The sequence below is a fragment of the Hydrogenophaga sp. genome (genome assembly GCF_019635465.1).
Taxonomy (GTDB): domain Bacteria; phylum Pseudomonadota; class Gammaproteobacteria; order Burkholderiales; family Burkholderiaceae_C; genus Hydrogenophaga.
This window is the reverse complement of record NZ_JAHBZK010000010.1, coordinates 54,026-107,522: the sequence shown is the minus strand read 5'-3', so window position 1 is coordinate 107,522 and position 53,497 is coordinate 54,026. Positions and strand designations below refer to the sequence as shown.

The following is a 53,497-nucleotide window of genomic DNA, read 5'->3' as shown; positions in this document are numbered from 1 at the left end:
CGTGCTGGTGCGGGTGATCGCCGGGCTCACGCTGTTCATTGCGGCCTACATGGCCGAGACCGTGCGCGGCGGTCTGCAGGCGGTACCCAAGGGCCAGTTCGAAGCGGCCGATTCGCTCGGGCTCGGCTACTGGCAGACACAGCGGCTGATCGTGCTGCCGCAGGCGCTGTCGCTGGTGGTGCCCAGCATCATGAATACCTTCATTTCGCTGTTCAAGGACACCTCGCTGGTCACCATCGTCTCGCTCTACGAGCTCACCGGTGCGCTGTCGCTGGCCCTGAACTCCGACGTGCAATGGCGCCCGTTCAAGCTCGAGGCCTACTTCTTCATCACCCTCATCTACTTCACCGGCTGCTTCGCCATGTCGCGCTACAGCCTGTGGGTCGAAAAACAACTCAGCGCCAGCAAGGCGCGATGAACGAGAGTCGCACATGTCAGAACCAGCCATCATCAGCTTCGACAAGGTCAACAAGTGGTACGGCAACGATTTCCACGTGCTGCGCGACATCGACCTGTCGGTCGCCAAGGGCGAACGCATCGTGATCTGCGGGCCGTCGGGCTCGGGCAAGTCCACGCTGATCCGCTGCATCAACCGGCTTGAGGAGCACCAGCAAGGCACGCTCACCGTCGACGGCACCGAACTCACCGACGACGTGAAGGCCATCGACAAGGTGCGCAAGAACGTCGGCATGGTGTTCCAGCAGTTCAACCTCTTCCCGCACCTGACGGTGCTGGAGAACCTGACGCTGTCGCCCATGTGGGTGGGCAAGATGCCCAAGAAGGAGGCCGAGGAACGCGCCATGCAGCAGTTGCAGCGCGTGCGCATTGCCGAGCAGGCCAAGAAGTTTCCGCTGCAGCTCTCGGGTGGCCAGCAGCAGCGCGTGGCCATTGCGCGCGCCCTGTGCCTCACGCCCAAGATCATGCTGTTCGATGAGCCCACCTCTGCACTCGACCCCGAGATGATCAAGGAGGTGCTCGACGTCATGATCGAGCTGGCCAACCAGGGCATCACCATGTTGTGCGTCACGCACGAGATGGGCTTCGCCAAGGCCGTCGCCGACCGCGTGATCTTCATGGACCAGGGGCAGATCGTCGAGCAGAACTCGCCGCACGAGTTTTTCAACAACCCGCAGAACGAGCGCAGCAAGGACTTTCTGTCCAAGATCCTCGGCCATTGACTTGAGGTGGTCACGGCGCGGGCGCACAATGCCGGCGCCCGCGAGGAGACCACCATGCAAATTTCGACCCCGCCTGCCGCGCAGCGCCTGACCTGGCTGCGCTGGGGCTGCACCACGGCGCTGGGCCTGTCGCTGTGGTGCGCAGGCGCCGCGCTCGCCTTTGACCTGCAGGGCCACCGCGGCGCCAGGGCCCTGGCACCCGAGAACACCCTGGCCGGCTTCGAGCGGGCGCTGGCCATCGGGGTCAGCACGCTGGAGCTCGATGTGGTGCTCAGCGCCGACGGCATGCCGGTGGTCTCGCACGACACGGCGCCCAACCCCGATATCACACGCGACGCCGAAGGTCGCTGGCTGCAAAGCCGCGGTCAGCCCTTTCACAGCCTCACGCTGGCGCAGATCGCCGAATTCGATGTCGGCCGCATCAACCCGGCGTCCCGCTATGCGCGTGATTTCGAGCAGCAACAGGCCATCGACGGTCAGCGCATCCCGACGCTGGACGAGGTCTTCGCGCTGGTGCGCCGATTGCGCGCAGACCATGTGCGCTTCAACATCGAACTCAAGCGCAACCCGATGCGCGCACACGAGTCGCCTGCACCCGACGAATTCGTGCACGCGGTGGCCGCTGTCATCGCGCGCCATGGCATGGGCATGCGCTGCACCCTGCAAAGTTTCGACTGGGCCGTGCTCAAGGCCGCCAGGCGCGTGACGCCCGAGCTGCCCTTGAGCTTCCTCACCGCGCAACGCCCGCGCTTCAACACGCTGGCCAGTGGCGAATGGACCGACGGTGCCCGCCTGGACAAGCACCACGACGCGCCCGCCCTGGTCGCGGCCGCGGGCGGCAAGTTGTGGTCACCGAGCTACCTCGACCTCGACCAGCACACCCTCGAGCGCGCACGCGCCGAAGGCTTGCGCGTGATTCCCTGGACCGTCAACGAAGTGCCCGACATGGAGCGCCTGATCGACTGGGGTGTCGACGGCCTCATCACCGATCACCCCGAGCGCTTGCGCCAGGTGCTGCAGCAACGCGGCATCGCCTTGCCGCCGATGGTGACGCCTGCCGTCACTGCCCAACGCACCACCGCCCACCGCGCCACCACCGAATGAACCCCACGACCCATGACGCCCTGACCGCGTTTCGCGGCACGCTGCAGGCGCTGCAGGCGCAAGACATCGGCGCCGCCGAGGCCGCACGCCGGCTGCGCGACATCGGTGAGCGCCTGGACACATTGCCGCCGCGTTTCGGTGAAGTGCTGCAGGGCCTGCTCGATCGCCTCGAATTCAGCGCGCTGTTCGACGCCGAGAGTTGCTCGTTCAGTGCGCACGACCTGTACGACAGCCTGCGCTTCTGGGTTGACCAGACTGAACGCCGTCTGTCGGCCCTGCCTGCGTCGTCGTAAGGCGCCCGCGGCCATCAGCGACCCACCTCCTTTGCGGAGGTGCCCATGTCCACCCTGTTTCAACGCGCCTTGCTCGGCCTGCTCGCTGTGTCCGCGGGCGGCGCCGGTGCCGCCGACGTCCGCTGCGAGGCCAGCCGTGGCACCCAGGCACCGGCCATCGTCGAGCTCTACACCTCGGAAGGCTGCAGCTCTTGCCCGCCCGCCGATCGCTGGCTCAGTGGCCTCAAGGGCCAGGACGACGTGGTGGCCCTGTCCTTTCACGTCAACTACTGGAACCACCTCGGCTGGCGCGACCCCTTCGCCACCGCGGCCACCACCGAGCGCCAGTACCGCCTGCGCGACACGCTGGGCGGACGCACCGTCTACACCCCGCAGGTCGTTCTCAACGGCCGCGACGATCGCGACTGGTACCGCCAGAAGTCCAACGAACTGCCCCGCCTGGGCGGCCAGGCGCCGGCCATCCGTCTGACGCGCGAAGGCGACGATCTGATCGCACGCGTAGAGCGCAAGGGCGACGCGCCTGGGCGACTGGCGGGCTACTGGGCGCTGTTGCAGGACGGCGTGAGCAGCCGCGTCACCGCGGGCGAAAACGCCGGCGAACAGCTGCACCACGACCATGTGGTGGTGCACTACCAGCCCGTGGCGGCCTGGTCCGGCAGCGACGCCCACACCGAGCGCTGGTACCTGCCGCTGAAGATCGCCCACCGCGTGGCCTTCGTGGTCACCGACACCTCGCTCACGCGGCCGGTGCAGGCGGTGGTCATGCGTTGTCCGGGTTGACGGGCCCTGCCCGCCCGCCGGCAGGAACTTTCATCGCCCGGTCCTTATCATTGCCAGCCATGCGCCTGATCTGGATCGCCCTGTTGATCGCCCTGCTGCCCTTGCGCGGCTGGGTGGGCGATGCCATGGCACTGGGCATGGCGAGCGGGCAGCACGCGCCACAGGCCGCGGCGGCCATGGGTCACGGCAACGGGCCCTGCCCGCATGCCGACGCCAGCGATGCCGCCACGACGCACATGGCACCCCAGGACGCGGCGCACCCAGCCGACCCGCAGGGAAGCCACGACCACCGGCTGTGCGACGTGTGCAACGCCCCTGCATTGCAGATGGCGCTGAGCACCCTGCCTGTCTCCGACGTCGTGGCCACGCCCTTGGCCGTGCACCGCGTGCGCTACGCCAGCCTGGCGCCGCGCCGCCACCTCAAACCCCCCATCGCCTGAGCGTTCCCACCCGTGGTGCGTCCGCGCGCGACCGCAGTCGCGCGACGGGCGCCTTCCGTGAACCTTCAGGAGATCCCCATGCCCCACCCCTTGCGGCTGGCACCCTGGTGCCTGGCGCTGCTGGTCGGCCCGTTGCTGGCCTCGCCGACGACGAACGACACCTCGGCCCGGCTCCCCATGACCGACCCGGCCGACGCCCTGCGCGCGGCCGACCCGAACACACCGTCCGCTATGGTGCCGCTGGCAATGCCCGCGCCACAGCGCCTGGACACCCCCGAGCTACCGGCCGACCTGGCGCAGGCGCGCGCCATCTGGCGCGAGCTCAACCAACAGGTGGCGCAATTCCCGCGCGGCCACATCGACCTGCTGCGCTGGGAGGCGCGACAGCCCGGCGGCCAACCCCAGGACGCAGCTGCGTCCGTCGGCGAACCGCTCTCCCCCGCCGAGGCCTTGCGGGTATCGCTGCAGCAGCGGCCCGACCTGTTCATCCGGCCCGGCTTGAGCCCGATCGAGCAAGCGCGCGTGCGCGCCGCCTATGCGGCCCACGTACGCGATCTGCAGGGCGCGTGGATCGACGCCGTCGCCACCCACGCCGGCGCGCGTGCCAGCGCGGCCGCCCTGGACGCCGTGCGCACCGGCGTCGAACTGGGCCGGCGCATGGTGCGCGCAGGCAACTGGTCGCAGGCACGGCTGGCACAAGAGCAGCGCAGCGAGGCCACGGCCTGGCGCGCACAGAGCGACGCCGCCCTGAGCGCGCAAGTCGCATTGGAGCGTCTGGCCGGTCTTATGGGCATCTGGCGGGCCGACGCCGTGCAGGCGCTGGGGCAACAACTGCCGACCAGCCTGCCCGCGCCGCCGCCAAGCTTGAGCGGCAGTGGCTCGCCCGAGCGCGACGTGCTGCAAGCCGACACAGTGTTGCCCATTGAACAGGCTGAGTCGAAGCGGGTCTTCGACAGCTTGCCCACCGGTCGCTGGCAGGCCTGGCGCGAGGCCCGCGACGCTGCGCTGAAGGCCATGCCCGAACCTGGCAATGCGCGCCCCGAACCGCCACGCGTGGACGATCCACGCATGCTGCGCGAGGCGCAACCACTGGAGGCCGACGAACACCGGGCCAGGTTGCTGCGCATGGCCAGCGAACGCCGCGCCGCTGCGCGACTGGCCTGGGCCCAACTGACGGTGCGCCATGCCCAGGCCTTGCACGCCGACGCGGTGCTGGTGCAACTGGGCGAGGCCCGTCAGCAAGAGAGCCTGCTGCGCTACAACGGCATGCTCGAGAGCACCTGGCAACTGCTGGCCAGCGCACGCGAACGCGGCGCCGCGCTCGACGCCGCCACCCAGGCCCGCCGCGGCTACTGGCGTGCCCAGGCCGCCTGGCAGGCCTTGCTCGGCGGCGCCGACTTCGCCCTTGATGCCGCCCAGTCCGCCGCTGGCGACAGCGCCGGCAACAGCCCCCACTGAGGAATCTCCATGCAACGACGACATTTCTTCGCTGCCGGCGCCTCCGCGGTGGCTGCCGCCAGCGTCAGCCGCGTGGCCATGGCTGCCCTGCCCGAGGCCGTGCAACAGACATCGGCCGAGACCGCCGCACCCTGGCTGCCCCCGGGTGTGACCGGCGCGGGTCGCCCCTACAACCCCGTGATCACCCTCAACGGCTGGACCCTTCCCTGGCGCATGAACGACGGCGTCAAGGAGTTCCACCTGGTGGCCGAGCCGGTGGTGCGCGAGATGGCGCCCGGCTTCAACGTGAACATGTGGGGCTACAACGGCCAGAGCCCGGGCCCCACCATCGAAGTGGTCGAAGGCGATCGCGTGCGCCTGTTCGTGACCAACCGCCTGCCCGAGCACACCACAGTGCATTGGCACGGTCAGCGATTGCCCAACGGCATGGACGGCGTGGGTGGCTTGAACCAGCCGCAGATTGCGCCCGGCAAAACCTTCGTCTACGAGTTCGTGGCGCGCCGACCTGGCACCTTCATGTACCACCCGCATGCCGACGAGATGGTGCAGATGGCCATGGGCATGATGGGCATGTGGGTGACCCACCCCAAAGGCAAACACCCGCTCATTGCCGAGGCGCAGCGCGACTACTGCTTCCTGCTCAATGCCTTCGACGTCGAACCGGGCAGCGCCACCCCGCAGGTCAACACCATGCTCGACCAGAACATCTGGGCCTGGAACAGCCGGGTGTTTCCGGGCATCAGCCCCCTGGTGGCCCGCCTGGGCGAGCGGGTGCGTGTGCGCGTGGGCAACCTCACCATGACCAACCACCCGGTGCACATCCACGGCATCGAGTTCGAGGTCACCGGCACCGATGGCGGCCCCACCCCCAAGACCGCGCGCTGGCCCGAAGTGACGGTGGACGTGGCCGTCGGGCAGATGCGCCAGATCGAGTTCATCGCCGACGAACCCGGTGACTGGGCCATGCACTGCCACAAGAGCCACCACACCATGGGCGCCATGGGCCATGCCGTGCCCACCATGATCGGCGTTGACCACCGCGGCCTCGTGGGCCCGCTGCAGCGCGCCGCACCCGACTACATGGTGATGGGCGAGCGCGGCATGGCCGACATGGGTGAGATGCAGATGGAGCTGCCCGCCAACACCTTCCCCATGATGACCGGCACCGGGCCCTATGGCGCCATCGAGATGGGCGGCATGTTCACCACCCTCAAGGTGCGTGCCGACCTCAAGCCCGGCGACTACGCCGACCCTGGCGACTTCAAACAACCCCCAGGCACGCAGGCGCGGCTGGTCGAGGGCGCACAAGCCCCGGCCCCGGTGCGGGCGCCCGCCAACCCCAATCCGCCCGACGGCCGCGCACGCAAACCCTCGGGTCACCAACACGGCATGGAGCACTGAGATGAACACCACACGACGAACCCTGCTGGGCTGGCCCCTGGCCGCGGCCTGGCCGCTGGCCCATGCCCATGGCGATCAGAAGCATGGCGAGGCCATGCCCGTGGTCAAGGAACAAACGAAGGAGCAAAAGCCTTGGGGGATCGCCGGCGACGTCAAAGACGTACGCCGCACCCTCACCGTGCGCATGAGCGACGACATGCGCCTCACGCCCAACCACATCACCGTGCGCGAAGGCGAGACCTTGCGCATCCGCGCGGTCAACGCCGGTGCCGTGATGCACGAGATCGTGCTCGGCACCCGAGAAGAACTCGAAGCACACGCCGCGCTGATGAAGCGCTTCCCCGGCATGCAGCACGACGAGCCCTACATGGCCCACGTCCCCCCAGGGCGCCAGGGCGATGTGGTCTGGCACTTCAACCGCGCGGGTGACTTCGAATTCGCCTGCCTGATCGCCGGCCACTACGAAGCCGGCATGCGCGGCACGCTGCGTGTCACCCCCAAAGGATGAACCCCATGCCCACCCCACGACGACAACTGATCACCGCCGCCGCCCTGTCGGCTCTGCTGCCGCTGGCGCGTGCGACCACCGACGCCACACCCCTCACCCTGCAGGTCTGGAAAGACCCGAACTGCGGCTGCTGCCACGACTGGGTCAACCACCTGCGCAGCAACGGCATCGCGGTGCAGACCTTCGACACCGGCAACACCGCCGTGCGCAAACGCCTGGGCCTGCCCGATCGCTACGCCTCGTGCCACACCGCGCGCATCGGTGGCTATGTGATCGAGGGCCACGTACCCGCGCGCGACATTCACCGCCTGCTCGCCGAACGCCCCGATGCACTGGGCCTGGCCGTGCCCGGCATGCCGGTGGGCAGCCCCGGCATGGACGGCCCCGCCTACAACGGCCGCCAGGACCCGCACGACGTGCTGCTGGTCCTGCGCAACGGCCAGTCCCGCGTCTTCCAGTCCTACTTCCGCTGATGCATTTCTTCCCTGTTCCCGATGGAGTCCCCATGACGTTCAAACCCCTCATCGCAGCCGCCTGGCTGCTGGCCGGCGCCGCGATGGCCGCCGACCTGCCCGTGACCGAAGGCGAGGTCCGCCGCGTCAACAGCGCAGGCCAGGAAGTCACGATCAAGCACGGTGAAATCAAGAACCTGGACATGCCGCCCATGACCATGGTCTTCAAGGTCAAGGACCCGGCGCAGCTGTCCGCGCTCAAAGCCGGCGACAAGGTGCGCTTCACCGCCGACCAGATCAACGGCGCCTATACGGTCTTGTCGATCGAGCGCGCACCCTGAGCAACCGAAGGCGCCCGAAGCAGCGGTCAGACGGGCGTTTTGCCCTGTGTTCCGGCGTTCAGAAAGGGCCTGAAGTGCCGATACTCTCTTGCACCTTTTCTTGCAATGGGGCGCACTGCGCCCGGCGAGAGTACCCAGGACTTACACATGCGCACGAATCTGCCCGTCACACAACAAGAGTTCGTCATTCCCGACGGCGTCACGCTGGTCTCGACCACCGACCTGCAAAGTCACATCACCTACTGCAACCCGGCCTTCGTGGCCGTCAGCGGCTACAGCCGCGAGGAATTGCTGGGCCAGCCGCACAACCTGATCCGCCACCCCGACATGCCGGCGGAGGCCTTTCGCGACATGTGGGCCACGCTCAAGAGCGGCTCGCCCTGGTCGGCACTGGTGAAGAACCGCCGCAAGAACGGCGACCACTACTGGGTCATGGCCAACGCCACGCCCATCGTGAACAACGGCCAGGCCGTCGGCTACATGTCGGTGCGCACCAAACCCACGCGCGAGCAGGTGCAGGCTGCTGAAAAGCTCTATGCGCAAATGCGCGCCGAACGCGAGCAGGGCCAGGCCCTGACCACGCTGCACAGCGGCCGCGTGGTGCTGGCCGGCTGGCGCGGTGCCTTGCAGAGCCTGCTGCGCCCCACCCTGGGCAAGACCATCGGTGTTGTGAGCCTTGCACTCACCGCCGTCGGCATGGCCCTGGGCCACTGGGGCAGCGGCCTCAATGGCTGGGCCTGGCTGGGCGCCCTGGTGCCCGCTTTGGGCGCGGCTGGTGTGGCGGCCTGGTTGCTGCGCCAGCAAGTCGTTGAACCGCTGCAAAGTGCGATCGCATTCGCCAACACCATGGCCGCTGGCGATCTCACCACCCGCCTGCGCCGCATCGGCTCGGGCGAGTTTGGTGGCCTGGCCAAGGCGCTGAACCAGCTCAACGTCAACCTGCAAGCCGTCGTGTCCGATGTGCGCGAAGAAGTGGAGCATGTGCAGGTTGCCAGCCGCGAAATCGCCGCCGGCAACCAGGACCTGTCCTCGCGCACCGAGGCGCAGGCCAGCAACCTGGAAGAAACCGCCGCTTCAATGGACCAGATGAACAGCACGGTGGCGCAAAGTGCCAGCACCGCGGGCGAAGCGGCCCGACTGGCGCAGCAGGCTGCGTCGGTGGCGCGCGATGGCAACCAGGCCATGCACGACGTGGTGAACACGATGGAAGACATCAGCCGCAGCTCCGCGCGCATCGGCGAGATCATCCAGGTCATCGACGGCATCTCGTTCCAGACCAACATCCTGGCGCTCAATGCCGCAGTGGAAGCCGCGCGCGCTGGCGAGCAAGGCCGTGGCTTTGCGGTGGTGGCCGGCGAGGTGCGACAACTGGCGCAGCGCACGCTGGACGCCGCCAAGGAAATCAAGCAGTTGATCGACGAATCAGCCCACAAGGTGGCGCAGGGCAACCAGCTGGTGCACAGCACCGGCCAGACCATGGCCGGCGTGGTGGGCTCGGTCGAGCAGGTCAACGCGCTGATCGGCGACATCACCCACGCCACGCAAGAACAATCCAGCGGCATCGCGCAGATCAACCAGGCGGTCGGTCAGCTCGACAGCGTGACGCAGCAGAACTCGGCCATGGTCGAACAGCTCGCTGCAGCGGCCAGCTCGCTGCAATCGCAGGCCCAGGTGATGTACGAGGCGGTCGGCGTGTTCCGCCTGCACCAGCGCGGCAAGGTGCAGGGCTGAGCGCGGCCAAGCCGTCGACGCTTCTGTAACGCCCGGCAACGCCGGGCGTTTTTCATGGGTCGCGTGCTATGTTCGCGCCCATGCCCAAGACCCTGCGCTACACCCTGATCTCGCTCAAGGAGATGCTGCTCTCGGGCAGCCCGATCGTGCTGCTCACGATCGCCCTGCTGGGCTTCACCTGGTGGTGGCTCAACCCCAACCCGCCCAAGAAGGTGGTGCTGGCCACCGGGCCGGAACAAAGCGCCTACGACGCCTTCGGTCAGCGCTATGCACAGGCCCTCAAGCGCTACGGCATCACCGTTGAAATGGTGCGCACCGAGGGTTCGTCCGACAACCTCGACCGCCTGCGCCGCGGCGAGGTGGACCTGGGTTTCGTGCAAGGCGGCTCGGCCGACCTCGGCTACGACGAGGAGGACAGCATCGTCTCCCTGGGCAGCCTGTTCGTGGAACCCCTGTGGCTGTTCTATCGCGAAGACGCCGCCAAGCGCCTGCAGAAGGAACCTGTGCTGAAGAACCTGGCCGACCTCAAGGGCTGGCGGGTCAACGTGGGCACGCCCGGCAGCGGTGTGCCCCGCTTGTTCAACACCTTGCTTCAGGTCAACCGCATCGAACCACGCGAGATCGTGCTCAGCCAGCTGGAGCAGACGCCGGCCACGGTGGCCTTTCTGGACGGGCAGCTCGACGCCCTCGTGTTCGCCTCGGCACCCGAATCGCTGATCGTGCAGATGCTGCTGCAGACGCCGGGCGTGAAACTGCTGGACTTCGCGCAGGCCGAGGCCTACTCGCGCCGCTTCGGCTACCTCACACCCGTGACCATGCCGCAGGGCATGGTGGATCTGGCCAACAACGTGCCGCCACGCAACGTGCGCCTGGTGGCCTCGACCACCAGCCTGCTTGCGCGTGCCGGCACCCACCCCGCCGTGCTGCAGCTGTTTGCGCAGACGGCGGTCGAGATGCACGGTGGCGCAGGCTGGTTCAACCGGGCGCGCGAATACCCCAACCTCGACCACAGCGAGCTGCCGGTCGCGCCCGAGGCCGAGCGCGCCCTCAAGGGCGGCCTGCCCTTTCTGCAGCGCTACCTGCCGTTCTGGCTGGCCAACGTCATCGAGCGCATGTGGCTGGCCATGGGCCTGATCATCGCGCTGGCACTGCCGCTGTCGCGCATCGTGCCGCCGCTCTACACCTTCCGCATCCGCTCGCGCGTGTTCCGCTGGTACGCCGAGCTGCGCGACATCGAGCAGCGCCACGAAGCCGGCAGCGCGTCGGCCGATGAACTCATTGCCCAGCTCGACGACATGGAGCACAAGGTGGAGAAGGTGGTGGTGCCGCTGTCGTACACCGATGAGCTCTATGCCTTGCGCGGCAACATCCACCTGGTGCGCAAGAAGCTGCTGCGCAAAGGCAGCGCACAGGCGGTGGGCGCGCCGGCGTGACGTGCCTTGATGACAAATGACGAATGACTTCGCGCTGCGCGCTTGATGACTGCGCAGGCGCCCAGACAGTCATTTGTCATTCAGCCTCGCAGAGGCAAGTCATCCGTCATCGCGCGCCAATGAGGCGGCAACGCAACAGCTACTTGCTCGACTTGCCGGAGTTCTTGAGTGCCTGCTCGGCCACCGCGTCCAGCGCCTCATCGACCATGCTGTAGTCGGCCACCACGCGCAGCTTGCCTTGTTCAATCAGGCGGTCCACGCCACGGCGCGTCATTGACAACGAGCGCCCGGAGGCCGTGCCGAACAGGAACAGCGTGCCGTGCGGGCTGGCCCAGGTGAGCTGCACGCGCAACATCTGGCCGTCCTGCTGCAGATCGAACCAGCCGCCAACCTTGAGACCGGTGGCGTCGCGCAAGGCCATCTCGGCCTTGATGTCCGCCCAGTCGCGCTGCACCGGCATGGGCTCGGTGTTCATGAAGGCGGGCTGGGTCGACTCGGGCAGCGAGTCGTCGTAGAAGTTGGTGTCCTTGGCTTCCTGGTGGCGCATCCACAGGGCGTCATCGTCCATGTTGAGCACACTGACGTCGCCCTCTGCCTCGGGCGCTTTGTCGGCCGACGTCGGCGCCGGGCGACCACTCGGTCGCTGCGTCTTGTACGCCGCTTCGTGCAAGCCCATCAGCGTCTGGAAGAAGGCTTCCACCTTTTCGCGCGGGTAGTCGATCGAGTCCAGACCTTCGCGCAGCGTGCGTAGCACGGGCGGGATGACCTTCACCAGGCGCGGCCGGTTCTGGCTGGCCAGGCTCAGCTGGCACGACCACAGCAAGTCGCCCAGGATGTCGACGTAGCGCTTGGCCAGTGAATCGCCAGACAGCATGGGCGGGCGTTCGCTCTCGTCGATGCGCGCCTTGGCCACCACCAGGGCCCACACACCGGTGAGGAAGCGGCGCACCGGACCCGGTGCCTTGGCGTAGTCGACACGCGCGCGAAATTCCTCGGCAATCTTCTCGGCCAGCAGCTTGCGCTGCTCCACGCGGACCAGGGTCTGCATGGCTCGGCCACGCGCCTCGATCTCGGCCCTGGGCACCGCCGCATCCTGCGAGCGCTGCACGCGCTCCAGCAGCGCCGGAATGCGCGACGCGATGTTGCCCCCCGGGCGACGCAAGTCGTTGACGATCTGGCGCAGCTCGCCCATGTAGGCGGTGAAACCGGCTTCCTGCTCGCTGGTATAGGCCAGGCTGCGCGCCGTCACGTTGTCAAGCAATCGGCGCGCCGGGTTGTTGCGGTCGGCAAAAAAGCGCGGGTCGTTGTTGGCCAGCTCCAGCAGCGCGGGTTTCATGTCCTGCAACTGCGCGCGCACCGGTTTGAGCAAGCGCTTGTCCCCCGCTATGCGCTGCATCAGCAGCGTGACCACTTCGGCCGCCAGCGAGCGCGTCATCTCGTCGTTCTGCGAGATGTCCGAGCCCTCGCTGCCCACCAGCAGCTGGTGCAGGTGATCCAGCGTCAGCAAGGCCTGACGCTCGGTCATCGGGCCGCCCAGCAGGTCTTCACCGCCGAGCTCCTCCTCGGTGAAGGCACGCGATTCGGGTGCGGTGATGACGGCGTAGCCTGCGGGTTTGACGTTCTGCTCGGCCAGCAGCAGGTCCAGCCGCTGGTAGAGCTTGGCCAGCGCCTCGCCCAACGGCGCCGCCCCGGCGTTGAGCCACCGGGCGCGCACGGCAGGGCTGATCTCCAGCGCCTTGAGCGCCTCGATCAGGCACTCGACAAAGGCGGTGACGCTGAGCGGGTTCGCGTCGGCGTTGACAACGCGAAAACCCTGCGCGGTGGACAGGCGCGCCGAGAACTCGAGGTAGGCATCCTCTGCCTTCATCATGGCAACTTGCTGCACGCGAGCCGTCTCGACCTTTTCAACCACCTGGTCATCGCCCATGAGCTCGAGCTCGTCCAGTCTCAGCGAGGTGCGCTTGGGCAAGCCCAAGAGTTCAGACGGCGCGTCCTCCAGGCTTTCGGCAATCGCCGACAGCCAATGCCGCGCCACCGCATCGCGGCTGCGCTGTAGCGTGGTGTAGGCATCGATCAGCGCAGTGCGCTCGTAGTAGTTGGGCGCGGAGCGCTCCTGCTCGCGCAGGATGGTCTGCACCTTGTCGAGCCAGGCAGGCACCCACTGGCGCGAGGCTTCCAGCGCCTCGGCCAGGCAGCGCGTCAACTCCGGGGAGATTTCTTCAGGCATGGGCAGTTCGGTCGCTTGTGGCGGCGGATGCCGCACATTCTGCGCTCTTGGCCAATCCCACAACCCGGGAAATCGAGGGGTTTCTCACACCAGATCAGGCTTTCGAGAGCAGGTCGGTCCAGCCCTGCGGCCCCAGGCGGCGCAGAGTCTCAATGTTGCGCGCCACGATGGCCTCGGCGTCACCGCCTTCGCTGGCCACCGCACGCGAGACGCTGTCTTCGCGCAACAGGTGCAGGGTGGGGAACGGCGAGCGGTTGGTGGCATTGGTGATGTCCTCGGCCTCGGTGCCGTCGAACTGCCACTGCGGGTGAAACGCGGCGACCTGGATCACGCCGTCGAGTTCGTGCTCGTCAACGATCTCGTCGACCACACCCAGAAAATCGTTGAAGACCTCGAAGTCGGGGAACAGCGAGGCGTGCACGATCAGCGTGGTATCGATCTGCTCCGCGGGTGTCTGGGCCAGCAGGTCCAGCTCGCGGTCCAGGTCGTCGAGGAAGGCATCCACGTGCCGTGCCGTGCTGACCACGATGCGCACCTGGTTCTTCACCCACACAGCCCGCGCGAACGGGCACAGGTTGAGGCCGATCACGGCCATCTCGATCCAGTGCCGCGTCGCGGCGAGAACAGTCTCTTCGTTCATGAAACCTGTTTGGCCGCCGGGCCGCCCCTAGGGATGCTCTGCAGAACCCGCACGGCGGCGCAGCGTGGGGGCCACGTTCATGCCAGGGACTTGAAGCGCGGGCGCTTGGGTGCCGCACCCTCCTCGCCCAGTCGCTGCTTCTTGTCGGCCTCGTATTCCTGGTAGTTGCCGTTGAAGAAGAACCACTGGCTGTCGCCTTCGGCCGCGAGGATGTGCGTGCAGATGCGGTCGAGGAACCAGCGGTCGTGGCTGACCACCAGCGCGCTGCCGGCGAATTCCAGCAGCGCCTCTTCCAGCGCGCGCAGGGTTTCCACGTCGAGGTCGTTCGAAGGTTCGTCCAGCAGCAGCACGTTGCCTCCCTCTGCCAGCATCTTGGCCAGGTGCAGGCGACCACGTTCACCCCCCGAGAGGTTCTTCACCATCTTCTGCTGGTCGCCGCCGGAGAAGTTGAAGCGGCCGCAGTAGGCGCGGCTGGGCATCTGGAACTTGCCCACGGTGATCATGTCGAGGCCACCGGAGATGTCTTCCCACACCGTCTTGTCGCCGGCCAGCCCGTCTCGGCTCTGGTCCACGGCGGCGATCTTCACCGTCTGGCCAATCTTCACGGTGCCGCTGTCCGGTTGTTCCTTGCCGGTGATCAGCTTGAACAGCGTTGACTTGCCGGCGCCGTTGGGACCGATGATGCCGACGATGGCGCCCGCGGGGACCGAGAAGCTCAGGTTGTCGATCAGCAGGCGGTCGCCGTAGCTCTTGCTCACGCCCTTGAATTCGATGACTTCATTGCCCAGGCGATCGGCCACGGGAATGAAGATCTCGTTGGTCTCGTTGCGCTTCTGGTACTCGACGTCGCTCAGCTCCTCGAAGCGGGCCAGGCGCGCCTTGCTCTTGGCCTGACGGCCCTTGGCGTTGGAGCGCACCCACTTGAGTTCTTCCTTCATGGCCTTGCGGCGCGCGTCCTCGGTACGCTGCTCCTGCTCCAGGCGGGCCTCCTTCTGCTCCAGCCAGCTGGAGTAGTTGCCCTTGTAGGGAATGCCGTGGCCGCGGTCGAGTTCGAGAATCCACTCGGCGGCGTTGTCGAGGAAGTACCGATCGTGGGTGATGGCCACCACGGTACCCGGGAAGCGCTGCAGGAAGTGCTCCAGCCACTCCACCGATTCGGCGTCCAGGTGGTTGGTGGGTTCGTCCAGCAGCAGCATGTCGGGCTTGGACAACAGCATGCAGCACAGCGCCACGCGGCGCTTCTCGCCACCGGAGAGCAGGCCGATCTTCGCGTCCCAGGGCGGCAGGCGCAGCGCATCGGCCGCGATTTCGAGCTGGTGCTCGGAATCGGTGCCGGCGGTGGCGATGATGGCCTCGAGCTGGGCCTGCTCGGCGGCCAGCGCGTCGAAGTCGGCATCGGGTTCGGCGTAGGCCGCATAGACCTCGTCCAGGCGCTTCTGCGCGGAGCGCACCTCGCCCATGCTGTCTTCCACCGCCTCCCGCACGGTCTGCTCGTCATTGAGCTTGGGTTCCTGCGGCAGATAGCCAATGCGGATGCCGGCCATCGGGATCGCTTCGCCTTCGATCTCCTTGTCGATGCCGGCCATGATCTTGAGCAGCGTGGACTTGCCCGAACCGTTGAGGCCGAGCACGCCGATCTTGGCGCCGGGGAAGAAGGACAGGGAGATGTCCTTGAGGATCTGGCGTTTGGGCGGCACGATCTTGCCGACCCGGTTCATGGAAAAAACGTATTGAGCCATGGTGTCTGTGGGAAATTTGCAGCGCCCCGGACGGGCGCGCGACCCCGGGATTATCGACCCATGCCACAATACGCCCCGTCGGGCACGTCAGTAGGCCCGGCACCAGCTGCCTGCTGGGGCGCGCCTCCCGTGCGGACGCCGCCAATCTCCCCGGAAATCCATCGGCCCCCCACTGAGCGGGTGCATGCCCTGAGCGGCAGCCCCGAAAGGCCGATCCCCAGCGCCCTGGAAGGGTGCCGCTTCACACAATGACTTTCGAAGAACTGAACCTGGCCCCGGCCATCGTGCAAGCCGTGCACGAACACGGCTACAACACCCCGACCCCGATCCAGGTGGAGGCCATCCCCGCCGTGCTGGCCGGGCGTGACCTGCTCGCCGGCGCCCAGACCGGCACCGGCAAGACCGCGGCCTTCACCCTGCCGATGCTGCAGCGCCTGTCGCAAGGCGAGCGCAGCGCCAACCGATTTGGCGGCATCGGCATCCGCGCCCTGGTGCTCACGCCCACGCGCGAACTGGCCGCACAGGTCGAAGAATCGGTGCGCGTCTATGGCAAGCACGTGGACCTGAGCTCGGCCGTCGTCTTCGGCGGCGTGGGCATGAACCCGCAGATCGAGGCCATGCGCCGTGGCGTCGACATCCTGGTGGCCACGCCGGGCCGCCTGCTCGACCTCAACCAGCAGGGCCGCCTCGACCTGTCGACCGTGCAGGTGCTGGTGCTGGACGAAGCCGACCGCATGCTGGACATGGGCTTCATTCACGATGTGAAGAAGGTGCTGGCGCTGTTGCCGCAAAGCAAGCAGAGCCTGCTGTTCTCGGCCACCTTCAGCAGCGAGATCCGCGACCTGGCCAACGGCCTGCTCAAGGACCCGCAGCACATCCAGGTGACGCCGCCCAACACCACGGTGCAGCGCATCACCCAGGTCATCCACCCGGTGGGTCGCGGCAAGAAGAAGGCGTTACTGGTGCACATCATCCAGCAGCACGACTGGAGCCAGGTGCTGGTGTTCACCCGCACCAAGTTCGGCGCCAACAACGTGGCCGAATACCTCAACAAGCATGGCGTCACCGCCATGGCCCTGCACGGCAACAAGAGCCAGGGCGCGCGCACCCAGGCGCTGGCCGGCTTCAAGAGCGGCGAGATCCGCGCCCTGGTGGCCACCGACATCGCCGCCCGCGGCATCGACATCGACGAGCTGCCGCACGTCGTCAACTACGACATCCCCAACATCTGCGAAGACTACGTGCACCGCATCGGCCGCACGGGCCGCGCCGGCCGTGAAGGCCAGGCGGTCAACCTCGTCAGCCTCGACGAGGAAGGCTTCATGATGGAGATCGAACGTTTCACCAAGCAGCAGATTCCGGTCGAGATCTTTGCCGAATTCATGCCCGAGCCCGGTGAAAAGGCCGAGCCGATCGCCATGGGCCGCCAGACCCTGTGGGGCGGCGCCGGCAAGCCGCCCAGCCGCGACGTGATGGCCGCCGCGGCCAAGGTGGCGCGCCAGGAAATGATGCAACGCATCCGCGAGAAGAAGTCCGGCGATGGCCAGGGCCAGGGTCGCGGCGACGGTCAGCCGCGCGGCCAGGGCCAGAAGGCACGCGGCCCCCGTCCGAGCGGTCAAGGGCAAGGCAGCGGACACCCGCGCCCCGAAGGTCAAGCTCGCGGTGACGGTCAGCAGCGTCAGCGCCCTCCCCGTGGCGATCGCCCGCCGCGCTTTGAAGGCGAAGAAGGCCACGAGCGCCAGCCAGGCCCGAACGCCCACCTGGGCAGCCTGCGCATTCGCGAACCGCGTCCGCGCCAGGCCAACCCCAACGGCCAGCCCGATCCGCTGCGCACTGGCATCGACGCCATGCGCACCGGCAACCGCAACAACAAGAAGAAGCGCGGCGGCAAAGGCGGCGGTGGTGGCGGTGGCGGCCAACGTGGCGAAGGTGCGGTGGATCCCTTGCGCACCAGCTTCGGCCGCATCTCCAACTGAGGTTTCCATCCGAATCCTGGGCGGCATCCGCCGCCCAACGAGGCCGCCACATCGAAAGGTGTGGCGGCCTCGTTGCGTCGGGTTCTGTGTCAGACCTTGACGAAGGCAGTCACCAGTGGCTCGTCGCCCACCTGCCGGCTCCAGTGGCCGTGCACCGTGGGGTCGAAGGTGGCACCCTCTGGCAGGGTGTCGGCCGAATAGAAGTGTTCGCCCGGCCCGAAGATGCGGCTGCTGCCGTCCTGCAGGCCGATCTCCATGCGACCACGCAACACGAACAGCCACTGCGGTGCGCCGGTGCAGTGAAAGCTGCTGCGAAAGCCCACCGGGCTCTCGCGCAATTGCAGGCCGCTGGCTGGCAGGACCGCGGACAGACGCGCGGCCGGCGTGCCCTCGCCCAGCGCGATGGCTTCCTCTCGAAAACGGGCACGGCCGTCGGTATCGGTAAACAAGATGACTTGCGCAAATGTGGTCATGCAGGGCCTCGGGGTTTCCACCATGTCTGAAGGCAGGGAGCCTTAAATCTGCCCTAAGTCTGCCCCAACAGAATCCGGCACACCGCGGGCACGGTGCCCGTGGGCCCCCTCCACCGAGAGACAACCGTCATGACCAAGTCCCTGATCGCCCTGTTCTGCGCCGCCGCCTTCAGCATGGGCATTGCCCACGCAACGACCCCGGCCGCCAAGCCCGCCGAGAAGAAAGAAGAAATGAAGAAGTGCGACCCCAAGAAGGACAAGGACTGCAAGGAAGAGAAGAAGTCCTGATCGACCGAATCGCTTGGCCAAAGCGGGGGCAACCCCGCTTTTTTTTCGCGCACACTGTGCCCATGCGACTGCTGCTCGCCGAAGACGATCCGATGCTCGGCCGCGGCCTGGAGCGGGGTCTGGCCATGGCCGGCTTCGTCGTCGACTGGGTGCGCGACGGCCGCAGCGCGCAGACTGCCCTGGAGAACGATGCACACGACGTGCTGTTGCTCGACATCGGTCTGCCGCAGCAGGATGGACTGGCGCTGCTGCGCTGGCTGCGTGCCGGCCAGCGCAGCCTGCCGGTGTTGGTGGTTTCCGCGCGCGACGCTGTGCCCGATCGGATCGCAGGCCTCAACCTCGGCGCCGACGACTACCTCACCAAACCGTTCGACCTCGACGAACTCATTGCCCGCGTGCACGCGCTGGTGCGCCGCCAGCAGGGGCGCGCACAGCCCGAGATGCGCGTGGGCGCACTGGTGGTCGACCCATTGCGACGCGAAGCGCAACTGCAAGGCCAACCGGTGGCGCTGTCGCCGCGCGAATTCGCTTTGCTGATGGCGTTGATCGAACGGCCCGGCCATGTGCTCTCGCGCGAGCAGCTCGAGCAGCGCCTGTACTCCTGGCAGGACGAGGTGCAGAGCAACGCGGTGGAGGTGCACCTGCACCACCTGCGGCGCAAGCTCGGCGCAGACTGGATTCGCAACGTGCGGGGCGTGGGCTACAAGCTGGTGGCGCCTGCATGAGGTCGATTCGCCAGCGCCTGTTGCTGTGGCAGATCGGTGCCGTAGTGCTGACGGCCGTGCTGGTCAGCTTCATCACCTACCGCGTCGCCTGGAGTGGCTTCAACCGCATTCGCGACTATGGCTTGCAGCAGATTGCCTACTCCGTGGTGCGTCACGGCGTGCGGCCAATGGGCACGGCCAGCCTGCCGGCGCAGCCGCCCGAGGCCGACGTTTCGCCGGCCTTGCCGGCCATTGAGCCGAGCGACGAAATCGTGCCGACGGAAGACCTGGGTCAATTCGTGAGCCAGATCTGGTCGGCCGATCGTCAACTTCAGTACAGCTCGTTGGCCGAGGGCGGCCCGCCGCTGCAGGCGGTTGGCCTGCATGGCGTGCGGTGGAACGACGAGGATTGGCGCGTGTACACCGTGATCGACCGGCAGCAGACGGTACAGGTGGCCGTCACCACCGCGGACCGCGCCGCCAGCTTCAGCGAGCTTGTGCCGTGGTTGCTCGCGCCGCTGGGCCTGCTGGTGGTCCTGCTGTCGCTGCTGATCCACACCGCCGTCGAACGCGCGCTGGCACCCATCGACACCTGGGGCAAAGACCTGCGCCGACGGGATGCGCGGCAGTTGCACGCCGTGACCACCGATGCGCTGCCAGAGGAACTTGAACCACTGGGCGATGCGCTGAATGCCCTGCTGGCGCGCGTGCAACAACTGCTCGACAGCCAACGCGTGCTGCTGGCCGACGTGGCCCACGAACTGAACACGCCCCTGGCGGCCATCAAGCTGCAAGCGCAACTGGCGCGACGCAGCAACGAGACCGAGCAACAACGCCAGGCGGCCCTGGACGAACTGGACCGCGGCATTGCCAGGGCCACCCACCTGGTGGCCCAGTTGCTGCAGATGGCCCGGCTCGAACCCGGCGTGCGCGAGCCGCAGGCGGTGCCGGTGCGGCTGGATCGGCTGGCGGCCGAATCGGTCGCGGGGCTGTCCGCCCAGGCCGACGAGCGCGCCATCGACCTGGGTGTGTCGCACAGCGAAGCCGTCACCGTGGTGGCAGATCCCGACGATCTCCGCGTGGTGTTCGACAACCTGATCGACAACGCCCTGCGGCACACGCCCGAGGGCGCTCGCGTCGACGTCGAGGTGAGCCGCGACGGACAGACCGCCTGGCTCAGCGTGGCCGATGACGGGCCTGGCATTGCGCCCGAAGACCGCAGCCGCGCATTGCAGCGCTTCGTGCGACTGCGCCCTGAGCAGACCACCGGCAGCGGGCTTGGGCTGGCCATCGTGGCCCAGATCGCGCAGTTGCACGGTGGACAGGTGGACATGGATGGGCGCGCAGGCGGCGGGCTGCGCGTTCGGGTGGGCTTGCCGGTGCACGAATCGGCTGCCTGAGCCTCGCGCGGGCGCGGCTTTCAAAGTTGCGGAGATTAAGGAAAAACCTGCAACAGATGCCGATCAGGTTGCCGATTCGGAAACAATCGACCGATCCGCGCTATCCTCGCGCCCATGGACCGATTGCACTCGATGCGGGCATTCCAGAAGGTGGTGGACGAAGGCGGCTTTGCCGCGGCTGCGCGCGCCCTGGATGCCTCACCCGCGGTGGTCACCCGCCTGGTGGCCGATCTTGAAGAGCACCTGGGCACCCGTTTGCTGCACCGCACGACGCGCCGTGTCGCCCTGACCGAAGCCGGCGAGGTCTACCTGGAGCGGGTGCGCCAGATTCTGGTCGACCTTGAAGAAGCCAGTGCGCTGGTGAGTTCGCAAACGCAGGAACTGGCGGGCGTGCTGCGCCTGCTCGCGCCGCCCGTGCTGGCCACCCATGTGCTGGCGCCCATGCTCACCAGTTTTCGCGCCGCCTACCCCAAGATCCGCCTGGACATCGATGTCGACACCCACCGCGAACCGCCGGTCGAGGAGTACGACATCACCCTGATTGGCGCCAACGCCACCTTCGATGCCAACGTGATCGCCCGCAAGGTGATCAGCACCGAGGGCATCCTCATCGCGGCCCCCGAGTACATCGAACGGCGCGGCCAACCCGCCACACCCGAGGCGCTGATCGACCACGACGTACTGCGCCTGAAGCCCAGCAGCGGACGCTCGAGCAAATGGCGCCTGCTCAATGCCAATGAGAGCGATCGCGCGGTCGACGTGGAGGTGCAGCCCGTGATCTGGGCCAACCACAACGACACGCTGATCCGCGCCGCGCTCGATGGCGCCGGCATCGCCGCGACATCGGTCGAACTGGCGGCGCCCTTGCTGGCCGACGGCGACCTGGTGCGCGTGCTCAACCCGTGGATCACCAACCGCCTGACCATGTACGCGGCCCTGCCCAGCCGCAAGTTCATTCCCCGGCGCACCCAGGTCTTTCTTGATGCGCTGACCCAGCACACCCGCGAACGCGTCGGCGAGGCGCTGGCCACCTGCAACGCCTGCTGAACCCCTTCTTTCCATGAGCGAGTCCATCACCTTAGGCCACCATGGCCGCGTCGTCATCGTCACCGGCGGTGCCCAGGGCATTGGCGCGGCCTGCGTGCGACGGTTCGCGCGCGAGGGCGCACAACTCGTTGTCGCCGACCTGGCCCAGGATGCGGGCCAGGCCATCGCGTCTGAAGTTGGAGGGCTCTTCGTGCGCTGCGACGTGGGCGACAAGGTCCAGGTCGATGCCCTGGTGGCACAGGCCGTGGCGCAATTCGGCCGGATCGACGTGCTGGTCAACAACGCCGGCATCTTCAAGGCCGCGAACTTCCTCGACATCACCGAGGCCGACTTCGACGCCGTGCTGCGCGTCAACCTCAAAGGCGCCTTCCTGGTCGCCCAGGCCGTGGCGCGCACCATGGTGAGCGCAGGCACCCAAGGCGCCATCGTCAACATGAGCTCGGTCAACGGCGTGATGGCCATCCCCAACATCGCCAGCTACAACGTGAGCAAGGGCGGCATCAACCAGCTCACACGCGTGATGGCGTTGGCGCTGGCCGATCACGGTATCCGCGTCAACGCGGTGGCGCCCGGCACCATCGCCACCGAACTGGCGGCGCAAGCGGTGCTGACCAGCGACGACGCGCGGCGCAAGATCCTGGGCCGCACGCCGATGAAGCGCCTCGGCGCGCCCGAGGAAATTGCCGACGTGGTGGCCTGGCTGGCCAGCGACGCCGCCAGCTACGTCACCGGCGAGATCGTGACCGCCGACGGCGGTCGCATGGCCCTGAACTACACCGTGCCGGTCTGACGCCGACCCGCCTGGTCAGGCGGGCTGAGCTTGGCGGGCTGGCGCCGACTCCTTGATCGGCAGGTGCACCAGCGCCGCGCCCGCCGCCAGCACGATGTCGATGTACCAGACCCAGTCGTAGCTGCCGGTGGCATCGAACACCTTGCCCCCCAGCCAAGCCCCCAGGAAGCCACCGATCTGGTGCGCGAACATCACCGCGCCGAACAGCATCGCCAGGTTGCCCACACCGAAGAACTTGCCCACCAGCCCCACGGTGGGTGGCACGGTCGACAGGAAGGTCAGCCCCATCACGGCGGCGAACACCAGCAGCACCGCCTCCGTTTTGGGCGACAACAGAAACACCAGCACCGCCAGACCACGCGCCGCGTACACCAGCGACAACAGCGACTTCATGCGCCAGCGGCCCACCGCCCAGCCCATGGCCAGGCTGCCCACGATGTTGAACAGGCCGATGACGCCCAGCGCCCAGGCGCCCACCGGTGCCGGCAGGCCGCAGGCCGCCACCACGCCAGGCAGGTGCGTGGCCAGGAAGGCCACGTGAAAACCGCAGACGAAGAAGCCCGCCGACAGCATCAGGTAGCCGGGGTGGCGCAAGGCCTTGCCCAATGCTTCGCGCGCAGGCAACGCGGCTGGCGACATGCTCTGGTGACCGGATACCGGTCCGCCTCGCAGCACCCACGCCGCCGGCAGGGCCAGCAACACGATCAACGCCAGCGACTGCATGGCCCCGACCCAGCCCAGGCTGGCCGTCAACGCGGCGGCCAGCGGCGCCATGAGGAACTGCCCGAACGAGCCGCCCGCATTGACCACTCCCGTTGCCAGCCCGCGTCGCTCGGGTGGAATGAGCCGGCTTGACGCTGCCATCAGCACCGACGGCCCGGCCATGCCCGCCCCGCCCGCAGCCAGAATGCCCACCGCCAGAATCAGGCCCAAGGTACTGGTCATGAACGGCGTGAGGAAGGTGCCCAAGGCCACCAAGGACACCCCCAGCAACAGCACGCGGCCAGCGCCCACACGATCGGCAAAAGCACCCGCGAACGGTTGCGTCAGACCCCACCACAACTGACCGAAGGCAAAGGCCAGACTGATGCTGCCCAGGCCCAGCCCGGTCGCGGTGTTGATCGGCGACAGGAAAAATCCCATGGTCTGTCGCGTGCCCATGGTCAGCGCAAAGGTGCCGGCCGCGGCCAGCAACACCAGCCACCAGATGGGCGAGCTGCCCCGGGTGCGTTCATTCGATGCCAAGGTCGTCTCCTTCGTCGTCCAGCAACTGCAGCGACTCGTCGATCAACTGGTGCAAGGCGATCACACGCTCGTTGCCCAGGCGTTGGTTGATGCTTTCCTGCGCGGCACGCCAGCGCCGTTGCGCCTCGCTGCGTTTGGCCTGCCCTTGCGCGGTGGCCTGGATGAACCAGCTGCGCGCGTCGGGCCCGGGCACCTGCTCGACCCAGCCGGCGTCGATGAGGGGGCGCAGGTTGCGCGACAGCGTGGACGCACTCATGTGCATCTGCTGCGCCAGCTCCACTGCCCGGATCGGCCCCAGCTTGGTGACGTAGGACAGCAACGAGTATTGCGTGATCTTCAGACCGGCCTTGCCGACTTCGGCGTCGTAAGTGGCACCGACGGCGCGCACCAGCTGGCGCAACTTGAGGTTGGTACAGCCTTGCGGCTTGGCGGGTGTTGACACGGTGGCGACAGGCGACATGGCGACGATTGTATCTACAATCGATGCATATGCAATTTTTTGAACACACAAGGAGCCCCGCATGAGCGACACCCTCGAACAATGGCTGGCCGACGAGAAGGCGGTGCAGGCGGCCCTGGACAAAGGCCCAGGCCCTGGGGTCGCCACCCCGGCGCAGATCGCGGGCATGAGCGGTCTGGCACAGATGCAGGCCATGTTGCGCGGCGAGCTACCGTACGCTGCCATCGCCCCCACGCTGGACTTCACCATCGTCGACGTCGGTGACGGCATGGCCACCTTTCAGGGCACGCCCTTGCCGCGCCACTTCAACCCCATGGGCTCGGTGCACGGCGGCTGGTTCGCCACCCTGCTCGACTCCGCACTGGGTTGCGCCGTGCACACCAAGATGCCGCCCGGGCGTGCCTATACGACGGCCGAACTGAGCGTGAACATCGTGCGCGCGCTGAACCCCAAGGTGCCCCGGGTTCGCGCCATCGGGCAAGTCATTCACGCCGGTCGCCAACTGGCCACGGCCGAGGCACGCCTGGTGGGCCCGGACGGCACGCTCTATGCGCATGCCACAACGACCTGCCTGGTTTTTGAGATGCGGTGACAATCCCGGCCCATGCGAATCCTCCACACCATGCTGCGCGTGGGCAACCTGCAGCGCTCGATCGATTTCTACACCCAGGTGCTGGGCATGAAACTGCTGCGCACCTCGGAGAACCCCGAGTACAAGTACTCGCTCGCCTTTCTGGGCTACGAGAGCAACCCGGCACAGGCCGAGATCGAGCTCACCTACAACTGGGGCGTGGAGCAGTACGAGATGGGCACGGCCTACGGGCACATTGCCCTGGGCGTAGCCGATGCCTACGCCGCGTGCGAGAAGATCAAGGCCGCGGGCGGCAACGTTACCCGCGAAGCCGGCCCGGTCAAGGGTGGCACCACGGTGATCGCCTTCGTGACCGACCCCGATGGCTACAAGATCGAATTAATACAACGGGAATCAATGGCTTAAGCGATCGGCCGCCAATTCGGCCGCAACGCATGCTCACCACCACGACCAACACCCGCACCGACCGGCCGTGCTGGACGTGTGAGCACTTCGGCCACGCGGTGCACCCTGATCGCAGGTCGAGCCCGGTGTGGTGCGAGAAGAACCGGATAGTGACCGGCAGGCCGCAGGATGGGTGCTGCAACTGGCAGCGCGCCGCCGGCAGCGACGACGAGCAGCGCCAATGAGAAAAAGCCCGCCCACCCCGAAGGGCAGGCGGGCGAAGATCAGTTCTTGCGAACCTGATCAGGAGACAACCGGTCAGGGGCTCAGCGCGTCATAGGAGCGCTGGCAGGCGATCCCTGCTGAGTGGGCAAGGTCAGCGAATCGAGCAATTCCGTCCGCAGCTTCGTCAAGCCGGCGCTGCACGTCGGCAAGCATTCGCTCGGTGGCGTCGGCTGCCGGGCCTGGGGCGGAAGCGGCGGCACCGCGGCAGGCTGCAGCACGGACGGCGGAGAGTTGTGCGCGCAGGCGCTCACCAGAAGTGCGAGCAGCATCAGCATCGCGGCGGGCAGTTTGTTCGCGGACGTGGGCATCTTCCGCCTCCTTGGTCAGTGCGGCGATGCGCCGCTGTTGCTGGTCGCGCTCGGCCTGAACGGCGGTGGCCAGGGTTCGGGCGTAGGACTCGCGGGTCTCTGCGTGATCGCGCTGCTCCTCTGCAAGGCGCCAGGACTGCAGCCCGGCAAGCCCCAGCGCAATCAGCAGTGCGACCAGGGCGGCTTTCATCCCAGCGCCTGGATGCCGACACGCGCGCCGGCGTCGGTGATGGTGATGATTCGATTGATCACCTTGCTCGGGCGGCGCGTGCTGACGTGAACCCACTGCTTGCCCTTGACCCCCTCGAGGATCAGCTGCTCGATGTTCAGCAGGCTCACCAAGGGCGCCAGCTTGCTCGCGATGGCAAATGGTGGACCAAACCGCGGCGCGATGAAGTCGGCGGCCTGGCCACTCTGATGGTCTGAGCTGGAGACGCCACCAACGGCACGATTGACATCGGGCGAGCGGTATCCGCTGGTGACGATCACGGGCACGCCGTGCAATGCCAAGCGAATCCGCTCCAGCATCTCAGCGGTGGTGCGCAGGGCGCTCACCACGTCATCGGGTGGCGTGTTGTCCAGGCCCAGGCGATCGGCAGTTGAGCTGCGCACCAGCTCGGCAAGGGTGAAGTGTGGGGTCAGGTTCACCGGCGATCGTCCAGTGGTGCCGGGCCTGTCAGGCCGAAGCGCTTCTCGGCGTAGCGCTTGCCCAGACGCTCCGCCCAGGCGATGCCGGTGCCGCCTGCATGTCCCGCCATGCCGGCCGCAGCTGCGGTGATCAGTGGGCTCATCTCGAAGGACTCACACAGCCAGAAGGCGATCAGGCCAGAGAAGGCCGAGATCATCAGCTCGCCCACCAGAGCCGGGAAGGATGCGTCGGCCTCCCCTTTCTTGACGCGCCGAACCCAGCCGGCCGCGCCACCGAGCAAGGCGATGCCCAGGATCACGGCGTACTCGCGCAGGGAATAGGCCAGCGGGCTCTTGAGGTTGGCCTCGGCCCATGCCATGGCTGGGAAGAAGAGATTGATGGCCAGAAGGGCCAGGGTGAACAGGATCTTCATGGCGGGGTCAGCCCTTGGCTACGTGGTGGCCTGCTGGATCGAAGTCCCCAAGCAGCTCTGTCTCGAACCACTGAGCTACGCGCGCTCGCCATGTGCTGTCGCCGTGGTGGCGCTGCAGGCGTGCTGTGACAGTCCACTCACCCCACCGAGGGGGTTCCATCAGCAGCACACTGAACACCAGCAGGTTGGCCGCCACATCGAGCACGAAGCCCACGATCAGCGCCGGCATTCCAAGCGCCATCGCGACCTTGCCAAGCTTGCCGGCGTCGCGCACGCGCTTGAGGTTCATGACGGCCAGGTAGAACACCCAGAGCAGCCAAAGCAGGAACACGGCGCGCACGCCCCAGGGGATGTGCCCCAGCAACGCAATGCCCTCGCGAACGAATGGCATCACGGCCGGCAGCAGGTCGGAGAGGTTGATCTGGTCCATGGCCGGCGATGCTCATCGACCCTGCATGCCGCACAGCCGAAAAGTGATCCCCGCTGGTCGCGATCAGGTGTCGCGCACGATCACCAGGAACTCGACTTCTTTCACTCGCCCGCCTGTGGTGGTGAGGCGCACCGTCACCTTGTATTTCTGGCCAGACGTCCCAGCGGACACCCACACCTTGACCACCTTGCCGAGGATCAGGTAGTTGACGATGGTGAGCCCGACGTCGGCCTCCACCACGGCACTGGCCGCGGTATCGGTCAGCGCATCGAGGTACTCGGCGAAATCAATGTCGTAGTCCTGCACGTCGGCAGGCTGCTTGGTGAAGCGTTCCAGGATGGGCATGGTGAAACCTCAGACGGTTGCGGTGTAGTCGCCCTCTGGCACGGCCGCGGCGTTCGCATCGGCTGCCACGTAGGCGGTGAAGGATCCGGCCGGCACCGAGGCGCGCATCTCTAGTGCCGGCACATAGACCACCAGGAGGGATGGCTGCTGAGACAGCGTGAGCACCAACGCTGTCGCGCTGAGCGTGAGCTCCCCCAGGACGATGGCCGCCTGGCCTTGTCGAACAGTGCCGCCGCTGGCGGCGAGCTGCAGCACCTCCAGCGTGATAGCCGCCTGGCCTTGAACTCGAACCGCTGTGGTCGCGCTCGCTCCGAGCGGTTGCAGCGTCGGGGTCGAGGCCCCTGTGACTCTGGCCACGGCCGATGCAACGACGGAAAGAGGTGCCAGTGTCGCGGCAAGCGATCCCGTGATGGGTGGACTGCCGACATTGCCAGTGGCGCTGAGCGTGAGCTGGCCCAGCGTCTGAGACAGCGTACCGGTTGCCCGCACAGAGCCGCTGGCGGCCAGACCGAGCACACCCAACGCCGCCGCGACTGAGCCGGCCACTCGGACTGCACCGGCGGCACTGGCTGTCAACGCGCCAGGCGTGACCGCTGCGGCGCCGCCAACACGCACCTGGCCAGCGCCAGCAACTCCAAGTGCTCCGAGCGTGATGGCGGCTGAGCCGATGATCGACGTGCTGCCGACCACACCGGTCGCCGCAAGGCCCAGGCCATCCAAGGTAACCGAGGCCGCGCCAGCGACTCGCACTGCCGCGGCCGCGGCCGCGTTGATTCCGCCAAGCAGCGCAGACACCTGGCCAGCCACGCGAACGGCAGCAGCGGATGCAAGCGAGGGTCCACCAAGCGTGATGCCTGCCGCACCGCTCACCCCTACCGTACCGACAGCGCCGACTGTCAGGTCGCCCAGCGTTTGATTGAGCGAGCCCGTGACGCCGCCACCGCTGGGCGTCGACTCTGGGCCGGCCCCCAGCGGTCGCGTGCCGAAGGCGCTGGACCCAAAACTCATGGCTTAGGTGGCGGGCCAGCCGCCCGTGAAGTCGTAGGCCGCGACGCCATCGAAGTCAGCCAGCGCGTCGATCGAGTCGCGGTGCATGCCCTCCACACCGGCGATCATCGCCTCGGCGCCAGCGAACAACGTGGCGTTATCGAGCACACGCTGGGCAAGCGATGCCAGGGCGACGCCACGGGTCTGGGCTTCCAAAGTGAGCAGTGGGCACGAGGCCAGCGGGTCGATGGCAAAGGTTCGGGCTTCGGCCAGTTTGATCGACCAGGACGCCATCTCGCCAGCGCTGTAGCCTTTGATGACCTTGTTTCGAAGCTTGGTCGCCAAGGCGCTCACCTCGGCCTTGCGAAAGGCCTTCGCCTGCTCCAGCGTGTAGCCATCGATCAGGGCCTGGACGGCTGCCTCGTCGCTGCACACCCACTGCCCGTCATCCTCGCGCAGCCAGTGGCCGGCCGCCGTGATGGCGACATGCAGGCCAGCACCCTTCTCGGTGTACAGGATCATGGGCTCACCTTGAGACCGAAGAACGGGAAGTTGTTGGCACCGCCGGTGCTCTCGATGCCTGGGCTGGAGGCCAGCGTCGGCGCGGCAGGGATGCCGGAGGCATAGCTGCCTGTGGCGTAGCAGGTGCTGCCCACGCCATAGCCGTCGCGCAGGCCGAGCGGCGTCTGCATCTTGATCGAGTTGCCGATGTCCTTGCCGCCCAAGGCGATGGCGTGGCTGCAAATGAAACCGATGTAGTACCACCCTGCGGGCAGCCAGATTGGCCCGGCGGGGGTCCAGGTGCCAGTGGTGCTGTCGGTCTTGATACCCGTCGAGGTGGTTGCGACCGTGTTGAAGTCCACGATCTTCTGACCGGGGAAGCCAGTCTTCGCCACCGACAACAGGGCCATCTTGATGTTGCTCGACGCCTGGGCGGTGCCCACGCTGAAACGGATGCCCTGCAAGCGACCTGCACATTCGAGCTTGTAGGCAACGTAGTACTCGCGCCCGGCCACCATCGTGGCGTTCGACAGCGAGGTGTCGCCAGCCCAGTGCCCAGACGGGCTGTACTCGCTCCAGTTCGCGTCGCTCAGAATCGAACGGTTGATCCCGCCCATGACGATGCCCTGCGACTCGGCAGTGGCGCTCATGCGGATGCGAATGTCGCCCGCGGTCGGGCTGGAGCCGAACTGGATGGCGCTCGGTGCGTTGTCGCTGTAGACGGCACCGGTCCAGGTGATCTGCGGCGTGGTGCGCGTGAGCACGTTGGCCGAGACGACGCCAATCCCCATTTCGAACTTCTTGTTGACCGTGTCTTCGATGATGTACCGCACCTGCGTTGCCTGGGTGCCGAACACCGTGGAGAAGCGCGGCACATTGCTGATGGCGGTCAGCGTGATCGCCCCATCACCGCTGGTGCCGGCGATGCTCGTCGTGGTCTCCTCGACGTAGTTGGCCGCCCTCATTCCGGCACCCTATTGGTCAAGCGTTCAAGCCACTCCAACGGGATGCCAGTGCCGCCATCCATCTTGTCGGGGTGGATGTCAGCGTGCTCATGACGGCAACGTAGTAGCGTGTCGCTCTGCAACGGCCAGCAGCCGTGGCGTTTTTGCGCGGCCACCAAATAGCGGTCACCAGGCCGAACGATCGTTTCCACGTCGTCAATGACGATACGGGCCATGCCGCGCACGCACTCCATCCAGTGATCGAAAGCATGGTCGTGCATGCGCGTGAAGCACCCAGGCAGATCGAACTGCATGTCGACCACCACGGCACCTGGCTCTATCCGGATCTCGGTGAGCGGGCCGTCCTCGTGGGTGCGGTACTGCATAGCCAGATGTCAGCCTTTGATGGCGGCCGCCTTCTTTGAAGCCTTCGCCTTTTCGGCGCGGCGCTTGAGCGCCTTCTTGAACTCTTCGCCGGCGAACTTCTGCAGCTCGTCCACCGCGCCCGCCACCTCTTCCGATGGGGCATCGTCGTGCTCGGTGATCGACTGGATGGCGCGCTTGGCGTAGACAAGCTTTTCCTGGACGTTCATGGCTGGGCTCCTCAGGGGTTCGGCTCGGTCAAGGTGAAGCTCGTGACCTGAACGGCTTGGCTCACCGCAATGCTGGTGTTGTCCAGCGTCATGTCGCCGCCGCCGCCAGTAGCCGTCACGCTGCCCTGCATGTGGCAGGTGGTGCCCGCGCTGTCCTTGATACGGAAGTGGGCAGCAGTGCCCGCGGCTGCACCGGATCCGCTCCATGTCCCCAGGAGCGACTTCACGCCGGCACTGGCAGCGGCAAGCCAGTCAGACGGCAGCGTGATCTCGCAAAGCAGCGTGCCACTGTCGGCCGCCGCGCAGTTCGCTGGCTGTGCACCCGTTCGGATCTGGAGCTTCGGCGCAGTGCCGGTTGTCGTTTCCAGGGAGTCGCCGCGCGCATTGCGGACAGCGACAGAGAGTTGAATGGCCATGGCGGTGCTCCGGAGCGACGTGGGATCAGACGCCGCGCATGGTCGGGCCCCGGGTCAGCACCAAGGCCGGAAAGTGATCAGGCCGACCTAGAATGCCGCGATGGACAACGACACGCTGCGCGTCATCCTCGCTGCCGCTCTGGCGCCCCTGGTGTGGGCGCCGGTGCACTGGCTAGTTGATCGACGCGCCGCCAAGCACGCCGCCCGCGACGCCGCTCGCCGGGAACAGCAGCTGCAGCGCGCGCGCCACTTCGGGCGAGAGCTCGCGCGCGGACTGCGCCGCCTGCTGGGCCGCGGGTGACAGCGCCTCATTGATCGCGCGCTCCGTGCGCATCGCGCCAGCCTTGTCAGAGATGAGGCCAGCGACCTGTCCCACGCCCGGGATCTTGTCCAGGACTCGACCGCCCAGGCTGGAAAGCAGGTTCATCACCGCGGCACCCGTGCCGCTCGAATTGGTCCCGTACTTCGCACCCGCGGGGATGCTGTTGATGTCGCTGGCAACCTTGCCTGCGAGGTTCAGGCGCAGGATCTCGGCCGGCGTGAAGAACACCTGCAGCTTCTCCGGGCCCAGCGCGCGCAGCGTGTTCAGGTAGCGCTCGGCCGTGAAGGCCTTGTCACCGCTCGCGTTCGCACCGAAGGCGGCGCGCTTGAGGTGGTCGGCGATCTGCGCGCGCGCCTGGCCCAGCGCCTCGGGGCTGTTCTGCAGCACGTTGCGCATCGACTGCACGTCGCGCACATCGGCGTTGAGGATGAAGCTGCGCACGAAACTGTCGGGCGCCTCGCTGTCCAGCGCGGCCTTGAGCGCCGGCGTGGCCTCGATCGTGGCGAAGCGGTCGCGCGCAGCGCGGCGGGCCTGATCGAAGGCGGCGCGTGCGGACGCTCCCTCGTCGATTGGCGCAGCACCGGGCGGGACGGCCGGGCCCGGGGTGGTGCCCTGGCGCGGCAGCGGGAACTCGAAGTCCGGCGCCAGCGCGCGGGAGCCGGACGTGGGCGGTGCAGCTTGGCCGGGCAGCGCTGCGCGCGAGGCTTCGCGGAAGGCCGCGTCGGTCACGCCCTCGTCGACCACATCGCCCGCAGCACGCGCCACGTCGTCGACCATGCCCGCAGCCGCTGGCGCCTGGGCGGCCAGGGGCGTGCCGTGCAGCGCGTCGCGCACCACGCCCACGGCGCGCGCGGCTGCAGCATCACCGCCGCGCTCGGCCCGGCGCTGGGCCTGCGACAGCAGCGTGTCGATCTGCACCGCAGCGTCGACGTTGAAGGGCGTTTTGCCCTCGCTGATCTGGTTCAGCAGCGTGCGCACATCCGCCGGCAGGAAGGCGCCGAACATGCCCTCGTCCAGAGCCCGGTTTGCGTTCTGGCTGAACGTAGCGCGCTCAAGATCCGCGGCCCGGCCTGCGGTCATTCCCCGGGCGGTCGTGTAGAGCAGGTCCACATTGGCGCGCACCGGTTCGTCGGCAGCGCGCAGCGCGTTCATGAGCGTCTGGCCAGCCGTCACGCTGTCCGTTGCCTGCGTGGCGCCCAGGGTGTCGAAGACCTCGCCGAGGCGCTGGTTCTGCGTTTGGAAGCGGTCGGCCAGGTCGTTGCCGATACCGCGCGCACCGCGGTCGAGCCGCACGCCGGACAGGTTCTTCTCGTTGGCGAACTGCATCGGGTCGCGCGTCATCTGGCCCAGGGTCGGCGCAGCGTCGTTCGTCAGGCCCACGGCCTCGAACTGCGCACGGCGCACCATGGCGGCCGGATCCATGCGAGCGCCGGCCGTGGTCGCTTCCTCGACCTGGCGGCGCACCGACTGCAGGATGGTGTCGGGTACGTCGCTCGGGTTCAGGCCCTGCGACTGCAGCGCGTTGTTCACCCGGATGGTGATCCCTTCCGGCGTCACGGGCACCGCGCGGCGCCCCGCATCGCGCACCGACTGCACGCCCTTGGCCACAGCCTCGGTGCCCTTGGCCATCGCAGGGGTGAGCACTGCGCCCGCGGCCGCGCCCAGCATCGCCTGCCCAGCCTTGGCGCCCCAGAAGTTCTCGGTGTTGTCCACCACGGGCTGCATGAGCGCAGACAGGGCACCAGCGCCAGCGCCGCCCAGTGCGAGCTTACCCACCGTGGTCGCGCCCTTGACCATGCCGCCGCCGACGTAGTTCGCTGGGTTGGCGAGGTTGCCGCCGAGGCGGGCCCAGTCAAACCCGGGGTTGGGGTTCTCGGCTTTGCGCTGCGCGTCGTAGCCCTTGTTCACTCCCTTCACGATCGCGTCGACGCCCTGCACTCCGTCCGATCGCGCGACCGGCAAGCCCTTGTCGGCGAGCCAGTTCCCGAAGTTGTCGATCGCCTGACCCACGCCGTCCGGAACCGCGCGGCGCAGCAGCTGGGCACCGGCGTCCACAGGGTCGCGCAGGCCCATGGCCAGGCCGCTGCTGGGCACTTCCACCTTGGGGGCAGCGGAAGCGGCCGCAGCCGCAGGCGCGGCGGCCTTCGGCGAGGCGAAGTTCTGCTTCGCGTACGCGAGCACGTCCTGCTCGCTCGCGCCATCCGGGGCGGTGATCTCGTAGCTCGCGCCATCGGGACCGGTGATGCGGAACTTGGCCATGATCAGTTCCCCACGCGCTGGATCGACCAGCCGCCGTTATCCCAGCCCCCACTCGCACCGCCTTGGATCGGAGCTGGCGCTCCGAGCGCCTGGCTCTGTGCTCGCACGCTCGCCGGCACCTCCATCATCAGCAGCTCGGCCGCGCGCTGGCGATTCAGGCGTTTCTGGGCGATCACCTCGGGCGAGTCGCCAGGCTGTGGGAAGTACTGGAGCGCAGCGTTGGCGAACTCGGAATCGGCGATCACGGCGCCAGACTCGCGCCGCAACACCGCGTTGATGAAGTCGCGCTGTGCCTGCTCCAGGCGCTGCTGGCCAGGGCTCACCACGGTCGAGTTGGCGAGCACGCCGAGGCCCGGGCCCACGAATGGCACTGCATCGGCGGCCCGCTTGAGCTGGCTTGCCGTTGTCACGCCCTGACCCGCCAGCTCGTCGAAGATCTTGTTCGCCTCGACCATGCGCGTGCCGAACAGGTTGGCCTTCGCCTGCCCCTCGGTCATGGTCTTGTTCGCGCCCCCCGCGCTCCCTTTGACCAGCGGTTGACCATTTGGCCCCGTGACCATTCGGGCAGTCCCGTCGCTCTTGTTCACGATGTTGACGGTACCGTCGGGGCCGGTCACGACAGTGAGGTCGCCAGAGCGCGCACCGCGATCCATGTCGGCGCGCGTCTTCGCCGCGCTGGCGTAGCTGTTGGCCGCCGAGGCGCGCGATGCACCAGCTCGGGCCTTCTCCGCGTCGATCTTCGCCGCAGACTCATCACCGAAGATGGCACGCAGGCCCGGCTCGAGCTGCTGTCCCTGCCCCGTGAACATGTCGAATCCCATGCCGGTATTGCCGATCGCATCGATCAGTTTCTTGCCGCCCATGGCGGCCTGCGCCTGGCCCACCGACCCAGCAGGTCGGCGACCAGCCAGGACGTCGTCGCCGAGGTCCATGTCGCGCTGCAGGGTGAGGGCCTTGAACAGGTTCTCCACGCTCTTGTCGCCCTGGGCCAGCGCCTGGCTGGCCAGGCCTGCGGTGCGCGCCACCTTCTGCGCGGTACCGTCCGTGTAGACCGCCGGGGTCGGCAACACTGGGCCCATGCCATCCGGCGCCGGGGTGTACTGACCCGCCATGCGACCGGTCTGCAGGTAGGACACCAGATCCGGGCGCTGGTCCGGCGCCACTCCGTGGATCATGGCCGCATTGCCCAGCACCGACCCGATGGTGCCTCGCTCGCGCTGGTCCTGCATGTCCAGCACCTCCTGCCCGGCCTTCGCGGCCTGGGCATCGGCTGCGCGAATCTGCGCGCCACGCAATTCGCGTTGCGCCTGAGCGTCCAGCGCCTCCTGGCGCGCCTGCTCCGCCATCGCAGGCGCCATCGCCATTGAGCGAAACAGGCTGCCGATCCCGTCAGCCACGGGCTGGCCGGGGTTCGCGCCACTCGTTGCGAGTCGGAATCGCATGATCGTTCCTCAGTTCCAGGGCAGGCCGGACAGGCTCATCAGGTTCGGGTTCGCGTAGGACGAGCCGGGTGCCACCTTGGCCAGACCGCGCTGTGCTGTGCCACCCACGCCGCTGCTGGCCAGCTTCCCGCCGCCCCACGCGCTGAGCGCGCTGCCTGCCAGCTGCAGGCCCAGGCTGGGCGTCACCGAGTTGGCGCGGATGTTCTCGATTTCGGCCATGTTGCCGGCGTTGTTCTGGATGCGGCCGATCTGGCCAGCGGCGTCGCCGATCCCCACGGCCTCGTCGCGGCGCAACTGGCCAGCAGATCCGATGCGGCCCATGAGCTGCGCCAGCGAGCGCAGCGAGTCGGTGGTCTTCGCTTTTTCGCGCGCCGTGGCCGCGAGGTAGTCGCTGGTCGCGCCGGCCGTGGGGATCGTCGAGCCGACCTGCACGCCCTGTGCCGTGATGGGCGTCCCCTCCACCGCCGGCTTGAAATCTGCCTCCAGAGCCTTGGCGATCTCGTCCTGACGCGCCTGTCGGTCTTCCCCCTGGAACTCCAGCGCCTTGCGCAGCGCGACGTCGGTTGCGGCATCACGCTGCTGCGAGAGCATGCGCTGGTTGCCCACCTGGATCTCGCGCTGCTTCTTGAGCGCGTCGGTCTGGGCTTTGTTGGCCAGGGCGGTGCCGGCCAGCATGGCCCCGATGTAGAGAGCGTCGTCAACAACGAATGGCATGGTTCACCTCACCGGCGGACAGTGCCGCTGTACGGGTTGCCCGTGAACAGGTTGCTACCGTACGAGCTCGGCGAGCTTCCCGACTGGCTGGTCGCCTGGGCGCGCGCCTTGAGAACCTGGTTCTGCAGGTACGCCTGGGCCATGTCGTCGAACAGGCGGCCGACGTTCGCTGATTGGGCGGTGCTGCGAGCTGCATCGGTCGCTGCCACCATCTGCCCTGATGCCAGGGTAGCCGCGGTACCCGTGTCGATCCCGGATTGAGCCAGCGACACCAGGTTCTGCCGGGTCTTCTCATCCACCGACTGCAGGTCGGCCGCCGCGTTCTGCCCGGCCGCTGTCGCGCGGATCTGGCCCTCGCCGTACCGACGCGCGAGGTCTGCACCCGACTCCGCATCGACCGAGCCACCCAGCAGGCCAGCCCGGGCCAGGCCGAACAGGTTCTGCTTGCTGGCCTGGGTGTGTTGCTGGTCGAGGTCGCGCATCGCCACATCCTTGGTGGCGTTCTTGATGTCGTCGTACATGGCCTGGCGGCCGGACCCGCCGAAGACGCCGTTGACAGTGTCCACGGCCGCCTGCACGCGGCGCTGGCGAGCCTCCTCGTCCGCGCGCATCTGCGCAGCACCGCCGTCGCCGCCTTTGTACAGGCGGCGATCACGGCAGCGCGGGTCTTGAGGGGGGTAGATCAGCATGAACGCCTCACGAGGTCATAGGTGTGCGAGAAGCCCAGGTTGCGCAGCACGCGCGTCATGGGCGGTGCCGTGCAGGCCTCGATCTCGTCGACGCCGGATTCTTTGGCCCAGCCCAGGAACTGCGGCCAGAAAGACACCGCGGCACCGGCCAGGTCCTGCCCTCCCAACGCGATCACGTTCAGCACCGTCTTGCGCGGGTAGTGCACGAAGCCGAACACCATGGCCAGCGCCGGGGTGCCGTGCGACAGCATCACGGCCACCCAGGCCTTGCCCGCAGCGGCCAGATCGTGCAGGTCCTCGACGGCGAACTCACCACGCGCGGCCTGGCGCACCACTGGCTCCAGCAGCGAGGCGGCGGCCGGCCAGTGCTCGGCCAGCAGCTCCGGTGTGTTCAGGAACAGCACCTGCTTCACGCTATCCCCAGGTCGTCGTAGTAGAGGGTCAGGCGATTGACCTGCACCTCGAGGTCTGGATGGCCGATGAAGCGCAGCTTGAACTCGGTACCGGCCGCTTCCACAGGCAGGACCTCACCGTTGTAGGTCCATCCACCGTTGGCGTTGCCCACCAGTACCGTGTCGGCAAGGGAGCCCGATCGCCCACCGTTGACCGAGACGTACACCTCGACCGCCTGCACATTGAGGCCATCGAAGTCCATGCCGGTAAGCGCCTTGAGGTTTCCGGGCGCCTTGAAATCGAGCCACTGCGTTTCGGCCACCACCGACTGGCTCTCGTCGTTTGCCTCGCCGTCCGCGAAGAACACGTCCGGGCGCATGGAGTAGAGCCCCAGGTTGTTCTCCCGGCGCAGGTACATGCTGTTGCTCAGCTGGGCCCAGGCGTTGATGTTGGAGTCGCCGGCTTCGCCCAGACCATGCCATGCCCAGGCGTTGAGCTTGGCCTGGCGACTGTAGGTCCACGCCGCCCAGCCGAACTCGCCCTCGCGCGCGTAGACCGCGATCTGGCGCGCAGGGATGGGACTTGCCGAGAAGGGCCGGCTGCTGAACCCGAAGGAACTGAACATCTCAGCCCTCCGCCCAGCGCCCAGGTGCGCTCACCCAGTACTGCGAGAACGGGCCCGCGGCAATGCCAGTGACGGCCGGCGCCAGACTGCCGTTGATGAAACGCACCAGCTGTTCAGGCGACTTGGTGAAGGGCTTGATCGGCAGGCCCACGTCCACGTCGGTCGGGAACAGCGCATTCGCCAGCGTGGTCAGCGAGCGCACGCCGGTCTCGGAGAGGAACAGCAGGTCGCCGTAGAGCGAGACGATCGAGGTGTGATGCCGGGTGCCCACGCCGTCCACCACGCGCTCCAGCGCCATGGCGGTCGGGTCCGGGTCGATCACCCAGAGCTGGATCGACTGGTCGGTGAACACCGCGAGCTTGCCCTGGTACTGGCCCAGGCCATAGACACCCTGCCCGCTGCCGAAGTGCTGGGAGACCGGCAGGAAACCTGCGTTGCCTGGCGTGGTCCAGTCCGTGGGGTCGCCCACCTTGCAAAAGCGCACCGTCTGCCCGTCATCCGAGGCCGCGAAGACCCGACCGCCTGCCGTGGTCATCACACCCGTGTTCGGCATGTTCACGTCGGTCACAGGCGTGCCCGTGACGGTGTGCGTGGCCGTGTTGACCGAGAACAGCGCGCGGTGATAGGTCGATCCCTCGTCCGGCGTGAGCGCGGCCAGAAGGCCGTTGTTCCAGCGCGTGACGCCCATCAGGCGCGTACGCGACGCTTCGACGAAGTTGCCGCCGGTGCCGGTCGAGATGAACGCGTAGACGATGCGGTCGCCGGTGTCGAGATCGACGATGTCGCTGATCTTGCCGGTGCTGGCCACGTCCCAGCAGGCGAACGTCCAGAGGTACCCGGCGTTCGACTCCAGGCCCTTCCACTGCGGCCCGAGCTCGAAGCCACCCACTGTGCGGCGCCACTTCGCGCGGCTTCGAAGCCAGCCGCCGGGCTGCACGTCCATGTTGATGAGCTTGCGCAGGCTGTTGGCCGGCGCCACGCTGGAGGGCCGCGCCAGCAGCAGGCCGCCGTCGAATCGGTCAAAGGTGACGCTTGCCATCACCCCACCTGCCGGAAGCCATTGGCCGTGGCCACCACCCGTGGTCGCGACGGGCAGGCTGCCGACGGTGGGATGAATCGCCGGTTCTCCTTCTGCGCGACCTTCTCCTTGTAGAGCATCGTGCGAAAGGACTGACCCACCACGTCGGCGTCGGCCTTGCCGTAGTGCGCCTTGCCCATGGCGATGGCGTACTCAAGGACCAAGCGGGCGGGCGCGCTGGGCTTGTCGGTTGGCTGCTCGAAGCGGGTCAGCACGCGGTTGTAGTCGATGAACAGGCGGTAGGCCTGGTCGGGCACCGGCCAGACTTCAAGCGACCACTCGCCGTCCACGAAGCGCGAGTCGTAGCGCTCGGGGATCGCACGCAGGTCCTGGTCGGCACGCATGGCGTGATGGATGCCCTGGGGCAGCGGCACCCGCTCTGTGTCGCCCTGCTCGACCCAGACCGACTGCACACTGCCCCGGGCAATCGTCTCCCCTTCGTCAGAGACCCAGGGGTATTCGGGCGTGTTGGCCACCAGCGTGAGAGTCGACGTGACCGGCAGGCCCTCGTCGAGCTGTGCGAACACGTAGTCGTTGGCGCTGGTCAGGATGTCGTCCAACGCTGGAGCGCTGCCCAGGGTCGCGTGCAGGCCGCAGCGACTGCGCAACTTTTGCAGCATGGTCGCGTAGGTCTGGGCAGTGGGCAGCGTGCTCATCAGCAAATCTCCAGTTGCGTCAAAGCTTCACGCACCAGAGCAACGCCACGTTGCGTGGACGGGTCTCTGTGGACACACGTGGCGCGCCGTTGGTGCCATCGGTCTTGGTCGGGCCGATGCGCGATCCAGCAGGATCGGTGATTGGGCTCCCACCTGTGGCGTTGCCTCCAAACCCGTACAGAGCCCCAGATCCGCCATACATGGTGATCGTGTGGTCGTGGCCCTGGAACGCGTCAAGCTGCGAGCTACCGAACACCCGGCCGGCATCAACGCCTCGCCCGTTGTCCCAACCTCGAACGAACTCAGCGCAGAGGTTTGGCAATGGCATGCGCTTGTTCGCCGCATAGTCCACCGCAGCAGAGGCGCCGCGGGTGGACGCTCCGCCAGCGCTGGTCTGGATCGGGAGCACGGCTTGCGTGAATTCGTTCCAGAGCATCGTGAACAGCGCTTCGGTGTCGGCGTTGGCCCGTTCGGTGGCGCCAGATGCGGCATTGCCAATGGTGTTGCCGTTCGCGCGAACCCACCCAGCTGGTGCAGTGGTGCGCATGAACGGGATGGTTTCCCCCGTCTCCCGCATCTCGACGCCAATGGCGGTGCGCGCTGCGGCCTGGGTTGCAGCGGTGAAAACACTCTCACCGACTGCGGTCGCGCCGAGGGATGCCCGCCATTCCGCACGCGTGGTGCTGGATGCAGGCGCTGGAATGCCCAGGCCCACCAGCTTGGTACCGGCTGGGAAGCTCACCGCGAGACCGCCGTTGGACGATCCGCGAATCGTGGTGCGCGTGAGCTGGTTGGCCGCTGAGTACGTCCCCAGGCCAAACTCCCACTCACCGGTGGGCCGACCTTGATCGTCCACCGCCTCGATGAAGTAGGGGACCGTGTCCGACACAGCGCACACAGCAGCAAATGCGCGAAAGCCCAGCACCGCTCCCGCGAGGGCGAACACACCGGTACCAGAGGATGTGCTGGCTTCCAGCACCCGGTCAGCAACAACGTGCGGCATGACGTCTCAGCGGTGGTGGGCTTCTCGGGTCAGGCCGCAGCCCGGATGGCTTCGAGGATCTTGGCTTTGGAGGCATCCGGGTCGATCGCGATGCCTTCGGCTTCGGCATGAGCCACCAGCTCCGCCTTCGTCATCTCGGCCAAAGGTTTGCTGGGCGTCTCGTCGCCGTCATCCGGCGCCAACTCTCCGAGCGACCCGCAGGCCTTGGTGATGGCGCCCTTGAAGTTCGTGCCGTAGGCCTTTTCCAGCGCGTCCGCGCCGTACTTGCCAGCGAGGCGGTCGGCCTCTTGCGTCACGTCGAGCTTGACGGTCTCACCGTCGACGGGGCCTTTGACTTCCACGTTGTCCTCGCCGAACACCGCTTGCGCGATGGGCAGTTCGTGCTCTGGGAGGTCACGCGGCAGGATGGTCATGGCGTCGCGCGTGATCAGCACGGCGACCAGGGGGATCAGGCGATTCATGGAGTTCTCCAGGGATGATGGATCAGGGAAAAGGCCCGGCGCTTTGCCGGGCCCTTCTTCATCACGCGGCGACGATCACCGCGTGCGCGTTGCGCCGGTTGGTCTTCATCGCGCACCGCAGGTCGAGCGACGCGTAGGTCGCACGGACGTTGTGAGGCGGGGTCGGGTTGTAGACCGCCATCTCGTCGTCCTCGTACTTGAGGTGCTTGGTGTTGATGAAGTAGCAGCGCTTTTCCCAGAGGGAGGCCGCCACCGGCGTCTCCAGCGCGTCGATCACGCTGAACACCGGATCCCAGATGATCTCGACGCCCTTGAAGTACAGGCCGGTGCGAGCGCCCTGGCCGGTGGCCACGTCGATCATCTTCGGCTTGCCGGCCTCGGTGTTCTGGGTCAGCGTCAGCACGCTGGCGTAGGCGTCGATGAAGGTCGAGCCGGCCAGGATGAAGTCGGGCGCACCGCCGTTGCGAATGCAGTTGCGCCAGGCCGCTTCCATCGTTGCGCGCAGGCTGCCAGTGGCCACCGCGCCGGCGAAGTAGTTGCGCCAGTAGGTCTTCGTGGCGGCGTTGAGGCCACCCACGGTGCCCACAGCGGGCGTGCGCGAGACCAGTGCATCCAGGCCCACCACCGCATCGGCGCTGGCCGTGCCGTCACGGTGCAACTCGACGTCGAGCTTCTCGACGAAGCCCAGCTCGAGCGCTTCCATGTGCTCGGTCAGGATGTTGTAGAGGATGACCTTCTCGTTCGGCTCCAGCACGAGCTTGCCCTTGCTGGCCGGGTCCGGATCGACTCGGATGCCAGCGGCGAACAGCATGTCCCAGTCAAGGTACAGGCCGTCCAGGGCGACGCGCCAGGGGAACTGGGCTTGCGCGGCGGTGGATCGCTTGTTGAAGGTGCGGGCGGTCTCGCCGAAGGACCAGGCGAAGTTCGAACCGTAGGTCTCGCGCACGGTCTCGACCGAGTACTGGCGCGCCGGCATCAGGTTCTTCTTCTTGCCCATCAGCATCTTGATGAGCGGTCGTTCGGTACCGATCTGATCGACCGGGCGGTTGCGCATGTAGTTGTCGAGCGCGGCGACAGTGACCGTAGCGAGGTCGGGGGCTGAAATGGGCATGACGCCTCTCCTGTGCAAAGTTGATGGCTCTGCACGCCAACCACCGCACCCATGGTCTAGGCCTTCTGCCTGCGCTGCCCTGCCGACGGTGAACCCGGCTCACAACCTGTTGGGCGGCACCTGCAAGGTGCTGAGGGACGCGACCCCCTCGTACATGCGACATTCCCGGCGTGTGCGAAGCCTTCTGGCTGCCGGGCGCGACACCGGCTTACGACGTGGCCTTCGGGCTTCTGCGGGGCGCAGTATTGGCCGGGCGTCAAGGCGCCTAGCCGAAAAGTGATCGATGCTCTACAGCCCCAACGACTCGAAAGCGCCATGCACGGCGTCCATGGCGTTACGCGGCGCCTGCGCAACTGGTCGACCTGCACCGGCGTGGCCAGGGCGCAGTGGCTGCGGTGCGGGTGGTGCTGGTGCGACCGCGGGTGCCGGCGGCGTGTAGGCGTCGTACATCATCAGCACAGCCGCCTCCCACTGGTTGGGCTGGTACGTCTCCACGAACTGGCGCTGGCGCTGCGGGTCGGACAACTGCGCGCGAATGAACGCGACCTTTGCCTGGTGGCCAGGAGTGTTTGCGCGCTGCGCCAGCGCTGCGTCGATGCGCTGGCCGGCCTGCTGCACCGTCTGCTGGTACTGCTGGAACTCGTTGGCCTGTTGCGTGGTGCGCTGGGCTGCCGCGCTCTGCGTGCGCAGGCGGATCATCTCCATGGCGTGCTCGCGCGAGAGGGTCAGGCCCTCCACCTGGGCCTTGAGGTCTGGATGCTGGCTCAGCAGATCCACGCCGGGCACTTCGGAGCCCAGGCGCGTGGCGATGTCGGCCCGGATGGTGTCGATCTGCTGCAAGGCCTGCTGCAGTTCCTGCGGGTTCGTGGACTTGAACATGCGGCCGATGGCCAATGCATCGCGGAACTCGTCGGGTGCCAGACCACTGTCGTGCACGAGCTGACGCACGGCGCCCAGATGCTGCTCTGCCTCGGTTGCGCGGCGCTCCAGGTCGGGCATCGTCTTCACGCGCTCGGTCAGCTGTGCCCACCGCGCCGCGGCGCGCTCGCTCATGCCTTCGGGCGGCGTCAGCTCATCAGCTGCGGGAGCAGGCGCTGCAGGAGGCTTTGCACCGGGTGCCGGCGCGGCAGCTGGTGGCTGGGCCTGCGCGCTCGGTGCAGCAGCAGGTGCAGCAGGCGCTGTGGATCCCGAGGGAGCTGCTGCAGGCTCGGCACCAATGCCGTCGAGCAGGTAACTCAGGCCACCAAAGGTTTCGGGCTGCTCTGCTGGCGCAGCTGCGGGTGCTTCCGCCTGTGAGGCAGGTGCATCGGCGGCAGGCGCTGCGCTGGCTTCTGGCGTCGGTGCGGGTGCGGGTGCAGGTGCAGGGGTTGGGGCGGAAGATCCGCCACCGGCCGCGCCGGGTTCGTCGTTGAAGAATCGTCGGATGAGCTTCTGGATGAGCATGAGTGTTCCTACTGCAGGGTGGCAGGAATGGCCAGGTCAGGGCCGCCTGGCATCGGCATGCCCGGCGCGGCGCCGGGAATCTCGGGAAGTGCGGGAAGCGGGCCAGCAGGAGCGCCGCCCATTGGCAGGGCTGGGGCGGCCGGCATCGGAGCTGGTTTGGCCGGCAGGAAGCGATCCACGTCGATCGTCTCGTCGAAGCGGGCCGCCGTCTCGCGCACGAGCTCACGCTCGGCGGTGCTGTCGCCACCGGAGGAATCGATCTGGCGGATCACCATCACCATCTCGCGGATCAGGGGAAGCGCGCGCGTCCAGGTCTCCTGCGCCTGCAGCTTGTTCGGTGCAGCCGTCGACCCCGCCCGGATCTTCATGTTGATCAGGTTGAACACCGTCTCTGGCGTCGCCTGATCGGGCCACTCGTAGGTCGGAGCTGGTTGCGGGGCTGGCTCAGCGCCTGGCACCGGCACCGGGCCCATGGGCGTGTCCATCATCGGCTGCTCGACCGGCTCCGGTGCACCCATGATCGTCTCGACCATCGCGGGCGTCATGGAGAGCAGGCACACCTCGCTGGCGTACTGCGCGATCTCTGTCAGCCAGTCCTCGATCTGGTCGCGGAACTCGGCCACGCGCGCGGCCAGGCTCTGATCGCTGATCGCGGCCTCGGTGGCGGTCTTTGGTTGCACCACCACGGAGCGGGCGGCATCCTGCAGTCCAGACACCATCTCCCAGTCGTTGCGAATCGGGCTGGTGTCGTAGACCGCCGGGTCAATGGTGAGTTGCGTTCCCTGCTTGATGTTGTCCTCAAGGCGGGCGCCACCAGTGTCCACCACGATGATTTCGCCCAGCTCAGGGTGCACGCGGACCTTGATGTCCTTGTCCTTGACGTCAGCCGAGGCGATGAAGTGCGGGCGGATGTTCTTGCGGACCTCGGCGAACTTGTCGCGCGTCTCGTTGTGCTCGTCCTGCAGCTTCTCCAGCACGTCGACCAGGCTCTGTGCCACGAACTCGCCGTCGACCGACTGGAACGGCAGCAGGAAGTAGGGGTACCAGCGCTCGCCCACGCGCTCCGGCTGGTAGGGCTTGCGCGCGAACCTCGTCTCGATGCCATTGACGAAGGTGTAGATGGTGTTGTCGAGCTTGCTCCACGCCTCGTAGACCATCACCATGGGGTCATCTGTGCCCTGCCCCATGCCGGCGTACACGCCGCGGCCCGGCTTGTCGTCGTCGCTCATATCGCCGCCGACCTTGTAGGTCGTGGCGCGGTCCAGCAGGTTGGAGCCATCCTCGCCGGCCAGGTCGGGGAACATGCTGCGCGCCTTGGAGCGGCGCATGGGGATCTTCTCGATCAGGTAGTCACCGCTCGCGTAGTCCCAGATGTCCTCGACGGCTGGATCGGGGAGCAGACGCTCGGTGCGCACCATGTCCAGGGTCAGGCCTTCGGCGGCCACCACCTCGCGCTGCGCCTCCAAGCCGGCGAGCGCTTGCTCCAGCTCGCGCTTCTTCGACTCCTCGTCGGCCAGGCGCTGCGGGTCCTCCAGCTCGGAGATCAGCGCCTGGATGCGCTGCAGGTTGTCCTGCGTGTCCTCGATCCGCTGCTTGATGAGCGGATCCTCGCGGATGTCGCGCTGCCACTGAACCTTCACCACGCCGAAGCTGCACGTCATCGCAGCCTTCACCGCGCGCTTGGCCTTCTGCTTGAGCTTGGCGTCCTCGAGCATGGTCTGGGTGACCGTGCTCACGGTGTCAGCGAACAGGCGTAGCGGGCGGGCCTTGTTCGTGGGCTCGCCCGACATCTCCGGGTTCTTCGCGTAGACCTTGGAGAGGATCACCGAGACGGTCGAGGCGATCAGGTTGGCGCGGTGCTTGTTGTAGGCCGCCGAGGTCGGCTCGGCCTCCTTGCTGATGCCCTGCACCACGGCCCGGTTGTGGGCCACTCGCTTGTGGAATCGGCTCCAGTGCTTCTCGCTCGCCTTGGCGCGCGCCTGCCAGGTCTTGACCAGCGGGTCGGCCTGCGGCTCGGTCGCGGAGTTCGGCGCCGACATGGCGGCGGTGTTCACGCTGGGCGCTTGCGCGTCGACGGACTGGGGCATGGTGGGCATCCTCGAAACGGCCGCACTGTGGGCCGACCAGCACCGGACGTAGCCGGAAAGTGATCAGCGTGGCACCAAGTGGCGCCCGTCTTCCAGCACACGCGCGGCGGAGGCTTCGCCCGGGTCCGGCCCATTCGCGCCAGGGGCGTCATCCGGCCTGCTGGTCCGTCGCATAAGACCCGCCTTGAGCATGTCGAAGCAGTGGTCTTCGGCCTCGGTGTCGACGTCATCCGGGTCGTCCGGGTCCGGCTCAAGGCTCGGCACGGTGCGGATGGTGTGCTCGCAGGTCGAGAAGATGGCCAGTTCGTCCAGTTCCAGCGCCTGCTTCACCAGCAGCGCGCCGGCCTTGCGGCTCCCGGGCCCGGCCCACCAGGGGCGGAAGTTCAGGCCAGCGCGGCGGAAGGTCTGGCTGTGCGTGTTCTGCGCGCCGTACTGCGCGCCCCCCTTGGCGAACAGGTCGGGGCCAGTCAGGCGCAGGCCGATCTCGTAGCCCAGGCGCTCGTCGTGGGCCTCCCTGGCCAGGATTCGAGCGGCCACCTTGTCGGGCGTCTCCTTCGTGCCCACGTTGGGCAGTGCCTTTCCGCGGTCGTCCGTGGCGATGCCGTACAGCTCGCGCCACAGGTAGGTCTTCCCCTCGGGGTCTTTGGCAAACCAGCCCACGGCGTACGGCCTGGCGTAACCCCAATCCATGGCCTGCCAGAGCTTCCAATGCGCCGGGATGGGAAACGGCTTCACCACGTGGCGCTCCGGATCCCAGGCTCCCTCCAGGAATGCGCCGATGTGGATGTCCCAGTCGCCGAACAGCCAGGCCTTGCGCCGGTTCGGGTCCTTCGTCCCCTCCAGCGTCTTCATGTACTCGGGATCGCTGGCCAGCAGTGTGGTGTTCTCCCGGATGTCGCCGTGCACGTAGGTGCGCTCGCGCCCGGTGTCGTCTTTGATGATGGTGCCGGGCGGTACGCCGTAGCGGCCGAGCTTGTAGCGCTCCTTCACCGCGGCGTGGCCACGGCCGTACGGGTTGCAGGTAGCGCGCACCATGCGTGGCATGCCAGACACGCTTGAGCGGCAGCACGACTGCATCATCTCGAAGAAGTCGAGCGTGCGCCAGTTCGTCAGCTCCTCGAAGCCGATCCAGGGGTATTCGTGGCCGTGGTAGTCCCAGTAGTCATCCTCGGTCACGCCCACGCGCAGCAGCAGCTCCTCACCGCCGGGGAAGATCCACTTGAAGTCAGCGTGGCTCTCCAGGAAGCGGGCGTTGGGGAAGAACCGGCGGAACCACCGCTTGGACTTCTTCACCACGTCGGCCAGCTGCTTGTATGTCTCGCGGAACAGGATGCCGCGCCACTCAGGACCGTAGCCGCGGCCCACGAACTGGGCGAAGGACATCAGCAGAGCGTCGGTCTTGCCCGGGCCGCGTGTGCCCTCGTACAGGCACTCGAACACCGGGCACGCGAGGAACAGCGTCTGGCTGCCGGGGTGGGGCTTCCAGGCGATGTTCGTACTGGGCGGAAGGATCAAGCCATCCCCCGGCGTGCTACAACCCGCCTCCAAAGGAGGCATCCATGGGGAAACCGTTCAGCACCATCTTGGCCGCGATCGAGCACGGCAGCAATGCCATCGTTCCAGGGACCAAACCCGTCGACGATCTCGCCGAGCTCGCAGCGGCAGCCAAGACCTACAAAGTGCACCTCACCATTCGAGGGTGGCGCAAAAGCGAGAAGGACATGATCCGAATTGCCATCCTTGGCGGCAAATACGTGACCTTCGATTTCAGCGACTGAGACCGTAGTCACTCCGGCGTCGCCTTCTTCACCGCGTCCGCCCAAGCCGCCGGGTCGGCCATCATCCCCGGCACCACCAGCACGCCACCGGCTGCCGCAGCCACCGGCGCCAGCGGCTTACCGCCTGGCCCGGACAGCTCCACCGCGCCGCGCTCGCGGTAGGTGTTCGGCCGGCGCGCCTTGAGCAGGAAGATCATCAGCGTGTCGCTCGGGCGATTCACCGTCAGGTACTTGAGGGAGCCGTCGGGGTTGCGCGCCTGCACAGGCTTTCGCACCTTCACCGGCATGCCGCTGTCGCCCACCTCCTCCACCTCGACCATCTTGGGCGTGCCGTCTGGGTTCATCTCCCACACGGGCGTGAGCTGGCCCTGGTAGATCACCGGCTCCTCGACGCCCACCACGGCTCGGCGCATGGCTTCGCGCTCCAGGCGCTCGGTGCCCTCCTCCAGCGAGTCATCCCAGGCAGCGGCGAATTCGGCGTCGGCCTCCTTCCACCGATACACCGTGGTGCGGTCCACGCCGGCCTCGTGGGCAGCCTCGCCGATGGTCGCGCCGTCAGACATGGCCGAGAGGAACACGAGCATGGCCCGGTCCTGTAGGTCTTTTTCAGACGTGGTTTTCGTCGCGGCCTTACGCCCCATGGTCATCACCCTCTTCCTTCACGATCTCCACCAGCTCTGCGCGCAGCAGCACGAAGCCCCATCGGCGATTGGTGGGGTGGAGGTAGCGGCAGACGAGGCGCTCGTGGTTGTCCTTGTCGCCGCCACCCACACGCCGGCCGCCACGGTAGCCCTCGACGACGGCAAGCGCGCCGGTTGGTGTCCGCACCTTGGTACCGATGGGGATCTCGTCGGCGTCGCGCGGGCGGTTGTGGAACCGGAGATTGCCCACTGGGGGCTTGGTGTTGATGCCGGCGGACATGGTGGTGGGCTCCTTCCAGTCTTTGGCGCGGGCTGCGGCCTGGGCGGTCTTGGGCAGCTTGGTCAGGTGCCACTTGCCGCAGACGTGGCAGCGGTAGGGCTGCTGGTCTGAGTTCCCGTGGCGCTTCTTCGATCCGGCGTGCCAGTCCCTGACCGCGTTGCGGCTCTCGAAGACCTTCTTGTCGAAGCAGCCGCGCTGGGCGCGCTCGACAGGGATGTCACGGCCGAGCCGCTCGAAGCCCTTCTTCATCGAGCCCCCAGCCCTGCAAAGGGGGTGCCTATTGGGCGGCGCGCGGAACCACGGCGGATGGCTTTGACATGGCTCAGGCTGACCTTGGTCTCGGCGGCGATGCGCGAGGACGGGCCCGGCGCGAGGCGGATCTGCTCGACCATCTCGTCGGTGATCCAGCTCTGCGCGCGCTTCATGCGGGCCATCTTGGCGGCCTTGGCCGGGCTGCTGTAGGCGCCACGCTTCGCCGCCATCTGGGCCTTGCGTCGGGTGGTGGTGGCCACGCTGCAGTCGGGAGACACGCAGCGCTTGTGTCCGCACTTTGCGGCAACCACGAGCCCGGGCGGCACCGGCTGGCCGTCGGCGAGCTCGCGCACCAGGCGGCGCACGTACACCGTCTTTCCGCCGTGGCGCTTCTGTGGGCGACCGTGACTGTCGCAGCCGCCATTCCAGAACCAGCACTCGCCCACCTCGTCGCAGCGGGCTTTGATGTCTTCCAGCGCCATGGGGATTCAGACCTCCAAGCGCTGGAGCACGTCTTGCAGGCCGCGGACGATGGCGTGAACCCGGTTGGAGCAGTCCTCCACCTGCATCACGAGGTTGCTGCTGGCTGCACGGATCTGGCCGGCACCCATCGGGTCTTTCACAGGCGAAGGCTCGGATGGTCGCTGCAGTACTTGCGTCCGGTCGGCCACGGCACCGGCTACATCGTCGAGAAGACTCAGCGCTCTGCGCAGGTCATCTAGCGCCTCGATCACCCGAGGCGATTGGCTCTGTTTCTGACCGACGAGTGAGCCGAGATTGCGCATCTGTCGATCCATGGCGGCCGCTTCAACTTGTGCTGGCGAGCCGGGGTACGTCTGGTTCATGGTGGTCCTTTCGGTCAGTTGAATACCCGGGTATCCGGGACGGGGATTTGGGTCGGCCAAATGCCTCGACGCAGCAGCTCGCGCACCGTGGAGCGCCAGGCAGCGGTCCAGATGGCCACACGCTCCTCACGCGAGAGGCGTGAGCCCTGGTCGATCAGTCGGTGGCAGGTGCGGCAGAGCGCGGCCACGAACACATCGCTGGCCTTGATGGACTTGCCCTTGCCGTGCACGCTCTGGTTGCTGTGCGCGGGATCGCTGGGGCCCGCGGCGCCGCAGCACTGGCAGGGCAGCGTTTTGATCGCGTCGAGCAGCTCTCGGCTGCGCACGTAAGCGAACTTGGAGATGACCGTCACGCCGAGGCCTCCAGCTCGCGCTTGCGCGCTCGGACGGTGCGGCGCTGGGTGGCGTCTTTCAGGTTGAACACCTCGCCGGTCTCGGGGTCGGTCCACTCGTCCGGGAAGGTCACGCCCAGCTCGGTGGCAGCGTGGGCGGCCACGCGCTCGATCAGGTCGGCGTAGCCCTTGGTGCCCAGGCCTTCGGTGCTCTGGCGGATGCGGCGGCGCTTCTTCTTCCCCGTGGTGGGGTCGATCGAGGTCTTGGTCTTGTAGCCCAGGAACTTGTCGCGGAAGTACTCCTTCCAGGCGTCCAGCGCGTAAGCCTGGCCGTTCGGGCGGGCCTGCTCGGCGATGTTGGCCAGGATGCAGCCGTGGTAGTACTTACGCTGTTTGTCGGTCAGCGCGTCCTCGGCCAGGCGAACCTCCAGCACGCAGGCGCGGCCGGCCTGCAGCTGGGCACCGATCCACGGCAGCACGGTCTCGGTCAGCACGGCGCGGCCCTGCACCGCGTTCATGAGGTGCACTTGCTGGCCGTTCATGAGGCACCTCGCGCCAGCGCTCGCCAGATCTGGGAAAGCATCGACTCCGACGGCGCAGGCCTCCAGCGCTTCACCGGCGGCAGCGGCCATTCGCGGGTGGCCACCTCGCCATCCACCACGCTCGGGTCTGGCGGCACGCTGTGCTCCAGCTCGAAGTGCTCGGGTGTGCTCATGCTCGCGCCTTTCTCTTGCGTGGCGCCCAGCGCCAGCAAAGCGTGCGGCCGTCCTGGTTCGGCGGCTCGCTCTTTGGGATGACCAGGCAGCGCAGGGTCCGCCCCTTCACGCCGAGCACCTGGTACCGCCGGCCGCTCGCGAAAACGAGCTCGTCGCCAGGCGCCGGCACCTCACCCCAGCAGACGCGCAACTTCACGAGGGACCAGTCCGGTTTCATGCCTGAGTTCCCTTGAGATCAAGAATCTGTTGCACGGGGCGCGCGCCAATCGCATCGGTCCAACGCACGGCTTCACGCCAGTCATTGGCGTTGCGCCCGTTCTTGCGGGCATGGAAGCTCCACGCCATCGAGTCGGCTGTGGCGAGCTGAGCTCGAACCAAAGGGTCACTGAGAGCCGTGGTCTTGAGCCCAAAGCCGTGCAGCCGAAGATCTGGTCGGGCTTCCTTGATGGCGAGGAGCACAGCCGCCACAGATCGTGGGTCACCATTTCGCTTGCACACGCTACCCACGCCGACCCACTGCTGGAACGTCAAGCGATCGCCATACATCCGGATGTGTTCCACGTAGTCGCCAGGAGCGAAGCCTTGCAGCACCGGCAGGATGTACACGCCGGCAGTGTCTTGCTGCAGCAAATCGTCGTAGCGCTCTACGGTCAACCGCTGGTGATCGCGGACCGAGAGACCGGTCTTTTCCACGATCCAGGCCTCGCACATCCAGTCCTGTGCGACTGCTGCTAACAAGCGCCCGCTGCCGTTGGTAGCCCAGCGTCGGATCTCGGCCGCGTACTCGGCCACTCCGTGCCGATATCGACCGTGGGTGCTGATTTCCGTGAAGGCTCCAGAGTCCATGATCCATTCGCGCGCGAGCATGGGGGCCTTGCGAGTGCGCAACCGATTCACGCTGACAAAGGCCGCGTCGAAATGCCGCGCGTCAGAAGGCTGGTGCAGACCGGTAAAGAACTTCACGCCAGCGCCCCCAGCAGATCGGCCTGCGGCTGCTCGTTGGCCAGTGCGGTGATGGTCACCACCACGCGCGCGTCGCCGGCATCGGGCTCCATGCGCTCGGCCACGATGCGCCGCACCCATGCGTCGTCGACGATGGCCACGCCCTTGAGCGCGTCCAGCAGCACCTTGTTGGCGTTGTCCAGGTCGATGCAGCGCACCGTGTCGTCCCAGGCTGCGCCGTGCTTGCGCTGGCGGCTCTGCCAGTCCTGCGGGCGCGCCGGGTAGAGCTTCACGTGGAACTCGACGCGGCCATCAATCGGGGCGCGCACGCCAGCGGCCTTGGCCATCCAAGCCACGCGGGTCTTGTAGGCCTTGGCTTCGTCGCTCAGGGTGACGATCGCGCGCTGGTGGCCCTTTGGCAGGAAGCTGCGCCAGTAGCGGTTCGCACTCAGCGGGTACGGCAGGGTCAGGGTGACGGCGTTCATGCAATCACCCCCAACGACTTGTAGCCGACCATCCACATCGGCGGCGTCTCGTACTCCTGCCCAACCCGGCGCCACATGTGCAGGCAGTACGGGTGGTTGTTGACGTGCGCGGCGCGCGGCGGGTGGAACTGCACCACGCAGTCCTCGTCATCCCAAAACATCGCCTTGACGTGGCACATTTCCTCCCACGTCGGGCATCGGCTCGGCAGGCTCACGCTCACGTGCTCCCATCCCTCGCCATCGGATGCCACGACGGCCAGCGGCATCTCGCCCGCGCGCAAGATGCGCGAACGCGGTGGCACCATGAACGCGCCGCAGTTGCCGATCGAGTCATCGCTGCCCATGCGGCCAGAGCGCACCCGGTATTCGTGTGGAACGTGGAAACTCATGCAACCTCCATCTGCCCGACCGGCAGGTCGAGGTATGCCGCGCGCTCCTTCTGGTGCTCGCGGAACTGCTGGGTGTCCGGGTCAAACCAGAAGGCAAAGCTGCCCTCCCAGGTGTGGTGCCTCTGCTTGGCGATCCGCACGAACGCATCCGGGTCGTCGGGGTCGCGCTTTTCCTCGGCCAGCCCCAGCTTGCGCACGTTCTTCCAGCAGATCACCAAGTTGTCGACCAGATCGACGATCTCGCTCGCGCCCTTCACGTCGAACTTGTCCGGCGCGCTGCGCTCGTTCTCGCCCTTGCGCATGTGCACCACCAGGTGGATGCCCAAGCCCGTTTCCTGCGCCACGCTGCACAGGTCGTTCACGAAGTCTTTCTGCGCGGTGTAGTCGTCGGTGCCGATGCCGCACTTCATCAGGCTGTCGATCACCATGTGATCAATGCCCAACTCTTTGCGCATGTAGGTGGCCACCGCCAGCACGCGCTTGGTCGCCACCCTGCCCAGGTGGTCGTAGATCCACAGGCGGTTGTCGGTCCAGCGGTGGAAGGCGCGGATGTACTGGATGGACGGAGAACCGATCCCGGCGGCTTGGCGCGACATCTTCGCCATCGACTTCGGTGGTTTCATCTCGAAGCTGGCCAGGCCCACCTTCTGGCCGCTCTGCATGGCGCGCAGTTGCACCTGGGATAGCAGCGTGGTCTTTCCATGGCCGTTGATGCCGGCCCAAAGCGTGACCTCGCCGGGGCGCAGATCAAACTTGCCGCGCATCTTGTCGAACCCGGTGGGAACCCATGATTTCGCGCTGGGCTCGCCGTAGAACTGATCGACCACCTCCTGGGTCCAGGTGCTGGCCGGGCGAACCTTGGCGCTTTCGTCGACCTGCTGGTCGAAGTAGCCATCGAAGTCGAAGGTGTCAGGGATCAAGTGCATACGAATCCTGCCGGCCGCGACCGGCGCAATGCGTCACGCAGCCCGTGCTCGACAGGCGAGCCGCGCAACGTGAACGGGTGCCACATGAAGGCGTGAAAGGCGGGGATGTCTTCGATGGCCGGCGTGTGCCAGCCGCAGCCGACCTCGACCTGGTGCGCCTCGCCATCCGGGGTCTGGAAGTGCAGCCGCAGGTCTTCGGGCATCACCTCTGCGATGTCGCGCACCACGCGCAGCAAGCGCTCGAGGCTCACAGCGGCCCCGGCTTCGACCACCACCAGCAGGCCGGCCAGCATCCGCCAGTCCATGCGCTCCAGCGGCATGTCGTCGTGCACGTAGAGGGTCGGCCCGTCGAACTGGCCACCGACCATCGACACGGTGACGTAGCCATCGGGCCTCATTCCCTGTTGGCGCGACTCCAGCAGCGCGCGGGCGTTTGCGGCGTACCAAGGGCGCATCAGTGGGCCCCCTCAGTCCAGTCGTGCTGCTCAGCTCCATCGCCCGGCGTCACGCCGTCTTCCCAACGCTCGCCGTTGAGGTAGACCAGCGGGGCCTCCATGTACCCATCGCGCCATTTCTGCGTCTTCCGCTTCACTGCGATGTCGGCCAGGATCACGTCGGCCTTCGCGTCGAGGCCGAGGGTTCGCCACTTCTGCGCGCACTTGACCTTGTCCTGC

General features: G+C 67.2%; 67 protein-coding genes (2 of these 67 cut by a window edge). 23 read left to right on the top strand and 44 right to left on the bottom strand.

The features are described from left to right. The 13 genes from KF871_RS11120 to KF871_RS11060 all read left to right on the top strand — a co-directional run. Positions 1–418 carry the final stretch of an amino acid ABC transporter permease gene (locus tag KF871_RS11120; protein WP_291142047.1) on the top strand. The gene continues 686 nt to the left of window position 1, outside the view, so the window shows 418 of its 1,104 coding nt (coding positions 687–1,104); its start codon lies beyond the left edge, outside the window; its stop codon occupies positions 416–418. Between the two features lie 13 nt (positions 419–431). Beyond that, positions 432–1,178, top strand: coding sequence for an amino acid ABC transporter ATP-binding protein (locus tag KF871_RS11115; RefSeq protein ID WP_291142045.1), 747 nt, complete (start codon positions 432–434; stop codon positions 1,176–1,178). A 54-nt stretch (positions 1,179–1,232) separates the two neighbouring features. Next, positions 1,233–2,282 carry a glycerophosphodiester phosphodiesterase gene (locus tag KF871_RS11110; protein WP_291142043.1) on the top strand — a complete coding sequence of 350 codons (1,050 nt, stop codon included), beginning with the start codon at positions 1,233–1,235 and terminating at the stop codon, positions 2,280–2,282. Continuing rightward, positions 2,279–2,575 carry a hypothetical protein gene (locus KF871_RS11105; RefSeq protein ID WP_291142041.1) on the top strand — a complete coding sequence of 99 codons (297 nt, stop codon included), beginning with the start codon at positions 2,279–2,281 and terminating at the stop codon, positions 2,573–2,575. Before KF871_RS11110 ends, KF871_RS11105 begins: the two co-directional genes overlap by 4 nt. Positions 2,576–2,620: 45 nt before the next feature. Further along, complete coding sequence (locus KF871_RS11100) at positions 2,621–3,355, top strand: thioredoxin family protein (RefSeq protein WP_291142039.1); 735 nt, start codon at positions 2,621–2,623, stop codon at positions 3,353–3,355. 59 nt (positions 3,356–3,414) lie between these two features. Continuing rightward, positions 3,415–3,795 carry a DUF2946 family protein gene (locus KF871_RS11095; protein WP_291142036.1) on the top strand — a complete coding sequence of 127 codons (381 nt, stop codon included), beginning with the start codon at positions 3,415–3,417 and terminating at the stop codon, positions 3,793–3,795. 78 nt (positions 3,796–3,873) lie between these two features. Continuing rightward, positions 3,874–5,253 carry a hypothetical protein gene (locus KF871_RS11090; RefSeq protein WP_291142033.1) on the top strand — a complete coding sequence of 460 codons (1,380 nt, stop codon included), beginning with the start codon at positions 3,874–3,876 and terminating at the stop codon, positions 5,251–5,253. A 9-nt stretch (positions 5,254–5,262) separates the two neighbouring features. Beyond that, the gene (locus tag KF871_RS11085) at positions 5,263–6,654 is read left to right on the top strand and encodes a copper oxidase (protein ID WP_291142032.1); all 1,392 of its coding nucleotides are present in this window, start codon (positions 5,263–5,265) and stop codon (positions 6,652–6,654) included. Between the two features lies 1 nt (position 6,655). Next, positions 6,656–7,162, top strand: a complete 507-nt coding sequence (locus tag KF871_RS11080) for a plastocyanin/azurin family copper-binding protein (protein WP_367172048.1) — start codon at positions 6,656–6,658, stop codon at positions 7,160–7,162. A 5-nt stretch (positions 7,163–7,167) separates the two neighbouring features. After that, complete coding sequence (locus tag KF871_RS11075) at positions 7,168–7,635, top strand: DUF411 domain-containing protein (protein ID WP_291142029.1); 468 nt, start codon at positions 7,168–7,170, stop codon at positions 7,633–7,635. 32 nt (positions 7,636–7,667) lie between these two features. Then, positions 7,668–7,955: a copper-binding protein gene (locus KF871_RS11070; protein WP_291142026.1), complete on the top strand. Its 288-nt coding sequence runs from the start codon at positions 7,668–7,670 to the stop codon at positions 7,953–7,955. Between the two features lie 147 nt (positions 7,956–8,102). Continuing rightward, entirely contained in the window at positions 8,103–9,686 is a 1,584-nt protein-coding gene (locus KF871_RS11065; RefSeq protein WP_291142024.1) for a PAS domain-containing methyl-accepting chemotaxis protein, read from the top strand. 80 nt (positions 9,687–9,766) lie between these two features. Next, positions 9,767–11,119: a TAXI family TRAP transporter solute-binding subunit gene (locus tag KF871_RS11060; RefSeq protein ID WP_291142022.1), complete on the top strand. Its 1,353-nt coding sequence runs from the start codon at positions 9,767–9,769 to the stop codon at positions 11,117–11,119. 139 nt (positions 11,120–11,258) lie between these two features. Here KF871_RS11060 and KF871_RS11055 read toward each other — a convergent pair whose 3' ends face one another. The 3 genes from KF871_RS11055 to ettA form a co-directional block, all read right to left on the bottom strand. Next, positions 11,259–13,346 carry a DUF1631 family protein gene (locus KF871_RS11055; protein WP_291142020.1) on the bottom strand — a complete coding sequence of 696 codons (2,088 nt, stop codon included), beginning with the start codon at positions 13,344–13,346 and terminating at the stop codon, positions 11,259–11,261. Positions 13,347–13,440: 94 nt separating this feature from the next. Beyond that, positions 13,441–13,986 (bottom strand): DUF1415 domain-containing protein, encoded by a 546-nt coding sequence (locus tag KF871_RS11050; protein ID WP_291142017.1) that lies wholly within the window; start codon positions 13,984–13,986, stop codon positions 13,441–13,443. Positions 13,987–14,063: 77 nt separating this feature from the next. Further along, positions 14,064–15,725, bottom strand: coding sequence for an energy-dependent translational throttle protein EttA (ettA, locus tag KF871_RS11045; protein ID WP_291142014.1), 1,662 nt, complete (start codon positions 15,723–15,725; stop codon positions 14,064–14,066). A 248-nt stretch (positions 15,726–15,973) separates the two neighbouring features. On the opposite strand from ettA, the gene KF871_RS11040 reads away from it, so the two are divergent. Then, complete coding sequence (locus KF871_RS11040; protein ID WP_291142012.1) at positions 15,974–17,701, top strand: DEAD/DEAH box helicase; 1,728 nt, start codon at positions 15,974–15,976, stop codon at positions 17,699–17,701. Positions 17,702–17,790: 89 nt separating this feature from the next. On the opposite strand, the gene KF871_RS11035 is transcribed toward KF871_RS11040, so the two are convergent. Continuing rightward, positions 17,791–18,174: a hypothetical protein gene (locus KF871_RS11035; protein ID WP_291142009.1), complete on the bottom strand. Its 384-nt coding sequence runs from the start codon at positions 18,172–18,174 to the stop codon at positions 17,791–17,793. Between the two features lie 129 nt (positions 18,175–18,303). Here KF871_RS11035 and KF871_RS11030 point away from each other — a divergent pair, with 129 nt between their 5' ends. The 5 genes from KF871_RS11030 to KF871_RS11010 all read left to right on the top strand — a co-directional run bounded on the left by KF871_RS11030 (position 18,304) and on the right by KF871_RS11010 (position 22,403). Further along, the gene (locus tag KF871_RS11030; RefSeq protein ID WP_291142007.1) at positions 18,304–18,462 is read left to right on the top strand and encodes a hypothetical protein; all 159 of its coding nucleotides are present in this window, start codon (positions 18,304–18,306) and stop codon (positions 18,460–18,462) included. 62 nt (positions 18,463–18,524) lie between these two features. Continuing rightward, positions 18,525–19,187: a response regulator gene (locus tag KF871_RS11025; RefSeq protein ID WP_291142005.1), complete on the top strand. Its 663-nt coding sequence runs from the start codon at positions 18,525–18,527 to the stop codon at positions 19,185–19,187. After that, entirely contained in the window at positions 19,184–20,566 is a 1,383-nt protein-coding gene (locus KF871_RS11020) for a HAMP domain-containing sensor histidine kinase (RefSeq protein WP_291142004.1), read from the top strand. The genes KF871_RS11025 and KF871_RS11020 overlap by 4 nt, the downstream gene beginning before the upstream one ends. 114 nt (positions 20,567–20,680) lie before the next feature. Next, on the top strand, positions 20,681–21,613 hold the full coding sequence (locus KF871_RS11015) for a LysR family transcriptional regulator (RefSeq protein ID WP_291142001.1): 933 nt from the start codon (positions 20,681–20,683) through the stop codon (positions 21,611–21,613). Between the two features lie 13 nt (positions 21,614–21,626). Continuing rightward, positions 21,627–22,403, top strand: coding sequence for an SDR family NAD(P)-dependent oxidoreductase (locus KF871_RS11010; RefSeq protein WP_291141998.1), 777 nt, complete (start codon positions 21,627–21,629; stop codon positions 22,401–22,403). 15 nt (positions 22,404–22,418) lie between these two features. Here the strand turns inward: KF871_RS11010 and KF871_RS11005 are convergent, their stop codons facing one another. Both KF871_RS11005 and KF871_RS11000 read right to left on the bottom strand, forming a co-directional pair. Further along, entirely contained in the window at positions 22,419–23,648 is a 1,230-nt protein-coding gene (locus KF871_RS11005; protein WP_291141995.1) for an MFS transporter, read from the bottom strand. Then, positions 23,635–24,108 carry a MarR family winged helix-turn-helix transcriptional regulator gene (locus KF871_RS11000; RefSeq protein WP_291141992.1) on the bottom strand — a complete coding sequence of 158 codons (474 nt, stop codon included), beginning with the start codon at positions 24,106–24,108 and terminating at the stop codon, positions 23,635–23,637. The genes KF871_RS11005 and KF871_RS11000 overlap by 14 nt, the downstream gene beginning before the upstream one ends. 61 nt (positions 24,109–24,169) lie before the next feature. On the opposite strand from KF871_RS11000, the gene KF871_RS10995 reads away from it, so the two are divergent. Genes KF871_RS10995 through KF871_RS10985 form a run of 3 tightly spaced genes read left to right on the top strand, consistent with a single transcriptional unit; the run spans position 24,170 to position 25,329 of the window. Then, the gene (locus KF871_RS10995; protein ID WP_291141989.1) at positions 24,170–24,700 is read left to right on the top strand and encodes a PaaI family thioesterase; all 531 of its coding nucleotides are present in this window, start codon (positions 24,170–24,172) and stop codon (positions 24,698–24,700) included. A 12-nt stretch (positions 24,701–24,712) separates the two neighbouring features. Beyond that, positions 24,713–25,105 carry a lactoylglutathione lyase gene (gene gloA / locus KF871_RS10990; protein WP_291141986.1) on the top strand — a complete coding sequence of 131 codons (393 nt, stop codon included), beginning with the start codon at positions 24,713–24,715 and terminating at the stop codon, positions 25,103–25,105. Positions 25,106–25,134: 29 nt separating this feature from the next. After that, positions 25,135–25,329, top strand: a complete 195-nt coding sequence (locus tag KF871_RS10985; protein ID WP_291141984.1) for a hypothetical protein — start codon at positions 25,135–25,137, stop codon at positions 25,327–25,329. A 73-nt stretch (positions 25,330–25,402) separates the two neighbouring features. Here KF871_RS10985 and KF871_RS10980 read toward each other — a convergent pair whose 3' ends face one another. The 25 genes from KF871_RS10980 to KF871_RS10860 form a co-directional block, all read right to left on the bottom strand. Beyond that, positions 25,403–25,867, bottom strand: coding sequence for a DUF2514 family protein (locus KF871_RS10980; RefSeq protein WP_291141983.1), 465 nt, complete (start codon positions 25,865–25,867; stop codon positions 25,403–25,405). Continuing rightward, entirely contained in the window at positions 25,864–26,325 is a 462-nt protein-coding gene (locus KF871_RS10975; RefSeq protein ID WP_291141980.1) for a D-Ala-D-Ala carboxypeptidase family metallohydrolase, read from the bottom strand. The genes KF871_RS10980 and KF871_RS10975 overlap by 4 nt, the downstream gene beginning before the upstream one ends. Next, positions 26,322–26,738: a phage holin family protein gene (locus KF871_RS10970; RefSeq protein ID WP_291141977.1), complete on the bottom strand. Its 417-nt coding sequence runs from the start codon at positions 26,736–26,738 to the stop codon at positions 26,322–26,324. Before KF871_RS10970 ends, KF871_RS10975 begins: the two co-directional genes overlap by 4 nt. 7 nt (positions 26,739–26,745) lie before the next feature. Beyond that, entirely contained in the window at positions 26,746–27,168 is a 423-nt protein-coding gene (locus KF871_RS10965; protein WP_291141975.1) for a hypothetical protein, read from the bottom strand. A gap of 63 nt (positions 27,169–27,231) precedes the next feature. Further along, positions 27,232–27,513: a hypothetical protein gene (locus KF871_RS10960; RefSeq protein WP_291141972.1), complete on the bottom strand. Its 282-nt coding sequence runs from the start codon at positions 27,511–27,513 to the stop codon at positions 27,232–27,234. A gap of 9 nt (positions 27,514–27,522) precedes the next feature. After that, the gene (locus KF871_RS10955) at positions 27,523–28,308 is read right to left on the bottom strand and encodes a hypothetical protein (RefSeq protein WP_291141969.1); all 786 of its coding nucleotides are present in this window, start codon (positions 28,306–28,308) and stop codon (positions 27,523–27,525) included. A 216-nt stretch (positions 28,309–28,524) separates the two neighbouring features. After that, positions 28,525–29,022: a hypothetical protein gene (locus KF871_RS10950; protein WP_291141966.1), complete on the bottom strand. Its 498-nt coding sequence runs from the start codon at positions 29,020–29,022 to the stop codon at positions 28,525–28,527. Continuing rightward, the gene (locus tag KF871_RS10945; RefSeq protein WP_291141964.1) at positions 29,019–29,966 is read right to left on the bottom strand and encodes a hypothetical protein; all 948 of its coding nucleotides are present in this window, start codon (positions 29,964–29,966) and stop codon (positions 29,019–29,021) included. Before KF871_RS10945 ends, KF871_RS10950 begins: the two co-directional genes overlap by 4 nt. Beyond that, complete coding sequence (locus KF871_RS10940) at positions 29,963–30,331, bottom strand: hypothetical protein (RefSeq protein WP_291141961.1); 369 nt, start codon at positions 30,329–30,331, stop codon at positions 29,963–29,965. The genes KF871_RS10945 and KF871_RS10940 overlap by 4 nt, the downstream gene beginning before the upstream one ends. A 9-nt stretch (positions 30,332–30,340) precedes the next feature. Further along, positions 30,341–30,538 (bottom strand): hypothetical protein, encoded by a 198-nt coding sequence (locus tag KF871_RS10935; protein WP_291141959.1) that lies wholly within the window; start codon positions 30,536–30,538, stop codon positions 30,341–30,343. An 11-nt stretch (positions 30,539–30,549) separates the two neighbouring features. Beyond that, on the bottom strand, positions 30,550–30,954 hold the full coding sequence (locus KF871_RS10930) for a hypothetical protein (RefSeq protein ID WP_291141956.1): 405 nt from the start codon (positions 30,952–30,954) through the stop codon (positions 30,550–30,552). Between the two features lie 172 nt (positions 30,955–31,126). Next, complete coding sequence (locus KF871_RS10925) at positions 31,127–33,535, bottom strand: hypothetical protein (RefSeq protein WP_291141954.1); 2,409 nt, start codon at positions 33,533–33,535, stop codon at positions 31,127–31,129. Positions 33,536–33,537: 2 nt separating this feature from the next. Further along, on the bottom strand, positions 33,538–34,977 hold the full coding sequence (locus tag KF871_RS10920; protein WP_291141951.1) for a hypothetical protein: 1,440 nt from the start codon (positions 34,975–34,977) through the stop codon (positions 33,538–33,540). A gap of 9 nt (positions 34,978–34,986) precedes the next feature. Further along, a complete protein-coding gene (locus tag KF871_RS10915; RefSeq protein ID WP_291141948.1) occupies positions 34,987–35,691 on the bottom strand; it encodes a hypothetical protein in 705 nt (234 codons plus the stop codon). Between the two features lie 8 nt (positions 35,692–35,699). Next, positions 35,700–36,380, bottom strand: a complete 681-nt coding sequence (locus tag KF871_RS10910; protein ID WP_291141944.1) for a hypothetical protein — start codon at positions 36,378–36,380, stop codon at positions 35,700–35,702. Next, positions 36,374–36,793 carry a hypothetical protein gene (locus KF871_RS10905; protein ID WP_291141941.1) on the bottom strand — a complete coding sequence of 140 codons (420 nt, stop codon included), beginning with the start codon at positions 36,791–36,793 and terminating at the stop codon, positions 36,374–36,376. Before KF871_RS10905 ends, KF871_RS10910 begins: the two co-directional genes overlap by 7 nt. Next, positions 36,790–37,398 (bottom strand): hypothetical protein, encoded by a 609-nt coding sequence (locus KF871_RS10900; RefSeq protein WP_291141938.1) that lies wholly within the window; start codon positions 37,396–37,398, stop codon positions 36,790–36,792. Before KF871_RS10900 ends, KF871_RS10905 begins: the two co-directional genes overlap by 4 nt. Before the next feature lies 1 nt (position 37,399). Then, positions 37,400–38,437, bottom strand: coding sequence for a hypothetical protein (locus tag KF871_RS10895; protein WP_291141935.1), 1,038 nt, complete (start codon positions 38,435–38,437; stop codon positions 37,400–37,402). Further along, positions 38,437–39,132 carry a hypothetical protein gene (locus tag KF871_RS10890; RefSeq protein ID WP_291141933.1) on the bottom strand — a complete coding sequence of 232 codons (696 nt, stop codon included), beginning with the start codon at positions 39,130–39,132 and terminating at the stop codon, positions 38,437–38,439. Before KF871_RS10890 ends, KF871_RS10895 begins: the two co-directional genes overlap by 1 nt. A gap of 19 nt (positions 39,133–39,151) precedes the next feature. After that, positions 39,152–40,135: a hypothetical protein gene (locus tag KF871_RS10885; protein ID WP_291141930.1), complete on the bottom strand. Its 984-nt coding sequence runs from the start codon at positions 40,133–40,135 to the stop codon at positions 39,152–39,154. A gap of 29 nt (positions 40,136–40,164) precedes the next feature. Then, a complete protein-coding gene (locus KF871_RS10880; RefSeq protein ID WP_291141927.1) occupies positions 40,165–40,596 on the bottom strand; it encodes a hypothetical protein in 432 nt (143 codons plus the stop codon). 61 nt (positions 40,597–40,657) lie between these two features. Continuing rightward, positions 40,658–41,707 carry a phage major capsid protein gene (locus KF871_RS10875; RefSeq protein WP_291141925.1) on the bottom strand — a complete coding sequence of 350 codons (1,050 nt, stop codon included), beginning with the start codon at positions 41,705–41,707 and terminating at the stop codon, positions 40,658–40,660. A 288-nt stretch (positions 41,708–41,995) separates the two neighbouring features. Continuing rightward, positions 41,996–43,150 (bottom strand): hypothetical protein, encoded by a 1,155-nt coding sequence (locus tag KF871_RS10870; protein WP_291141921.1) that lies wholly within the window; start codon positions 43,148–43,150, stop codon positions 41,996–41,998. An 8-nt stretch (positions 43,151–43,158) separates the two neighbouring features. After that, positions 43,159–45,237, bottom strand: a complete 2,079-nt coding sequence (locus KF871_RS10865) for a hypothetical protein (protein ID WP_291141918.1) — start codon at positions 45,235–45,237, stop codon at positions 43,159–43,161. A gap of 63 nt (positions 45,238–45,300) precedes the next feature. Beyond that, positions 45,301–46,752 carry a terminase gene (locus KF871_RS10860; RefSeq protein ID WP_291141915.1) on the bottom strand — a complete coding sequence of 484 codons (1,452 nt, stop codon included), beginning with the start codon at positions 46,750–46,752 and terminating at the stop codon, positions 45,301–45,303. 44 nt (positions 46,753–46,796) lie between these two features. Between KF871_RS10860 and KF871_RS10855 the strand changes: the two genes are divergently transcribed. Continuing rightward, entirely contained in the window at positions 46,797–47,015 is a 219-nt protein-coding gene (locus KF871_RS10855; protein ID WP_291141912.1) for a hypothetical protein, read from the top strand. 8 nt (positions 47,016–47,023) lie between these two features. Here the strand turns inward: KF871_RS10855 and KF871_RS10850 are convergent, their stop codons facing one another. From KF871_RS10850 to KF871_RS10790, 13 genes are all read right to left on the bottom strand, one after another. Beyond that, complete coding sequence (locus KF871_RS10850) at positions 47,024–47,599, bottom strand: hypothetical protein (protein ID WP_291141909.1); 576 nt, start codon at positions 47,597–47,599, stop codon at positions 47,024–47,026. 46 nt (positions 47,600–47,645) lie between these two features. Next, a complete protein-coding gene (locus KF871_RS10845; protein ID WP_291141906.1) occupies positions 47,646–48,185 on the bottom strand; it encodes a hypothetical protein in 540 nt (179 codons plus the stop codon). Then, the gene (locus tag KF871_RS10840) at positions 48,182–48,670 is read right to left on the bottom strand and encodes a hypothetical protein (RefSeq protein WP_291141903.1); all 489 of its coding nucleotides are present in this window, start codon (positions 48,668–48,670) and stop codon (positions 48,182–48,184) included. The genes KF871_RS10845 and KF871_RS10840 overlap by 4 nt, the downstream gene beginning before the upstream one ends. Positions 48,671–48,676: 6 nt before the next feature. Next, positions 48,677–49,033, bottom strand: a complete 357-nt coding sequence (locus KF871_RS10835; protein ID WP_291141901.1) for a hypothetical protein — start codon at positions 49,031–49,033, stop codon at positions 48,677–48,679. A gap of 14 nt (positions 49,034–49,047) precedes the next feature. Continuing rightward, complete coding sequence (locus KF871_RS10830) at positions 49,048–49,386, bottom strand: hypothetical protein (RefSeq protein WP_291141899.1); 339 nt, start codon at positions 49,384–49,386, stop codon at positions 49,048–49,050. Further along, complete coding sequence (locus KF871_RS10825; RefSeq protein ID WP_291141896.1) at positions 49,383–49,907, bottom strand: hypothetical protein; 525 nt, start codon at positions 49,905–49,907, stop codon at positions 49,383–49,385. Before KF871_RS10825 ends, KF871_RS10830 begins: the two co-directional genes overlap by 4 nt. Further along, a complete protein-coding gene (locus tag KF871_RS10820) occupies positions 49,904–50,080 on the bottom strand; it encodes a hypothetical protein (RefSeq protein ID WP_291141893.1) in 177 nt (58 codons plus the stop codon). The genes KF871_RS10825 and KF871_RS10820 overlap by 4 nt, the downstream gene beginning before the upstream one ends. Positions 50,081–50,294: 214 nt before the next feature. Further along, positions 50,295–51,044 carry a hypothetical protein gene (locus KF871_RS10815; protein ID WP_291141891.1) on the bottom strand — a complete coding sequence of 250 codons (750 nt, stop codon included), beginning with the start codon at positions 51,042–51,044 and terminating at the stop codon, positions 50,295–50,297. Beyond that, positions 51,041–51,508: a RusA family crossover junction endodeoxyribonuclease gene (locus KF871_RS10810; protein ID WP_291141887.1), complete on the bottom strand. Its 468-nt coding sequence runs from the start codon at positions 51,506–51,508 to the stop codon at positions 51,041–51,043. Before KF871_RS10810 ends, KF871_RS10815 begins: the two co-directional genes overlap by 4 nt. After that, positions 51,505–51,897, bottom strand: coding sequence for a hypothetical protein (locus KF871_RS10805; protein ID WP_291141884.1), 393 nt, complete (start codon positions 51,895–51,897; stop codon positions 51,505–51,507). The genes KF871_RS10810 and KF871_RS10805 overlap by 4 nt, the downstream gene beginning before the upstream one ends. Next, on the bottom strand, positions 51,894–52,817 hold the full coding sequence (locus KF871_RS10800; protein ID WP_291141883.1) for an AAA family ATPase: 924 nt from the start codon (positions 52,815–52,817) through the stop codon (positions 51,894–51,896). The genes KF871_RS10805 and KF871_RS10800 overlap by 4 nt, the downstream gene beginning before the upstream one ends. After that, the gene (locus KF871_RS10795) at positions 52,814–53,278 is read right to left on the bottom strand and encodes a hypothetical protein (RefSeq protein WP_291141880.1); all 465 of its coding nucleotides are present in this window, start codon (positions 53,276–53,278) and stop codon (positions 52,814–52,816) included. Before KF871_RS10795 ends, KF871_RS10800 begins: the two co-directional genes overlap by 4 nt. Then, positions 53,278–53,497, bottom strand: partial view of a hypothetical protein gene (locus tag KF871_RS10790; protein WP_291141877.1) — the 3' portion only. The gene runs 653 nt beyond the window's last position; 220 of the gene's 873 nt are visible here — the last part of the coding sequence; its start codon lies beyond the right edge, outside the window — the gene reads right to left on this strand; it ends in the stop codon at positions 53,278–53,280. The genes KF871_RS10795 and KF871_RS10790 overlap by 1 nt, the downstream gene beginning before the upstream one ends.

Bases quoted from the DNA above. Each gene is read 5' to 3' on its own strand.
- KF871_RS11055 (WP_291142020.1), bottom strand. From the start codon at position 13,346: ATGCCTGAAGAAATCTCCCCGGAGTTGACGCGCTGCCTGGCCGAGGCG.
- KF871_RS10930 (WP_291141956.1), bottom strand. From the start codon at position 30,954: ATGGCCATTCAACTCTCTGTCGCTGTCCGCAATGCGCGCGGCGACTCC.
- KF871_RS11110 (WP_291142043.1), top strand. From the start codon at position 1,233: ATGCAAATTTCGACCCCGCCTGCCGCGCAGCGCCTGACCTGGCTGCGC.
- KF871_RS11050 (WP_291142017.1), bottom strand. From the start codon at position 13,986: ATGAACGAAGAGACTGTTCTCGCCGCGACGCGGCACTGGATCGAGATG.
- KF871_RS10880 (WP_291141927.1), bottom strand. From the start codon at position 40,596: ATGAATCGCCTGATCCCCCTGGTCGCCGTGCTGATCACGCGCGACGCC.
- KF871_RS10960 (WP_291141972.1), bottom strand. From the start codon at position 27,513: ATGCCCATCCTGGAACGCTTCACCAAGCAGCCTGCCGACGTGCAGGAC.
- KF871_RS10825 (WP_291141896.1), bottom strand. From the start codon at position 49,907: ATGAACGGCCAGCAAGTGCACCTCATGAACGCGGTGCAGGGCCGCGCC.
- KF871_RS10890 (WP_291141933.1), bottom strand. From the start codon at position 39,132: ATGAGCACGCTGCCCACTGCCCAGACCTACGCGACCATGCTGCAAAAG.
- KF871_RS10965 (WP_291141975.1), bottom strand. From the start codon at position 27,168: ATGGACCAGATCAACCTCTCCGACCTGCTGCCGGCCGTGATGCCATTC.
- KF871_RS10875 (WP_291141925.1), bottom strand. From the start codon at position 41,707: ATGCCCATTTCAGCCCCCGACCTCGCTACGGTCACTGTCGCCGCGCTC.
- KF871_RS11075 (WP_291142029.1), top strand. From the start codon at position 7,168: ATGCCCACCCCACGACGACAACTGATCACCGCCGCCGCCCTGTCGGCT.
- KF871_RS10915 (WP_291141948.1), bottom strand. From the start codon at position 35,691: ATGCCATTCGTTGTTGACGACGCTCTCTACATCGGGGCCATGCTGGCC.
- KF871_RS10920 (WP_291141951.1), bottom strand. From the start codon at position 34,977: ATGCGATTCCGACTCGCAACGAGTGGCGCGAACCCCGGCCAGCCCGTG.
- KF871_RS10950 (WP_291141966.1), bottom strand. From the start codon at position 29,022: ATGATCCTGTACACCGAGAAGGGTGCTGGCCTGCATGTCGCCATCACG.
- KF871_RS10855 (WP_291141912.1), top strand. From the start codon at position 46,797: ATGGGGAAACCGTTCAGCACCATCTTGGCCGCGATCGAGCACGGCAGC.
- KF871_RS10940 (WP_291141961.1), bottom strand. From the start codon at position 30,331: ATGCAGTACCGCACCCACGAGGACGGCCCGCTCACCGAGATCCGGATA.
- KF871_RS11105 (WP_291142041.1), top strand. From the start codon at position 2,279: ATGAACCCCACGACCCATGACGCCCTGACCGCGTTTCGCGGCACGCTG.
- KF871_RS10840 (WP_291141903.1), bottom strand. From the start codon at position 48,670: ATGGCGCTGGAAGACATCAAAGCCCGCTGCGACGAGGTGGGCGAGTGC.
- KF871_RS11065 (WP_291142024.1), top strand. From the start codon at position 8,103: ATGCGCACGAATCTGCCCGTCACACAACAAGAGTTCGTCATTCCCGAC.
- KF871_RS11080 (WP_367172048.1), top strand. From the start codon at position 6,656: ATGAACACCACACGACGAACCCTGCTGGGCTGGCCCCTGGCCGCGGCC.
- KF871_RS11090 (WP_291142033.1), top strand. From the start codon at position 3,874: ATGCCCCACCCCTTGCGGCTGGCACCCTGGTGCCTGGCGCTGCTGGTC.
- KF871_RS10805 (WP_291141884.1), bottom strand. From the start codon at position 51,897: ATGAGTTTCCACGTTCCACACGAATACCGGGTGCGCTCTGGCCGCATG.
- KF871_RS10865 (WP_291141918.1), bottom strand. From the start codon at position 45,237: ATGCCCCAGTCCGTCGACGCGCAAGCGCCCAGCGTGAACACCGCCGCC.
- KF871_RS10980 (WP_291141983.1), bottom strand. From the start codon at position 25,867: ATGAAAGCCGCCCTGGTCGCACTGCTGATTGCGCTGGGGCTTGCCGGG.
- KF871_RS11085 (WP_291142032.1), top strand. From the start codon at position 5,263: ATGCAACGACGACATTTCTTCGCTGCCGGCGCCTCCGCGGTGGCTGCC.
- KF871_RS11040 (WP_291142012.1), top strand. From the start codon at position 15,974: ATGACTTTCGAAGAACTGAACCTGGCCCCGGCCATCGTGCAAGCCGTG.
- KF871_RS10870 (WP_291141921.1), bottom strand. From the start codon at position 43,150: ATGCTCATCCAGAAGCTCATCCGACGATTCTTCAACGACGAACCCGGC.
- KF871_RS11020 (WP_291142004.1), top strand. From the start codon at position 19,184: ATGAGGTCGATTCGCCAGCGCCTGTTGCTGTGGCAGATCGGTGCCGTA.
- KF871_RS10935 (WP_291141959.1), bottom strand. From the start codon at position 30,538: ATGAACGTCCAGGAAAAGCTTGTCTACGCCAAGCGCGCCATCCAGTCG.
- KF871_RS10820 (WP_291141893.1), bottom strand. From the start codon at position 50,080: ATGAGCACACCCGAGCACTTCGAGCTGGAGCACAGCGTGCCGCCAGAC.
- KF871_RS11115 (WP_291142045.1), top strand. From the start codon at position 432: ATGTCAGAACCAGCCATCATCAGCTTCGACAAGGTCAACAAGTGGTAC.
- KF871_RS10900 (WP_291141938.1), bottom strand. From the start codon at position 37,398: ATGTTCAGTTCCTTCGGGTTCAGCAGCCGGCCCTTCTCGGCAAGTCCC.
- KF871_RS11060 (WP_291142022.1), top strand. From the start codon at position 9,767: ATGCCCAAGACCCTGCGCTACACCCTGATCTCGCTCAAGGAGATGCTG.
- KF871_RS11030 (WP_291142007.1), top strand. From the start codon at position 18,304: ATGACCAAGTCCCTGATCGCCCTGTTCTGCGCCGCCGCCTTCAGCATG.
- gloA (WP_291141986.1), top strand. From the start codon at position 24,713: ATGCGAATCCTCCACACCATGCTGCGCGTGGGCAACCTGCAGCGCTCG.
- KF871_RS10970 (WP_291141977.1), bottom strand. From the start codon at position 26,738: ATGAAGATCCTGTTCACCCTGGCCCTTCTGGCCATCAATCTCTTCTTC.
- ettA (WP_291142014.1), bottom strand. From the start codon at position 15,725: ATGGCTCAATACGTTTTTTCCATGAACCGGGTCGGCAAGATCGTGCCG.
- KF871_RS10835 (WP_291141901.1), bottom strand. From the start codon at position 49,033: ATGAACCAGACGTACCCCGGCTCGCCAGCACAAGTTGAAGCGGCCGCC.
- KF871_RS10885 (WP_291141930.1), bottom strand. From the start codon at position 40,135: ATGCCGCACGTTGTTGCTGACCGGGTGCTGGAAGCCAGCACATCCTCT.
- KF871_RS11100 (WP_291142039.1), top strand. From the start codon at position 2,621: ATGTCCACCCTGTTTCAACGCGCCTTGCTCGGCCTGCTCGCTGTGTCC.
- KF871_RS10810 (WP_291141887.1), bottom strand. From the start codon at position 51,508: ATGAACGCCGTCACCCTGACCCTGCCGTACCCGCTGAGTGCGAACCGC.
- KF871_RS11095 (WP_291142036.1), top strand. From the start codon at position 3,415: ATGCGCCTGATCTGGATCGCCCTGTTGATCGCCCTGCTGCCCTTGCGC.
- KF871_RS11015 (WP_291142001.1), top strand. From the start codon at position 20,681: ATGGACCGATTGCACTCGATGCGGGCATTCCAGAAGGTGGTGGACGAA.
- KF871_RS11035 (WP_291142009.1), bottom strand. From the start codon at position 18,174: ATGACCACATTTGCGCAAGTCATCTTGTTTACCGATACCGACGGCCGT.
- KF871_RS10795 (WP_291141880.1), bottom strand. From the start codon at position 53,278: ATGCGCCCTTGGTACGCCGCAAACGCCCGCGCGCTGCTGGAGTCGCGC.
- KF871_RS11000 (WP_291141992.1), bottom strand. From the start codon at position 24,108: ATGTCGCCTGTCGCCACCGTGTCAACACCCGCCAAGCCGCAAGGCTGT.
- KF871_RS10985 (WP_291141984.1), top strand. From the start codon at position 25,135: ATGCTCACCACCACGACCAACACCCGCACCGACCGGCCGTGCTGGACG.
- KF871_RS11025 (WP_291142005.1), top strand. From the start codon at position 18,525: ATGCGACTGCTGCTCGCCGAAGACGATCCGATGCTCGGCCGCGGCCTG.
- KF871_RS10995 (WP_291141989.1), top strand. From the start codon at position 24,170: ATGAGCGACACCCTCGAACAATGGCTGGCCGACGAGAAGGCGGTGCAG.
- KF871_RS10850 (WP_291141909.1), bottom strand. From the start codon at position 47,599: ATGCTCGTGTTCCTCTCGGCCATGTCTGACGGCGCGACCATCGGCGAG.
- KF871_RS10910 (WP_291141944.1), bottom strand. From the start codon at position 36,380: ATGCTGATCTACCCCCCTCAAGACCCGCGCTGCCGTGATCGCCGCCTG.
- KF871_RS10945 (WP_291141964.1), bottom strand. From the start codon at position 29,966: ATGAGGGCGGCCAACTACGTCGAGGAGACCACGACGAGCATCGCCGGC.
- KF871_RS10895 (WP_291141935.1), bottom strand. From the start codon at position 38,437: ATGGCAAGCGTCACCTTTGACCGATTCGACGGCGGCCTGCTGCTGGCG.
- KF871_RS11010 (WP_291141998.1), top strand. From the start codon at position 21,627: ATGAGCGAGTCCATCACCTTAGGCCACCATGGCCGCGTCGTCATCGTC.
- KF871_RS10845 (WP_291141906.1), bottom strand. From the start codon at position 48,185: ATGAAGAAGGGCTTCGAGCGGCTCGGCCGTGACATCCCTGTCGAGCGC.
- KF871_RS10925 (WP_291141954.1), bottom strand. From the start codon at position 33,535: ATGGCCAAGTTCCGCATCACCGGTCCCGATGGCGCGAGCTACGAGATC.
- KF871_RS11070 (WP_291142026.1), top strand. From the start codon at position 7,668: ATGACGTTCAAACCCCTCATCGCAGCCGCCTGGCTGCTGGCCGGCGCC.